At 70.2% G+C, this 57,671-nt stretch carries 51 protein-coding genes and 3 tRNA genes; 36 read left to right on the top strand and 18 right to left on the bottom strand.

Annotated elements, in window-relative coordinates:
• Positions 1 to 17: 17 nt before the first annotated feature.
• From ACXVUM_RS00270 to dnaG, 5 genes are all read left to right on the top strand, one after another.
• Positions 18 to 1,406: a glycine--tRNA ligase gene (locus ACXVUM_RS00270; protein WP_458519895.1), complete on the top strand. Its 1,389-nt coding sequence runs from the start codon at positions 18 to 20 to the stop codon at positions 1,404 to 1,406.
• 91 nt (positions 1,407 to 1,497) lie between these two features.
• Complete coding sequence (locus ACXVUM_RS00265; RefSeq protein ID WP_458522734.1) at positions 1,498 to 1,992, top strand: cold-shock protein; 495 nt, start codon at positions 1,498 to 1,500, stop codon at positions 1,990 to 1,992.
• Entirely contained in the window at positions 1,977 to 3,281 is a 1,305-nt protein-coding gene (locus tag ACXVUM_RS00260) for a deoxyguanosinetriphosphate triphosphohydrolase (RefSeq protein ID WP_458519894.1), read from the top strand. The genes ACXVUM_RS00265 and ACXVUM_RS00260 overlap by 16 nt, the downstream gene beginning before the upstream one ends.
• Before the next feature lie 96 nt (positions 3,282 to 3,377).
• Entirely contained in the window at positions 3,378 to 4,118 is a 741-nt protein-coding gene (locus tag ACXVUM_RS00255; protein ID WP_458519893.1) for an alpha/beta fold hydrolase, read from the top strand.
• Between the two features lie 58 nt (positions 4,119 to 4,176).
• Positions 4,177 to 6,141, top strand: a complete 1,965-nt coding sequence (dnaG, locus tag ACXVUM_RS00250; RefSeq protein ID WP_458519892.1) for a DNA primase — start codon at positions 4,177 to 4,179, stop codon at positions 6,139 to 6,141.
• 8 nt (positions 6,142 to 6,149) lie between these two features.
• On the opposite strand, the gene ACXVUM_RS00245 is transcribed toward dnaG, so the two are convergent.
• The gene (locus ACXVUM_RS00245) at positions 6,150 to 6,392 is read right to left on the bottom strand and encodes a hypothetical protein (protein ID WP_458519891.1); all 243 of its coding nucleotides are present in this window, start codon (positions 6,390 to 6,392) and stop codon (positions 6,150 to 6,152) included.
• 95 nt (positions 6,393 to 6,487) lie between these two features.
• Positions 6,488 to 7,210 carry an SAM-dependent methyltransferase gene (locus ACXVUM_RS00240; protein ID WP_458519890.1) on the bottom strand — a complete coding sequence of 241 codons (723 nt, stop codon included), beginning with the start codon at positions 7,208 to 7,210 and terminating at the stop codon, positions 6,488 to 6,490.
• A gap of 27 nt (positions 7,211 to 7,237) precedes the next feature.
• Between ACXVUM_RS00240 and ACXVUM_RS00235 the strand changes: the two genes are divergently transcribed.
• Complete coding sequence (locus tag ACXVUM_RS00235) at positions 7,238 to 7,369, top strand: hypothetical protein (protein WP_458519889.1); 132 nt, start codon at positions 7,238 to 7,240, stop codon at positions 7,367 to 7,369.
• A gap of 55 nt (positions 7,370 to 7,424) precedes the next feature.
• Here the strand turns inward: ACXVUM_RS00235 and ACXVUM_RS00230 are convergent.
• Both ACXVUM_RS00230 and ACXVUM_RS00225 read right to left on the bottom strand, forming a co-directional pair.
• Positions 7,425 to 7,498 (bottom strand) — tRNA-Ile (locus tag ACXVUM_RS00230).
• Positions 7,499 to 7,505: 7 nt separating this feature from the next.
• Positions 7,506 to 7,581 (bottom strand) — tRNA-Asn (locus ACXVUM_RS00225).
• A 320-nt stretch (positions 7,582 to 7,901) separates the two neighbouring features.
• Between ACXVUM_RS00225 and ACXVUM_RS00220 the strand changes: the two genes are divergently transcribed.
• The 5 genes from ACXVUM_RS00220 to ACXVUM_RS00200 all read left to right on the top strand — a co-directional run bounded on the left by ACXVUM_RS00220 (position 7,902) and on the right by ACXVUM_RS00200 (position 13,303).
• Positions 7,902 to 9,080: a glycosyltransferase gene (locus ACXVUM_RS00220; protein ID WP_458519888.1), complete on the top strand. Its 1,179-nt coding sequence runs from the start codon at positions 7,902 to 7,904 to the stop codon at positions 9,078 to 9,080.
• Positions 9,081 to 9,190: 110 nt separating this feature from the next.
• Complete coding sequence (locus ACXVUM_RS00215; protein ID WP_458519887.1) at positions 9,191 to 9,844, top strand: acyltransferase; 654 nt, start codon at positions 9,191 to 9,193, stop codon at positions 9,842 to 9,844.
• Entirely contained in the window at positions 9,844 to 10,962 is a 1,119-nt protein-coding gene (locus ACXVUM_RS00210; RefSeq protein WP_458519886.1) for a glycosyltransferase, read from the top strand. Before ACXVUM_RS00215 ends, ACXVUM_RS00210 begins: the two co-directional genes overlap by 1 nt.
• Complete coding sequence (locus tag ACXVUM_RS00205; protein WP_458519885.1) at positions 10,959 to 12,155, top strand: lipopolysaccharide biosynthesis protein; 1,197 nt, start codon at positions 10,959 to 10,961, stop codon at positions 12,153 to 12,155. The genes ACXVUM_RS00210 and ACXVUM_RS00205 overlap by 4 nt, the downstream gene beginning before the upstream one ends.
• A complete protein-coding gene (locus tag ACXVUM_RS00200; protein WP_458519884.1) occupies positions 12,152 to 13,303 on the top strand; it encodes a glycosyltransferase in 1,152 nt (383 codons plus the stop codon). Before ACXVUM_RS00205 ends, ACXVUM_RS00200 begins: the two co-directional genes overlap by 4 nt.
• On the opposite strand, the gene ACXVUM_RS00195 is transcribed toward ACXVUM_RS00200, so the two are convergent.
• Complete coding sequence (locus ACXVUM_RS00195; RefSeq protein WP_458519883.1) at positions 13,221 to 14,687, bottom strand: O-antigen ligase family protein; 1,467 nt, start codon at positions 14,685 to 14,687, stop codon at positions 13,221 to 13,223. The genes ACXVUM_RS00200 and ACXVUM_RS00195 overlap by 83 nt on opposite strands.
• 213 nt (positions 14,688 to 14,900) lie before the next feature.
• Between ACXVUM_RS00195 and ACXVUM_RS00190 the strand changes: the two genes are divergently transcribed.
• From ACXVUM_RS00190 to ACXVUM_RS00165, 6 genes are all read left to right on the top strand, one after another.
• Positions 14,901 to 16,373, top strand: coding sequence for a Wzz/FepE/Etk N-terminal domain-containing protein (locus tag ACXVUM_RS00190; RefSeq protein ID WP_458519882.1), 1,473 nt, complete (start codon positions 14,901 to 14,903; stop codon positions 16,371 to 16,373).
• Positions 16,374 to 16,500: 127 nt separating this feature from the next.
• Positions 16,501 to 17,637 carry an alpha/beta fold hydrolase gene (locus ACXVUM_RS00185; protein ID WP_458519881.1) on the top strand — a complete coding sequence of 379 codons (1,137 nt, stop codon included), beginning with the start codon at positions 16,501 to 16,503 and terminating at the stop codon, positions 17,635 to 17,637.
• Positions 17,634 to 18,317: a YveK family protein gene (locus ACXVUM_RS00180; protein ID WP_458519880.1), complete on the top strand. Its 684-nt coding sequence runs from the start codon at positions 17,634 to 17,636 to the stop codon at positions 18,315 to 18,317. The genes ACXVUM_RS00185 and ACXVUM_RS00180 overlap by 4 nt, the downstream gene beginning before the upstream one ends.
• The gene (locus ACXVUM_RS00175) at positions 18,314 to 19,603 is read left to right on the top strand and encodes a lipase family protein (protein ID WP_458519879.1); all 1,290 of its coding nucleotides are present in this window, start codon (positions 18,314 to 18,316) and stop codon (positions 19,601 to 19,603) included. The genes ACXVUM_RS00180 and ACXVUM_RS00175 overlap by 4 nt, the downstream gene beginning before the upstream one ends.
• On the top strand, positions 19,600 to 20,835 hold the full coding sequence (locus tag ACXVUM_RS00170; protein ID WP_458519878.1) for a lipase family protein: 1,236 nt from the start codon (positions 19,600 to 19,602) through the stop codon (positions 20,833 to 20,835). Before ACXVUM_RS00175 ends, ACXVUM_RS00170 begins: the two co-directional genes overlap by 4 nt.
• A gap of 63 nt (positions 20,836 to 20,898) precedes the next feature.
• The gene (locus ACXVUM_RS00165; protein WP_458519877.1) at positions 20,899 to 21,687 is read left to right on the top strand and encodes a class I SAM-dependent methyltransferase; all 789 of its coding nucleotides are present in this window, start codon (positions 20,899 to 20,901) and stop codon (positions 21,685 to 21,687) included.
• A 26-nt stretch (positions 21,688 to 21,713) separates the two neighbouring features.
• Here ACXVUM_RS00165 and ACXVUM_RS00160 read toward each other — a convergent pair whose 3' ends face one another.
• Positions 21,714 to 23,252: a cellulase family glycosylhydrolase gene (locus tag ACXVUM_RS00160; protein WP_458519876.1), complete on the bottom strand. Its 1,539-nt coding sequence runs from the start codon at positions 23,250 to 23,252 to the stop codon at positions 21,714 to 21,716.
• A 211-nt stretch (positions 23,253 to 23,463) separates the two neighbouring features.
• Between ACXVUM_RS00160 and ACXVUM_RS00155 the strand changes: the two genes are divergently transcribed.
• From ACXVUM_RS00155 to ACXVUM_RS00135, 5 genes are all read left to right on the top strand, one after another.
• Positions 23,464 to 24,750 (top strand): acyltransferase family protein, encoded by a 1,287-nt coding sequence (locus ACXVUM_RS00155; RefSeq protein WP_458519875.1) that lies wholly within the window; start codon positions 23,464 to 23,466, stop codon positions 24,748 to 24,750.
• Between the two features lie 161 nt (positions 24,751 to 24,911).
• The gene (locus ACXVUM_RS00150) at positions 24,912 to 26,426 is read left to right on the top strand and encodes a cellulase family glycosylhydrolase (RefSeq protein ID WP_458519874.1); all 1,515 of its coding nucleotides are present in this window, start codon (positions 24,912 to 24,914) and stop codon (positions 26,424 to 26,426) included.
• Complete coding sequence (locus ACXVUM_RS00145; RefSeq protein ID WP_458519873.1) at positions 26,423 to 27,616, top strand: lipase family protein; 1,194 nt, start codon at positions 26,423 to 26,425, stop codon at positions 27,614 to 27,616. The genes ACXVUM_RS00150 and ACXVUM_RS00145 overlap by 4 nt, the downstream gene beginning before the upstream one ends.
• Positions 27,613 to 28,245, top strand: a complete 633-nt coding sequence (locus tag ACXVUM_RS00140; protein WP_458519872.1) for a TetR/AcrR family transcriptional regulator — start codon at positions 27,613 to 27,615, stop codon at positions 28,243 to 28,245. The genes ACXVUM_RS00145 and ACXVUM_RS00140 overlap by 4 nt, the downstream gene beginning before the upstream one ends.
• 117 nt (positions 28,246 to 28,362) lie before the next feature.
• Positions 28,363 to 29,844: a sugar transferase gene (locus ACXVUM_RS00135; RefSeq protein ID WP_458519871.1), complete on the top strand. Its 1,482-nt coding sequence runs from the start codon at positions 28,363 to 28,365 to the stop codon at positions 29,842 to 29,844.
• Here the strand turns inward: ACXVUM_RS00135 and ACXVUM_RS00130 are convergent.
• Complete coding sequence (locus ACXVUM_RS00130) at positions 29,838 to 31,931, bottom strand: Rv1355c family protein (protein WP_458519870.1); 2,094 nt, start codon at positions 31,929 to 31,931, stop codon at positions 29,838 to 29,840. The genes ACXVUM_RS00135 and ACXVUM_RS00130 overlap by 7 nt on opposite strands.
• A gap of 181 nt (positions 31,932 to 32,112) precedes the next feature.
• Here ACXVUM_RS00130 and ACXVUM_RS00125 point away from each other — a divergent pair, with 181 nt between their 5' ends.
• Complete coding sequence (locus ACXVUM_RS00125) at positions 32,113 to 32,853, top strand: hypothetical protein (protein ID WP_458519869.1); 741 nt, start codon at positions 32,113 to 32,115, stop codon at positions 32,851 to 32,853.
• 7 nt (positions 32,854 to 32,860) lie between these two features.
• On the opposite strand, the gene ACXVUM_RS00120 is transcribed toward ACXVUM_RS00125, so the two are convergent.
• Positions 32,861 to 34,084: a diguanylate cyclase gene (locus ACXVUM_RS00120; protein ID WP_458519868.1), complete on the bottom strand. Its 1,224-nt coding sequence runs from the start codon at positions 34,082 to 34,084 to the stop codon at positions 32,861 to 32,863.
• Positions 34,085 to 34,464: 380 nt separating this feature from the next.
• Between ACXVUM_RS00120 and ACXVUM_RS00115 the strand changes: the two genes are divergently transcribed.
• The 4 genes from ACXVUM_RS00115 (at position 34,465) to ACXVUM_RS00100 (ending at position 38,553) form a co-directional block, all read left to right on the top strand.
• Entirely contained in the window at positions 34,465 to 35,595 is a 1,131-nt protein-coding gene (locus ACXVUM_RS00115) for an NDMA-dependent alcohol dehydrogenase (RefSeq protein ID WP_458519867.1), read from the top strand.
• A gap of 121 nt (positions 35,596 to 35,716) precedes the next feature.
• Positions 35,717 to 36,532, top strand: coding sequence for a serine hydrolase domain-containing protein (locus ACXVUM_RS00110; RefSeq protein WP_458519866.1), 816 nt, complete (start codon positions 35,717 to 35,719; stop codon positions 36,530 to 36,532).
• A gap of 130 nt (positions 36,533 to 36,662) precedes the next feature.
• The gene (locus tag ACXVUM_RS00105) at positions 36,663 to 37,181 is read left to right on the top strand and encodes a DUF3145 domain-containing protein (RefSeq protein ID WP_458519865.1); all 519 of its coding nucleotides are present in this window, start codon (positions 36,663 to 36,665) and stop codon (positions 37,179 to 37,181) included.
• A 163-nt stretch (positions 37,182 to 37,344) separates the two neighbouring features.
• Entirely contained in the window at positions 37,345 to 38,553 is a 1,209-nt protein-coding gene (locus ACXVUM_RS00100) for a hypothetical protein (protein ID WP_458519864.1), read from the top strand.
• A gap of 77 nt (positions 38,554 to 38,630) precedes the next feature.
• On the opposite strand, the gene ACXVUM_RS00095 is transcribed toward ACXVUM_RS00100, so the two are convergent.
• The 6 genes from ACXVUM_RS00095 to aceE all read right to left on the bottom strand — a co-directional run bounded on the left by ACXVUM_RS00095 (position 38,631) and on the right by aceE (position 47,031).
• Positions 38,631 to 40,082, bottom strand: coding sequence for an acyl-CoA carboxylase subunit beta (locus tag ACXVUM_RS00095; protein ID WP_458519863.1), 1,452 nt, complete (start codon positions 40,080 to 40,082; stop codon positions 38,631 to 38,633).
• A gap of 49 nt (positions 40,083 to 40,131) precedes the next feature.
• Positions 40,132 to 41,397, bottom strand: coding sequence for a KasA/KasB family beta-ketoacyl-ACP synthase (locus ACXVUM_RS00090; RefSeq protein ID WP_458519862.1), 1,266 nt, complete (start codon positions 41,395 to 41,397; stop codon positions 40,132 to 40,134).
• A 5-nt stretch (positions 41,398 to 41,402) separates the two neighbouring features.
• Complete coding sequence (gene acpM, locus ACXVUM_RS00085; RefSeq protein ID WP_458519861.1) at positions 41,403 to 41,708, bottom strand: meromycolate extension acyl carrier protein AcpM; 306 nt, start codon at positions 41,706 to 41,708, stop codon at positions 41,403 to 41,405.
• 117 nt (positions 41,709 to 41,825) lie between these two features.
• A complete protein-coding gene (locus ACXVUM_RS00080) occupies positions 41,826 to 42,734 on the bottom strand; it encodes an ACP S-malonyltransferase (protein ID WP_458519860.1) in 909 nt (302 codons plus the stop codon).
• Positions 42,735 to 42,936: 202 nt separating this feature from the next.
• Positions 42,937 to 44,202, bottom strand: a complete 1,266-nt coding sequence (locus ACXVUM_RS00075) for a PucR family transcriptional regulator (RefSeq protein WP_458519859.1) — start codon at positions 44,200 to 44,202, stop codon at positions 42,937 to 42,939.
• A gap of 51 nt (positions 44,203 to 44,253) precedes the next feature.
• Positions 44,254 to 47,031, bottom strand: a complete 2,778-nt coding sequence (gene aceE, locus ACXVUM_RS00070; protein ID WP_458519858.1) for a pyruvate dehydrogenase (acetyl-transferring), homodimeric type — start codon at positions 47,029 to 47,031, stop codon at positions 44,254 to 44,256.
• A 252-nt stretch (positions 47,032 to 47,283) separates the two neighbouring features.
• On the opposite strand from aceE, the gene ACXVUM_RS00065 reads away from it, so the two are divergent.
• The 5 genes from ACXVUM_RS00065 to ACXVUM_RS00045 all read left to right on the top strand — a co-directional run bounded on the left by ACXVUM_RS00065 (position 47,284) and on the right by ACXVUM_RS00045 (position 50,015).
• On the top strand, positions 47,284 to 47,895 hold the full coding sequence (locus tag ACXVUM_RS00065; RefSeq protein WP_458519857.1) for a hypothetical protein: 612 nt from the start codon (positions 47,284 to 47,286) through the stop codon (positions 47,893 to 47,895).
• A 154-nt stretch (positions 47,896 to 48,049) separates the two neighbouring features.
• On the top strand, positions 48,050 to 48,466 hold the full coding sequence (locus ACXVUM_RS00060) for a DUF3052 domain-containing protein (RefSeq protein WP_458519856.1): 417 nt from the start codon (positions 48,050 to 48,052) through the stop codon (positions 48,464 to 48,466).
• Positions 48,463 to 48,963, top strand: a complete 501-nt coding sequence (locus tag ACXVUM_RS00055; RefSeq protein ID WP_458519855.1) for a peroxiredoxin — start codon at positions 48,463 to 48,465, stop codon at positions 48,961 to 48,963. The genes ACXVUM_RS00060 and ACXVUM_RS00055 overlap by 4 nt, the downstream gene beginning before the upstream one ends.
• Before the next feature lie 97 nt (positions 48,964 to 49,060).
• Positions 49,061 to 49,133, top strand: a tRNA-Val gene (locus tag ACXVUM_RS00050).
• A gap of 27 nt (positions 49,134 to 49,160) precedes the next feature.
• Entirely contained in the window at positions 49,161 to 50,015 is an 855-nt protein-coding gene (locus ACXVUM_RS00045) for an SMP-30/gluconolactonase/LRE family protein (protein WP_458519854.1), read from the top strand.
• Positions 50,016 to 50,064: 49 nt separating this feature from the next.
• Here ACXVUM_RS00045 and ACXVUM_RS00040 read toward each other — a convergent pair whose 3' ends face one another.
• Complete coding sequence (locus tag ACXVUM_RS00040; RefSeq protein ID WP_458519853.1) at positions 50,065 to 51,063, bottom strand: helix-turn-helix transcriptional regulator; 999 nt, start codon at positions 51,061 to 51,063, stop codon at positions 50,065 to 50,067.
• 216 nt (positions 51,064 to 51,279) lie between these two features.
• On the opposite strand from ACXVUM_RS00040, the gene ACXVUM_RS00035 reads away from it, so the two are divergent.
• Positions 51,280 to 52,167: a YdcF family protein gene (locus ACXVUM_RS00035; RefSeq protein WP_458519852.1), complete on the top strand. Its 888-nt coding sequence runs from the start codon at positions 51,280 to 51,282 to the stop codon at positions 52,165 to 52,167.
• 13 nt (positions 52,168 to 52,180) lie between these two features.
• Here the strand turns inward: ACXVUM_RS00035 and ACXVUM_RS00030 are convergent, their stop codons facing one another.
• On the bottom strand, positions 52,181 to 52,939 hold the full coding sequence (locus ACXVUM_RS00030) for a DUF429 domain-containing protein (protein WP_458519851.1): 759 nt from the start codon (positions 52,937 to 52,939) through the stop codon (positions 52,181 to 52,183).
• Between the two features lie 57 nt (positions 52,940 to 52,996).
• Between ACXVUM_RS00030 and ACXVUM_RS00025 the strand changes: the two genes are divergently transcribed.
• A complete protein-coding gene (locus ACXVUM_RS00025) occupies positions 52,997 to 54,442 on the top strand; it encodes an acyl-CoA synthetase (protein ID WP_458519850.1) in 1,446 nt (481 codons plus the stop codon).
• A 10-nt stretch (positions 54,443 to 54,452) separates the two neighbouring features.
• Here ACXVUM_RS00025 and ACXVUM_RS00020 read toward each other — a convergent pair whose 3' ends face one another.
• Positions 54,453 to 55,331 (bottom strand): spermidine synthase, encoded by an 879-nt coding sequence (locus tag ACXVUM_RS00020; protein WP_458519849.1) that lies wholly within the window; start codon positions 55,329 to 55,331, stop codon positions 54,453 to 54,455.
• 68 nt (positions 55,332 to 55,399) lie between these two features.
• Between ACXVUM_RS00020 and ACXVUM_RS00015 the strand changes: the two genes are divergently transcribed.
• Positions 55,400 to 56,350: a cobalamin biosynthesis protein gene (locus ACXVUM_RS00015; RefSeq protein ID WP_458522733.1), complete on the top strand. Its 951-nt coding sequence runs from the start codon at positions 55,400 to 55,402 to the stop codon at positions 56,348 to 56,350.
• On the opposite strand, the gene ACXVUM_RS00010 is transcribed toward ACXVUM_RS00015, so the two are convergent.
• A complete protein-coding gene (locus ACXVUM_RS00010; protein WP_458519848.1) occupies positions 56,328 to 57,296 on the bottom strand; it encodes an SURF1 family cytochrome oxidase biogenesis protein in 969 nt (322 codons plus the stop codon). The genes ACXVUM_RS00015 and ACXVUM_RS00010 overlap by 23 nt on opposite strands.
• Between ACXVUM_RS00010 and ACXVUM_RS00005 the strand changes: the two genes are divergently transcribed.
• Positions 57,203 to 57,671: zinc-ribbon domain-containing protein (locus ACXVUM_RS00005; protein ID WP_458519847.1), on the top strand; the 469-nt coding region annotated here is incomplete at its 3' end. The genes ACXVUM_RS00010 and ACXVUM_RS00005 overlap by 94 nt on opposite strands.

Below are 57,671 nucleotides of genomic sequence, written 5' to 3'. Positions count from 1 at the left end.
ATGGAGTGCTGTCCACCGTGGCCGGACCAAGCAATCGCGTCGACGCCGTCGTCAATCTCTGCAAGCGCAGGGGTCTGGTGTACCCCTGCGGAGAGATCTACGGCGGTACCAAGTCGGCGTGGGACTACGGCCCACTCGGTGTGGAGCTGAAGGACAACATCAAGCGGCAGTGGTGGCGCAGCATGGTCACCGGCCGCGACGACGTCGTCGGCCTGGACTCGTCGGTGATCCTGCCGCGGCAGGTGTGGGAGGCGTCGGGTCACGTCGAGGTCTTCTCCGACCCGCTGGTGGAGTCGCTGCACACCCACAAGCGCTACCGCGCCGACCACCTGATCGAGGCGTATGAGGCCAAGCACGGTCACCCGCCGGAGAACGGTCTGGCCGACATCAACGACCCGGAGACCGGGCAGCCCGGCAGCTGGACCGAGCCGCGGGCGTTCAGCGGCCTGATGAAGACCTACCTCGGCCCCGTCGACGACGAGGAGGGGCTGCACTACCTGCGACCGGAGACGGCGCAGGGCATCTTCGTCAACTTCAAGAACGTGATGACCACCGCGCGCAAGAAGCCGCCGTTCGGCATCGCCCAGATCGGCAAGAGCTTCCGCAACGAGATCACGCCGGGCAACTTCATCTTCCGCACCCGCGAGTTCGAGCAGATGGAGATGGAGTTCTTCGTCAAGCCGGGCGAGGACGAGCAGTGGCACCAGTACTGGATCGACCACCGCCTGGCCTGGTACGTCGACCTCGGTGTCGACCCGGACAACCTGCGGCTCTACGAGCACGCGCAGGAGAAGCTGTCGCACTACTCCAAGCGCACCGTCGACGTGGAGTACAAGTTCGGGTTCTCGGGCAACCCGTGGGGTGAGCTCGAGGGCGTCGCCAACCGCACCGATTTCGACCTGTCGACGCACAGCAAGCACTCCGGGGAGGACCTGTCGTTCTTCGACCAGGCCTCGGGTGAGCGGTACACGCCGTTCGTGATCGAGCCGGCGGCCGGCCTGACCCGGTCGCTGATGGCGTTCCTCGTCGACGCGCTCACCGAGGAGGAGGTGCCGAACGCCAAGGGCGGCACCGACACCCGCACGGTGCTGAAGCTCGATCGGCGTCTCGCGCCGGTGAAGATCGCCGTGCTCCCGCTGTCGCGCAACGAGCAGCTCTCGCCGAAGGCGCGAGACCTCGCCGCCGAGCTGCGCACGCACTGGAACGTCGAGTTCGACGACGCTCAGGGCATCGGCAAGCGGTATCGCCGTCAGGACGAGATCGGGACACCGTTCTGCGTCACGGTCGACTTCGACACGCTCGACGACCACGCCGTCACCATCCGCGAGCGGGACACCATGAGCCAGCAGCGCGTCGCGCTCGACCAGGTGGCGGGATACCTCGCCGGCGAACTGCTCGGCGCCTGACCGCGGTCGCGCGGGTTTCCGGGCACCGCTCCCGTCTGGGATAGTCGAGGCCTGCAGATGAGTCGTGTGAGTGTGGAGAGTGGTGAGCGTGGTGAGTGGTGACGGGCCCGTGTCGGGCACGGTGGTGCATTACGACCCGAATCGTGGATTCGGTTTCCTGGCGCCGGAGTCGGGTGGCGCGGATGTGTTCGTGCACATCAACGACCTCGACGTCGACGAGTCGGACCTCAAGCCGGGTGCGCGGGTCGAGTTCGAGGTCGAGGACACCGACCGCGGGTCGAAGGCGGTCAACGTCTCGGTCACCGGTGCCGCTCCGGCGTCGGCGTCGACGGGCGGGCGCGATCGTCGCGACGACCACCGCGAGCGCCCTCAGCGCGACCGGGGCGATCGAGGGGACAACCGGGATCGCGATCGCGGGCGGCGCCCCGCCCGCGGATCCGACGGCCCCACCGACGCGACCGGCCTCAGCGAGGAGCTGACCGAGCTGCTGCTCGACGCGTCGGGCACCCTGACGGCGTCGCAGATCATCGCGATCCGCCGCCGCGTCATCGACTTCGCCGTGGCGCGGGGATGGGTGACCGACTGACCTCCGACACGGGTGCCGCGGCGCCCGTCCTCTACGACGGGCACGCGCGTGCCCGGATGGTCGACGAGGCAGCCAAGTCGTCGATCCTGTCCGGTACCCACAGCGACGATCGCGGCGACTTCTCCCGGGATCGCGCGCGGGTCCTGCACTGCGCCGCGTTGCGACGTCTGGCCGACAAGACGCAGGTCGTCGGCCCGCGTGAGGGGGACACCCCGCGTACGCGCCTGACCCATTCGTTGGAGGTCGGGCAGATCGGGCGCGGCATCGCGTCGGGCCTCGGGTGCGACCCCGATCTCGTCGAGTTGGCCGGGCTGGCCCACGACATCGGGCACCCGCCGTACGGGCACAACGGCGAACGCGCGCTCGACGAGGTCGCGTCGGGGATCGGCGGGTTCGAGGGCAACGCACAGAACCTGCGGATCCTCACCCGCCTGGAGCCCAAGGTGCTGTCGGAGGACGGGCGCAGCGTCGGTCTCAACCTCACGCGGGCGTCGCTGGACGCGACGCTGAAGTACCCGTGGACGCGGCCCGCACAGGGCGGCAAGTTCGGTGCCTACGCCGACGACGCCGATGTGCTCGCCTGGGTGCGCGAGGGTGTCGACGGTCGCGATCGGTGTCTCGAGGCCCAGGTCATGGACTGGTCCGACGACGTCGCGTACTCGGTGCACGACGTCGAGGACGGGGTCATCGGCGGGCGGATCGACCTGCGCGCGCTGGCCGACCCGTCCGATCAGGCTGCGCTCGCCGACATCGGTGTGCGGGAGTTCGTCGGGCTCGACGCCGCGGCGCTCGTCGAGGCGGCCGGACGGTTGGCGGCGCTTCCCGTCGTCGTCGACGCGGTCGACTACGACGGGACCCTGCGGGGATCGGTGGCGTTGAAGCGACTGACCAGTGAGCTGGTGGGCCGGTTCGCGTCGGCCGCGATCGCCGAGACCCGACGGGCGTGGGGTGAGGGTGCCGTGGACCGTCGGCGCGCCGGCCTGTCGGTGCCGCCGCTCGTCGCCGCCGAGGTCGCCGTCCTGAAGACCGTCGCCCTGCAGTTCATCTTCTCCGACGCGCGGCACCGCTCCCACCAGGAACGTCAGCGCGACAGGATCCATCGGGTCGCCGACTGGCTGGTCCACGCGGCACCGGGCGGTCTCGATCCGCTCCTGGTCCCGGCGTGGGAGGAGGCCCCCGACGACGCCGGCCGACTGCGCGTGGTGATCGACCAGATCGCGTCGATGACCGAGGGACGCCTCGAGCGCACCGACCGGCAGAACTCGGGTGCCCAGGCCCACATGGGCTGACCACGTGTCCGGGTGAGCCGGTGGGGCGCGACGTCGGCGTCGGGCGGGCTCGTGGAAGCGCGTCGGATCCGTGCGGGCCGTGCCTACACTCCTGGCGTGTCGGCCGTCCGAGGCGATCCGCGCGCCGCTGCGCGATGGGTCCTGGTGCACGGCACACCGCTGAGTCCGTCCGTGTGGGACGACGTCGCCGCCGACCTCTCCCGCGACGGGACGGTGTGGACGCCGGACGCGACTCCCGCCGTCGGCGATCCGACGCCGCAGCGGTCGCTCGCCGTGGACATCGCCGCCCGGTTGCGGGAACCGGTCCACCTGGTGGGGCACTCGTTCGGTGGCCAGATCGCTCTCGAACTCGCGCTCGCCGCTCCCGAGCTCGTGACCGGCCTGACGGTCATGTGCGCCCGCGCGACACCGTTCCCGTCCTTCGTCGAGCACGCGGCCACCGTGCGTGCGGGCGCCGACGTCACGCGGTCGACCGTCGACCGGTGGTTCCTCGCGGAGGAGGTCACCGACGACGGTCCTGTCGTCCGGGCCGCGCGGGCCGCGGTGACCGCGGCGGATCCCGCCGTCTACGCGACCGCGATCTCCGCGATCGCGCACTTCGACCGCGTCGTCGCGGCCCGAGCTGTGCGGGTGCCGACGACCGTGGTGGCCGCCGAGCAGGACCGCGGCAGTCCTCCGGAGGCCATGGCCGAGCTCGCCGACGCCATCCCCGACGCCGCGCTGGTGGTGCTGGCAGGCGGACACATGTCGCCGTTCCTGCGCCCGGCCGAGCTCGCCGACCTGGTTCGTCGGTCCGCGGCACGGGCCGGTGGGGGCGCCGACCGACCTGTGCGCTGACCGGGTCGGCGTCGCCGCATCGGGGCGGACCGGTTCCCGCACCGAATACACTTCTCGGGTGCCCGGCCGAATCCCTGATCGCGACATCGTGGCGATCCGCGAGCGCACGGCGATCGAGGACATCGTCGGCGATTACGTCGCGCTGCGACGGGCCGGGGCGGACAGCCTGAAGGGGCTGTGTCCCTTCCACGACGAGAAGTCACCGTCGTTCCACGTCCGGCCGAACCACGGCCACTTCCACTGCTTCGGGTGCGGTGAGGGCGGCGACGTCTACACGTTCCTGCAGAAGCAGGAGCACATCTCGTTCGTCGAGGCCGTCGAACAGCTGGCCGATCGCATCGGCTACCGGATCTCCTACGAGGGCGGTGGGACCAGTGTGGCCCGCGACCGCGGAACGCGGGCCCGACTGGTGGCGGCGAACGCGGCGGCGCAGAAGTTCTACGCCGAGCAACTCCTCACCCCCGACGCCAAGCCGGCCCGCGACTACCTCCGGGAACGCGACTTCGACAGCGCCGCCGCGACCATGTTCGGCTGCGGGTTCGCGCCGATGTCGTGGGACTCGATGACGAAGGCACTGCTGTCGCAGGGGTTCGAGTTCTCCGAGCTCGAGGCGGCCGGTCTCTCGGTGCAGGGTCAGCGAGGTCCGCGTGACCGGTTCCGGCGCCGACTGCTCTGGCCCATCCGCAACCTCGGCGGCGACATCATCGGCTTCGGCGCCCGCAAGCTGTTCGACGACGACACCATGGGCAAGTACATGAACACGCCCGAGACGATGCTCTACAAGAAGTCGCAGGTGCTGTTCGGACTCGACCACGCGAAGAAGAACATCGCGAAGGGTCACCAGGTCGTGATCGTCGAGGGCTACACCGACGTCATGGCCATGCACCTCGCCGGCGTCACCACCGCCGTGGCGTCCTGTGGCACGGCTTTCGGCGACGACCACCTCGCGCTGCTGCGGCGGTTGCTGATGGACGACTCGTACTTCCGCGGCGAGGTCATCTACACCTTCGACGGGGACTCGGCCGGGCAGGCCGCCGCGTTGAAGGCGTTCGAGGGTGAGCAGAGCATCGCCGGCCAGACGTTCGTGGCCATCGCGCCGGACGGGATGGATCCGTGCGAGCTGCGGCAGGACCAGGGCGACGCGGCCGTGCGCGACCTGGTGGCACGCCGTGTGCCGATGTTCCAGTTCGCGATCAAGGCCGTGCTGGCCCAGCACGACCTCGAGACCGCCGAGGGTCGCGTCCACGCGCTGAGGGAGACGGTGCCCGTCGTCGCGCGCATCAAGGACGTCGCCCTCCGCGACGAGTACGCGCGCCAGTTGGCCGGCTGGGTCGGGTGGGACGACGAACGTCAGGTCCTGCAGCGCGTGCGCGAGCAGGCCGGATCCCCGTCGAACGGCACGACCGGTGCGCTCGCACGTACCCAGGCCCGCCAGCGCGGTGCCGGCCGTGGGGCGGGTCCGACGGCGGGTGTCGCCGGCGCCGCGCGACCCGCACCGGGCGACCCCCGTCTGTGGCCGCAGCGCGAGGCGTTGAAGGCGGCACTGCAGTACCCGGGTATCGCCGGCACCGTGTTCGACTCGTTGCCGGGTGAGTGTTTCCCGGAACCCGCCTACGCCCTGGTCCGCGCGGCGATCGAGACCGTCGGCGGCACCGGCGTCGGCATGGGCGGTGCCGAATGGGTCGATGCGGTGAGCCGCGCGGTGGAGACGTCGTCGGCGTCGGGCGGTGACGACGCGGCCGCAGCCGGTGAGATGCTCGCGTCGCTCGTGACCGAACTCGCGGTCGAACCGATGCCCGTCGACGACGACGGGGTGCCGCGTTACATCGTGAGCGTGCTCGCCCGACTGCAGGAGATCTGGGTGGGGGAGCAGGTCGCCGACATCAAGTCGCGGCTCAAGCGGATGTCACCCCGCGACGACCCCGACGGCTACAACGCGGTCTTCGGCGACCTCGTCGCACTGGAGGCGTACCGCCGCAGCCTGCAGGAGCAGGCGCTCGACCCGTCTGCACAGAGCGCCTGACCGCGCCGTCAGTCCCGAGGGTCGCGACGGGCGTAGACCGTCGTCGAGTCGTCGATCTGGTGGACCTCGGTCAGTGGCTCCGTCGGGCTGATCGCCTGGGACAGCTTCTGTCGTCCCACGTCGATCGCCTTGCGGGTGGCGGGTGAGCCGGTGACGGCACGGTAGGTGCCGGAGATCTGGTCGTAACGACGCCGACCCGCCTTCGCGCCGAGGACGTAGCCGACCCCGAGGAATGCCAACAGTCGAACCATGTGTGCAGCTCCCAGTCGTCGCGGTGTAGCCACCCATCCTGCCCGACGCCGCGACGATCGTTCTGCGGTGTGGGGGCCTGCGGGCGGGCGCCGGGTCAGACCACGGTCGGATCCGTGTGGGGCTCCGGGTGCTGTCGCCGGTGGTTCTCGCGCTCTGCGCGGGCGGAGAACGGCCGCTCGCGACGCCGGCGGGCGACGACGAGGTTGTCGGTGACCGTCGCGGTCTCGCCGCCGGGGCCGGTCGCGACGCGGTCGCGGGCGGTGAGCAGGAGCGGTTCCCAGTCGTCGCCGAGGCCGATGTCGTCGAACGTCTGCTGTGGGGTCGGGTACCGGGTGTCGGCCTCGGCCCACGACCAGGGTGCGGTCGAGGCGTGATCGACGACGATCATGACCCCTCCGACGCCGAGCAGGTCGGCGGCCCGCCGGAGGATCCCGTCGCGGCCGATGTCGACCGGGGTGTGCAGGTAGCAGGCGTAGACGAGGTCGAACGTCGTCGTCGGCAGACTCCGAGCGAGATCGTGGCGGACCGGGTGGACACGGTCGGCCAGGTCGAGCGCCCCGGCGAGGTCACGCAGGCGAGCGACGGCTGTCGCCGAGACGTCCACGGCCGTGACCCGCCAGCCCTGTGCGGCGAGCCAGATGGCGTCCCCGCCGGGACCGGCGCCGAGATCGAGGGCCCGGACCGGGCGCAGTCCGAGAGTCTCGTGCAGGTGGACCAGTGCCGCGTTGGGTCGGGGCGGAGCGGTCGCCGACGGGAGGGGCCGTCGCGCGTACAGGTCTTCCCAGAACGCCGCGTTCGAGGGTGCCGCGGCGGTCACTGCCCGCTCCCTGCACGGCCTCGGTTGGTGACGACCACATCCCACGTCGGTGAACTCATGCTGCAGATGATGGTGAGGGCCTCGCCGAAATGGCAAGAAGAGTTGCTGGAACTGCACATCTCGACGTACGGGACGTCGATGGGGTACCGGCGGAGGTGACGGTCGGGATCGCGACGCGCAGACCGAGAAGAAGTTCTGACCTGCACGGAGACGGTGGGGCGGGCGGGGCTCGAACCCGCGACCTACGGATTATGAGTCCGCGGCTCTGACCGACTGAGCTACCGCCCCGGGCTTCTGGCTCCCCCAACTGGACTCGAACCAGTAACCGTCCGATTAACAGTCGGATGCTCTGCCAATTGAGCTATGGGGGAAGGTCGTCCGGCGACGGTGGAACCGGCGTCGGCCGAACGCCGACTCTATCGGGTGGTCGGTGCGTCCACCAAACCGCGGCCCCCGGCGGCGACCGGGTGCCGCCGCCACGGCAACGCCCGGGAACACATCGAGTGCCCTGCGGGTTCGCTCGAGGAGACGGGATCGTTAACAAGGGTGATAATGATCACGGAACGGTGTTAGATACACGCATTGTGGTCTGAACACGCGACACTGTTCCGGTACTCGTGGATTCAGCCACAAACGGCGTCGTGGGACCGTCAGTTTGTTCGACCTTGAGGCCACACAGGGGGACAAGGGAATGAGTGTCACCGACTCGTCGGACCAGGCCGGTCGGCTGCGCGGTGTGCGTGCCGCGGCACCCACACGCCCACGCATCGCCATCGCGCACGACTATCTGACGCAGCGTGGTGGCGCGGAGAAGGTCGTGCTGTCGATCGCGCGCGCGTTCCCGGACGCGACGATCTACACCACGTTGTTCGACCCGGAGAACACCTACCCGGAGTTCTCCGACATGGACATCCGCGTCTCGCCCATGAACCGTCTGGGCTTCCTGCGACGCAACCATCGCGCGGCGCTGCCGCTGCTGCCGTTCGCGTCGTCCTTCGTCCGCCCCGACGCCGACATCGTGATCGCCAGCTCGAGTGGGTGGGCGCACGCCTTCCCGACCGCCGGTCGCAAGGTCGTCTACTGCCACTCGCCGGCACGCTGGCTCTACCAGGAGCAGTCGTACCTCGGTGAGTCGGCCAGCTGGATGAAGAAGCTCGCCCTCGTGGTCATGTCGTCGAGCCTGCGACGATGGGACCGTCGCGCCGCACTCGGCTGCGACAGCTACTACGCGAACTCCAACGTCGTGCGCGAACGCATCTCGTCGGCCTACGGCATCAGCGCGCCGATCCTGCCCGCGCCGGTCTCGCTGGAACTGCCGGACGAGTTCGAGGCGGTCCCCGAGGTCCAGGGACTGGTCGACGCCGGCGAGGGCTACTACCTGTGCATCTCGCGTCTGCTCGCCTACAAGAACGTCGACGCCGTCATCGACTCGTTCCGGGGCACCGACCGCAAGCTGGTCGTCGTCGGCCGCGGTCCCGAGCGCGACCGGCTCCTGGCCGGCAAGCCCGACAACGTCACCATGGTGTCCGATCTCAGCGACCGTCAGATCGGGTGGCTGTACCACCACTGCACCGCGGTGATGGCGGCGAGCTACGAGGACTACGGTCTCACCCCGCTCGAGGGTGCGGCGCACGGCAAGCCGTCCATACTGCTGCGCTTCGGCGGCTTCCTGGACACCGCGGTCGAGGACGTGACCGCCGTGTACTTCGACGAGCCCGAGCCGGCCGCGATCCGCGCGGCGACAGCGAAGTTCGAGCGTTCGACGTGGAACGCGCAGAAGATCGTCGACCACGTGTCGCGGTTCAGCGACGAGCACTTCGCCGCACAACTGCACGACATCGTCGAGAACATGGCCCCGTCGGTCGCCTGACGCCGACCCACCCGTCACCCACACCTCGCATCCGGTGCGATCCCGTGGTGTGCTGACCGCGGCCCCCCGCCATCCCCCGGTACCCCGCACGGACAAGGAGCCCCCGAGGCGTGACCACCCCAGCCGACGACAAGTACACCCGTGCCCTGCGCACCCCTCCGCCACCGAAGATGACCGAGACGGTCGTCGACGGCGAGACGGTGAAGAAGTACAAGATGCAGGACATCTCGCTGCTGCAGAAGCTGTACAACCGCATCGGTCTGGTCGGGTACAACCTGCTGATCACCTACGTCCCCAGCCACACCATCCGGTTGGCGTGGCTGCGTCTGTTCGGCGCGAAGATCGGCAAGGGATCGACGATCCTGCGGGGTACGACCGTCTTCGACCTCCCGTACCTCACGATCGGTGAGAACAGCAACGTCAGCTTCCGCTGCGTGCTCGACGCGCGGGCCGGGATCCTCATCGGCGACAACGTGGTGATCGCCAGCGACACCCACCTGCTCGGCGGCGGTCACGACATCAACGACCCCGACTTCCTGCCGCTGCCCAAGCCGATGATCATCGAGGACTACGCCTGGATCGGCACCCGCGCACTGCTGCTGCCGTGCCGGGTCCGCCGTGGCGGCGTCGTCGCGGCGCAGTCCATGGTGAACAAGGACGTCGGGGAGCTCGAGGTGGTCGGGGGCAACCCGGCCAAGCCGTTCACCACGCGCAACCCCGACGCGCTGAAGTACTCGGGTCGGTACCGCCCGCTGTTCTACTGATGGACGGCCCGCTGGCCCGGGCGCGGCTCGTCGTCGTCGCGCCCCGGATGGGCGTGGGCGGTGTGGGTGACTACTCGCAGGACGTCATCGACGCGGTCCGGCCGCACGTCGGCGAACTCGTCGAGCACCGCACCGGCATGCCCGGTGCGGACAGCGTCGCCGACCTGCGCCGGCAGAGCGCTGCGATCGCCGAGACCGTCGCCGACGCACCGGGTCCCGTCCTGGTCCACACCGAGCTGAGCGGGGGATCCGTCGCCGGGTTCTGGGGGACGGCCGGGCTGGCGGCCGAGGTGCCCGTCACCGCGACGATCCACGACCCGCCGCACTCGATCTGGTGGCCGGCCCGCACCCGCTTCCTCGCCGAGCACCGGCTGCTCAACCACGCCGTGCACTTCCCGCTGCGTCCGCTGTCGTACCGCGTGCAGCGACGATGGTTGCGCCCGCGCACGGTGTTCGTCCTCACCCGCAGCGGTGCGCGGTCGATCGCCCCGCTGTACCCGCACCTCGACGTCGTGCAGGTGCCGCACATCGTGGCCCGCCGCCCCGACATCACCGCACCCCAGGACCGTCCGCGTGCCGTCGGCTTCTTCGGACTGGTCTACCGGGGCAAGGGATTCGAACAACTCGAGCATCTGCGGGCACACCTCGACGACGACATCGCCATCCGTGTCGCCGGCCGCGGCACCGAGTCGCTGCCACGGATCGACGGCGTCGAGATCGTCGGTGGGGTCGACGGGGCCGACGAGGACGCGTTCTTCGCCTCCATCCGCGCGCTCGTCATGCCCTACGGCCGACGATCGCCCTACGGGATGGGGTACCCCGCCTCCGGAGTGATGGCGCGGGCGATCGCCTACGGCACACCCGTCGTCTGCACCGACCACGGTGCCCTCGCCGACCACGGCGACGGCGACGGCGTGACCGTCATCCGGAATGCGCCCGAGGAGCCCGAGGAACTGGCGGTCGTGGTCGCGCAGCGCGTGCAGGACCTCGTCGACGACGAGGAGGCGCTCACCGTGGCGGGGGAGCAGGTGCAAGCACAGCGCCGTGCGGGCTCGCACGAGGCGGTCGCCGCGCAGTTCTGTTCGACGTGGGCGCGGCTGCTCGGGGACCCGCGGTGACCATCGGGCCGTCCCCGGAGGACGAGCCCCTCGCCGAGGGCACCCGCGCGGTCGCGACGGCGGCGAAGAGCAACCTGCTCACCACGCTCGTGGCGATGCTGTGGCTGTACGGCGGTCGCGGTGTCGGGATGTTGTGGACCGTCGTGCTGCTGGCGCAGCTCGGTGTGTCCGACTACGGCCTCTACGGCATGGCGTACGCCCTGTCGGCGGTCATCGGTCCGCCGATCGACAACCCGTACGTGGTGCGGTCGATGCGGGAGAGCGAGGAACGGTTCGTCACCGAGCGCGCGAGCCGCTTCCTCATCGGCCTGACACTCGTCGTCGCGGGTACAGCGCTCGTCGGTGTCAGTTACATCGCCTGGTTCGGTCTCACCGTCGCGGGCGGCGAGATCGCCTACAAGTCCTATTCGAGTCGTTTCGCCCGCGACGGCAAGGCCGACCGCGTGTGGCGTCTCGACAGCATCCGGCAGGTCGTCAGTGTGGCGCTCGCCTGCGCCTATCTGTTCTCCGTGCCGCATCCCACCCTGCTGGGTGCCAGCGCGCTCTACGTCGCCCCGTACTACGTGATCCTGGTGCTCGCCGCGTTCGCGGCCCGCGGGCACCGACCGCAGCTGCCGGGGCCGCCGCGCCTGACCGCGGCGCTGATCGGCGAGATGCTCGGTACCGCCCTGTATCTCCAGGGCGACGTGCTCCTGCTCGGCTTCCTGACCGACAGCAAGACGGCCGGGTACTACACGCTCTGTTGGACGGTCGCGGCGGCGCTCGCCGCGGTGGGGCAGTCCTTCGGCATGACCTATCACGAGCCGCTGCGCCTGTCGGGAGGGAAGGTGTCGGCGGGTCCGCCGTTGCGTCTGACGCTCGCGATAGGTGGCGCGTCGGCCGGGGCCGTCGCGATCTTCGGTGTGGCCCTGCTGATCTCGCCCGCCCCGACCGAGCTGGCCGTCGCGATGATCATCATCTCGCTGTTCACCGGCATGCGCACGATGATCTCCATCCTGCAGGTGATCCTCTACGCGCAGCGCCGCGACATCATGCGCCTGGCCGCGAACCTGGGACTGGTGCCGGTGAAGCTGGGTGCGGTCGCGGCGTTGGCCCCGATCGGCGCGATCGGTGCGTCGACCGCCTCGGTCGGTGCCGACGCGATCCTGCTCGCCGTCTACGCGACGGCCATCTATCGGAAGCCCATGAGATGACCACGAGACCGACCGTCGCGCTGTTGCTCTCGAAGGACCCGGTCCTCGAGCGCGGTGGTGACGTCGAGCTCAGTCGGCTGCTGATGACGCTCGCCGCCGACTCGTTCGACGTCACGGCGATCTGCCTGTCGCAGGAGACGGGCACCACCCGGATGGACCTGGCGCCGGGCGGGGTGACCCTGCACCGGGTCCGCAAGCCCGAGATCGCGCCGGCGGGTCTCGCCCGACGAGCGCTGCTGGGCCGACGCAGCCTCGTCCACGTCCGCTTCGACAGCCCCGAGTTGAGAACCGTCATCGAGACGGTCGACGCCGACGTCTACCTCGCCGAGCACAGCTACATGGCCGAGTCGTTCCTGGCGTCGCGCCGCGCGGGCACCGACCGGTTGGCCGTCAACACCCATGTCTCGGAGTCGCTGGTGTGGCGGGCGACGCGGGGTGTGCTGGGCCGGGTGGAGGCGCCGCGCCTCGTCCGCGACGAGCTCCGTGTCGCCCGCGCCGCGGACGCCGTCTCGACGTTCGACGCGCAGGAGGCGGACGAGTACCGGGCGGCCGGCGTGCGTACCGCCCGCTGGCTGGACCTGACGCTCCCGCCCGGCGACCGGGTGGAGGTCGCCGACACCCCGCCGCGTCTGGTGTTCCTGGGCACCCGCGACTGGCCGCCGAACCAGGAGGCGTTCGAGCGCGCCGCCGCGTTGTGGCCGCGGATCGGGGCCGGGATCCCGGGCGCGGAACTGTGTGTCGTCGGGGGACGCAGCGCGTCGGCCGCCCCGGTCGAACTGCCCACGGGTGTCCGCGATCTCGGCTTCGTCGACGACCTGCACGGTTTCCTCGCGACGTGCCGGGGGATGGTCGCCCCGATCAGCACCGGGGGAGGCGTGCGGGTGAAGTTCCTCGACGCCGCGCGGATCGGGCTGCCGGTGGTGGGCACACCCGCGGCGGTCGGGTCCCTGGACGAGGTGTTCGGGTTGGACACCTGCGTCGACGACGACGCGCTCGTCGCCGCCGCCCGCCGACTGCTCACCGACGCCGGCGCCGCCGCCGAGGACGGCCGACGTCTTTATGAGGTCAACGAGCAGCGATGGCGGGACCGGCGTCCGCATGCGGCGGTGCGGTCGCTGCTGTCCGACGCCATGGCCTCGCCTCGCTGAACCGGGCCGTCGGTGGGTCCGCTGCCCGGCGGAGTCGATCGGCGTGCACCAGGAACGCGAGGAGCATCGAGAACGTGGTCGTGACCGGCAGCGTGGCGACCACGGGGTGGTCGAGCTGGAGTCCGACGAAGCAGAACCCGATGAAGATCCCGCCGACGAGTGCCCTCGGCAGGGAGCGTCCCGTGATGAGACGCCACCCGACGACGATCCCTGCGATGAGCACCGCGACGAACGCCAGACCTGCGAACAGGCCACCGCGGTAGACCGTCAGCAGCGGGGCGTTCGCCACGTAGTTGACCTGGAAGGCGAGTGCGCCGTCCTTGAACTCCGGTCTCGCCCACCCCAATCCGAAGAACCAGTGCCCGGCCAGCTGGTGCGGGAAGTTCTTCAACGCGTCCTGTCGGGACGAGGAGCTGACGTCCTGGCCGACGAACGACTGCAGCAGGCGGTTGCGCACCTGCGGGGTCGCCGCCGCGGCCACCAGCGCCAGCGCCCCGATGATCGCGACGATGGCCCGCAGCCGCCGGCCCATGGTGTGGAACACCATCACCAGCAGCGCGCCGAGCACCACGCTGACGATGACGCCGCGGCTCAGGGTGAGCACGAGGGCGAGGAAGAACAGCGCGGCGAGCGTCCAGCGCCGCCACCCGTCGATGACGACGAGGCAGACGCACAGCGCGGTCAGCAGCCCGATCCCCGCCGCGTTGGGCTCCACCCACATGCCGCCCAGGCGCGCGGACTGCTCGACACCCTGCGCGTTGTAGACGTAACGCGTCGTGGCGTCGACGATGCCGTACCCGAAGGGACTGAACACCTTCCGGATGGGCAGGCCGGGTGAGGCGAAGATCGCGATGCCGACCAGCGCGTTGAACGCCGCGGCGACGACGAACACGACGCCGACCCGTCGCATGTTGTCCAGCGACAGACGCAGGAGGCCGATCACGGCCAGCGTCACCAGGGCCCACTTCACGTAGTCGACGTAGTCGGAGATCGACAACGCGGTGAACACCACGGACACCGCGGACACGGCCACCAACACCAGCAGCGTCCGTTCCAGGGGATGCCAGTGCATCCCGGCCGACGGGTGGATCGCCGCCGCGAGCACGACCGACCCGCCGAACACCAGGTACAGGGGGAGCGGCGCGAGCGGTACTACGCCGAACGGCAGGAACCCGACGGTCACCGCGAGGCCGTAGAAGAGCCACATGGGATGACGGAGTCCGATGTAGGCCCCCACCGCCAGGCCCGCCAGACCGACGACGCCGATCAACGCCAGTTTGCCGCCGAGCACCGCCGCCGCGCCCGCCAACGGGCCGACGAGCAGCACCGCCACCACCCCGAGCGTCGCGAGTCGCGTCCGACCACCGTCTGTCACGGGGTACATGGTGACACCCGTGTGCCCGGGACGCACCGGTAGCATCGCCGCAGGCTGTCATCCATGCGGCCGACGCCGGGGGACGCGTCGTGGTCGTCACACCGGGGTTCGTCGGAAGTGTGTCCTGCGCACACCCCCGCTAGGGTGACACCGTCACGACGATCGTTGCCGTCTGCACACAACGATGAAAGATCGGCAACCACAGACGAACGGAGTCGCCCCTTGGCGATCGGGGATTATCTGCGCGCGTTCCGCCGGTTCTGGTGGCTGATCGTCGTGGTCGCCGTCATCGGTGCGGCCGGCGGATACGTGTGGTCGCTCGTCGCCGGGCCCAAGTACGAGTCGACGGCGCAGCTGTTCGTCACGACGCAGAGCGGCACCTCCGTCGGCGACGCCTACCAGAACAATCTGTTCTCCCAGGAACGCGTGAAGTCCTATGCGGGTCTGGCGACCAGTCGCCAGGTGGCCGCCCGCGCCGTGGAGCAGCTGAAGTCGTCGATGTCCGCCGACGACCTGCGGTCGAAGATCTCGGCCGCCCCGGTGCCCAACACGGTGCTGTTGAACGTCACCGCGACCGACTCCGACCCGGTCGCCGCCCAGACCTACGCCAACGCCGTGGCCGACCAGCTCGTGCAGCTCGTCAGCGAACTCGAGACCTCCCGCCGCGGAGGAACACCGGCCGCCGGCGCGATCCTCGTCGACGACGCGGACTACCCGTCCTCGGCATCCGGGCCCTCCCTCGTCACCCGCATCGGTCTCGGTGCCGTCGCCGGGCTGGCGCTCGGCGTCATCGCGGTGATCGTCCTGGCGCTCGTCGACACCCGCGTCCGTCGACGCGAGGGTGTCGAGGACATCGCCGGCTCACTGGTCCTCGGCGAGATCGTGGCGGACCCGAACCGACCCGGGATCGCCGCCGTCGACCCCGCCGCCGGTGGCGAACTCGTCGAACGCACACGTCAGCTCGCGACCAATCTGCGGTTCGCCCGGACCGCCGCCGGCGGACGACCGGTAGTCGTGGCGGTCACCAGCCCGGCGCACGGTGACGGGCGGTCGACGCTCGCCATCGACCTCGCCGCGGTGCTGGCGGAGTCCGGTCGCCGCGTGCTCCTCGTCGACGGTGACCTCCTCGCGCCGACCCTGGCCGACCGTCTGCTCTCCGCCGACCCGGGCGGTCGGCCTCGACCGACCGGTGGTCTGAGCACCGTGCTGCTCGGCGACGACACCCTCGACGACGCGGTGATCACCCGGGTCGGCGGCCGCGGTTTCGCGCTGCTGCCGGCCGGCCCCATCCCGAACTCGCGCGGCCGGCTGTGGGGCGGCGACCGCGCCCAGCAGGTCTTCGCCGACCTCGCCGTGCGCTTCGACCACGTCGTCGTCGACACCCCGCCGTTGGAGACCTGCACCGACGGTGCGGTCGCGGCGGCCCTCGGAGACGGCGCGCTCGTCCTCGCCCGACTCGGACACACCCGCAGCACCGCGTTGCGACGCGGTCTGGAATCCCTGTCCACCGCGCACGCCGAGTTCCTCGGCGCGGTGGTGACCGATGCCGGTCGCGCCCACGACGACACGCCGGGAGCGGGAGACGACCGATCCGACGGGTCCGGCCCGTCGAACACAGACGGGGAGGATCGACGACGCGGGCACCACCACCGCGCGGACGACCCGGACAACGACCCCGGATCCGAAGATCGGTAGGACCATGCACCGCATTCTGCGTTCCCCACGGAGGTCGATCGGAGTCGCGCTCGTCGCGGCGGCAGTGGCTGCGGTGTCCGCGTGTTCGAGCGCGACGCCCCCGCCTCCCCCGGGGGACACGCCTGCGGTGACGAGCTTCGCCCCGCTCTTCGCCGGTTCGCCGAGCGTCCCGCCGCCGGCGTTGGGTGGTTCCGCGCCCGGCTCGTTGGTCTCCGTGCGCCCGCTGGCGGGCAACGAACCCCTCGAGGACGTCGGGGCCCGCGTCGAGCGTGTCGTCTACAAGTCCACGTCCGGTGTCGACGGGTCGCGGACCGACGTGTCCGGCGTCATCGCCATCCCGCCCGGCATCGCGCCGAAGGGCGGGTGGCCGGTCATCGCGTTCGGTCACGGCACCACCGGTGTGCTCGACAAGTGCGCGCCGTCGGACTTCAGCACGCTCGTCGGCAACGGCTCGATGATGGCGAGCATGATCCAGAGCGGTTTCGCGGTGACCCTGCCCGACTTCCAGGGACTCGGGGTCAAGGGCTATCGCAACCCGTTCCTCGACGGCGCGACATACGGCAACAACATGATCGACTCGGTGCGCGCCGCCCACAATCTCGACCCGGCCGCGGTCGGCACCACATGGGTTGCCTTCGGCCACTCGTTGGGCGGACTGGCGGCATGGGGCGCCGCGGACCGTGACGCCTCCTACGGCGGCGGGATGGCCCTCAAGGGCACCCTCGCGATGGCTCCGCCCGCCGACATGTCCGGCCTCGCCGACGCCGCGCAGGCCGGGACGCTGACCGGAGACCAGCGGGTTGCACTGATCTTCGCGTTGCAGTCGCTGTCGTGGACGAACCCCACCCTCGACCTCGACCGCTACCGCACGCCCTCGCTGGCGAAGAAGTGGGATGTGCTCCTCGACTGCACCGCGCCGCTCGACGAGGTGCTCAAGACCCGCGACACGGTCACCAACGCCGACCTGAAGCCGGACACCCCCGCCGACACCGCCCGGCTCCGGACCCTGCTCGAGCAGTGGGCCGTGCCCAAGAACCCGGTCAGCGGGCCGATGCTGGTGATGTTCGGGACCAAGGACGAGCTCGTGAACTGGCAGTGGACCCAGGCCGCACTGGACAAGGCCTGCACGATCGGCGGCACGATCGAGATCGACAAGCGGATGGGCGAGGGCCACGGCGACCTGGAGAGCGACCGGGGTCTGCCGTGGCTGAAGGACCGTCTCGCCGGGCAGGCGGCGAACAACTCCTGTCCGCCCCGGACGTGAGGCCACCGCACCCCGTCCCCACACCGGCCGACTACGTCCGGTTGGTGCTGCGCGGGTGGGTGCTGGTGGTGGCGGTGACCGTCCTGTCCGCCGGCGCCGGGCTCGCCGTGTGGGCGACCGGTGACACGACCTACTCGTCGCGGTTCGACCTCTTCGCGATTGTCGACGGGCCGAGCAACCCCCGGGCCGCCACCCAGAACGACCTCGGTGCCCGGGCGCGCATCCCGACCTACGCCGACCTCGCGACGTCCCCGGAGGTCGCGGCGAAGGCGAACGAACTCCTCGGCGGGTCGGCACCGGATCTGGCCGCCCACGTCACCGCGACCCAACGACTCGACTCCGCGCTGCTCACCATCGACGTGGACGCCGACAACCCCGCCGACGCGGAGCGCCGCGCGACCGCGGTCGCCGGTGCGCTCGTGGCGGTGACGCGGCAGCTGGAGAACAACGACGAACTCGGCCCGCAGGCACAGGTCACACCTGTCGGCTCCGCATATCCCGCCGTCGAGGTGCACACGTCCCTCGTCCGGGACGTGGGCCTGGCCGCCGCGGTCGGCTTCATCTGGGCCGTGATCGGCGTGATCGCGCTGGGTCTGCTCTCCGATCGCGTCCTGCTCCGGCGCCATGTCGACGAGGTGGTCGCGCAGGTGCGTGCCGGCGTGCCGGGGCGTACCTCGTGACCCGGACGTCGCCCGGTGTCGCAGCGCGGGGTCGACGCGCGCTCGGCGTGGTCCTCGTCGCGATCGCGGCGCTCTCTACCCTCGTCGCGTGCGGTGGTGACTCCCCGCGGGCGGAATCGTCCGACATGACGGGGGTCCCGATCGCGGGCGACTTCTCCGGGAGCGGCCCCGGCACGCTGCGGTCGGCCGAGAGCCTGCCGACCGTCGACCGCCGGGTGACCCGTCTGACGTCGATCGCCGCGCGGGTCACCTACGAGTCGACCTCCGGGGTGGACGGGTCGACGCAGCTGGTCTCGGGGACGGTCTTCTCGCCCGTGGGACCCGCCCCGGCCGGCGGCTGGCCGATCGTGGCCTACGGACACGGGACGACCGGCGTGCAGCACGAGTGCGCGCCGTCGTTGTCGCCGTCGCTGCTGGGCTCGGCCGACGCCGTCGGCATCCTCGTCAAGGACGGTTACGTGGTGGTCATGCCGGACTACCAGGGTCTCGGACTGGACGGGACCTACCACCCGTACCTGGACGCGGCGACCGTGGGGCACAACATGATCGACGGCGTCAAGGCTGCTCGGAAGCTCATCCCGGACACGTCGAACCGCTGGGTGGCGATCGGTTCGTCGCAGGGTGGTCAGGCCGCGTGGGCCGCCAACGAACTCGCGGCCTCGGACGACGGCGGACTCGACCTGCTCGGCTCGGCCAGTCTCGCGCCCGTCGCCGACATCAGTCGCATGGCCGACAAGGCCGCCGCGGGCACACTCACCCAGCAGCAACAGGGCATCTACCCGTGGATCCTGTGGGCGCAGAAGAAGATGCACCCCGAGATCGATCTCGACGACTACCGGCGGGGCATCGCCGCGCGACGGTGGGATGTGCTGACCGCGTGCCAGGGAGCCCTCGCCGAACAGCGGACCGCCGTGGTGCGGCAACTGACACCCGACGACCTGCGTCCGTCGAGCCCGGCCGCGACCGACGCCCTGCGGGCCGACCTCGAGCGGATGGCCCTGCCGAAGGTGAAGGCCGACGCGCCGATGCTGGTGATCCGCGGCGCCAAGGACCAACTCGTCGACACCGACTGGACCGGGGACGCGGTCGACGCCGCCTGTCGCCGTGGCGATGTCGTCGAGAACTACGTGCTCCCCGACGCCGGACACGACGACATCGACGGCACCGTCGCCGTCGCGTGGACGCAGGCCCGCTTCCGCGGGTCACCCCCGCTGAACACCTGCGGTCGCACCGTGCCGCCGCCGACCGCGCAGATCCCCGGGGCCTCGGCGCCGGACCAACAGTGAGCGGTGTCCGCGTCCGTCGCCGCGTGATCCTGCTCGTCGCGACGTCCGTGGTGGCGGTCGTGGCGATCGTGGCCGCAGTCGCCGTCGTCATCGGTCGGCACCACTCGGTGTCCGAGCCCTCGCCCTTCCCCTTCGCGCGCATCGGTGGCACCGCGCCGGGGTCGTTGGTGTCGGTGGAGGCGATGCCCGACTTCACACGGTCGCTGGTCGGGTCCTCCATGCGGTCGGCGCGGGTCACCTATCGCTCGACGTCCGGCGACACCGGCGCCGGGACAGTGGTGTCCGGCTCGGTGTTCACGCCGCGGACGACCGCACCGGTCGGGGGATGGCCGGTCATCGCGTTCGCGCACGGCACCACCGGTGTCGACACGCCGTGCGCACCGTCGTTGTCGGACACGCTCTCCGAACAGGTCGATGCGGTCGACGCGTTCATCCGTCTCGGATTCGCCGTGGCGATGCCGGACTATCAGGGGCTGGGCGCACCCGGGGTCCACCCGTACCTCGACGCGCGGACCGCCGGCCTCAACACCATCGACGCGGTGCGGGCCCTGCGGTCGACGTTCCCGGACGTGTCCGCCCGGTGGGGCGCCTACGGCGGTTCGCAGGGCGGGGGAGCGACGTGGTCGGCCGCCACGTCCGCGGCCGGGCGGGCTCCCGATCTCTCGCTGGTCGGTGCCGTCGCCCTCGCGCCCGCCGCCGACGTGTCCGGTCTCGTGGACAAGGCGACCGCCCGCACCCTGACCCGCGAGCAGCGGCCGGCGTTCCAGGCCGTCGTCGAGTCCCTCGCACGCCTGCACCCCGACATCGACCGCGACGACTTCCGGCGGGGCGCCGCCGCGACGGGGTGGGCGTCGTTGACCGCGTGTTCGGGTCCGCTGCTCGACGGTCGCGAGGCAGTGGTGGATGCGCTGCGGCCGGGTGACCTGGCCCCGCGGACACCTGCGGCCGCCGCACGTGTCCGCGGACTGCTCCGGGACTGGGCGCTCCCGCAGGGCCCGCTCGTCGCACCGCTCTACGTCGAACACGGTGCTCGTGACGAGTACATCGACGCGGACTGGACGTCGGAGGCGGTGGCCCGTCAATGCCGCGACGGCGGCAGTGTGACGTATCGCATCGATCCCGATCGCGGGCACGGCGACGTGCCCACCGACGACGCTTTGCGCTGGTTGGGGGAACGTTTCGCCGGAATGCCGGTCACGAATTCGTGTTCCACACTGGTGAATTCGCGATGATTCGACCCCTGTGACCTGTGCTTCGCGGTGCGAAGGGTCACAGCCGCTGTTATCGTCGCGCCCATGCGCACCGAGTTCGACACCTACGCCCGTCTGGGCCGCCGCCGGGTTCGCGGTTGGGTCCAGCCCGAGGTGTTCGCGCTGGTGAAACTGCTCGACGAGCGCCAGCGGGCGCTCGGCGTGCGCGGTGGCGCGGCCGAGATCGGCGTGCATCACGGACAGTTGCTCATCGGCCTCGACCTGCTGCTGCGCGAGGACGAGAAGTCCGTCGCCATCGACATCTTCGAGGACCAGGACCTCAACGTCGACAAATCCGGTCGCGGTGACCGCGCCCGATTCGAGGCGAACGTCGCGCGATTCGGCGATCCCGCACGCGTCGCCGTGCACTCGGGCGACTCGACACTCGTGAGCCCCGACGAGTTGCGACGCATGGTGGACGGCGATGTGCGGCTGTTCAGCGTGGACGGCGGCCACACGGAGAACGTCGTGTACTCCGACATGCTGCTCGCGGAGGAGACCCTCGCCAAGGGTGGCGTGGTGATCGCCGACGACGTCTTCAACTTCGCCTGGCCGGAGGTCGTGACCGGCACCCTTCGCTACCTCGAACGGCCGGATGCGCTGCGGCCCTTCGCGATCGGCTACAACAAGGTCTTCTTCGCCGACGCCGAGTTCGCGGACCGCTACGGTGCGGCGATCGCCGAACGCTACGACGGTCGGACGATGTACCACTGCCGCCGGTCGACCTTCGGCGGCTCACCCGTGGTGCTCGTCGCCGACGTCGCCCGCACCCCGCGCGAGATCCTCGCGCGCAGTCCGCTCGCCACCGCGGTGTACCGCCGGCTGCGCGGCTGACGCCGGCTTCCTGTCGCGCCGGTCGGTCAGGACATCGACCGGACCGCGCCGCGATCCGGTGACCACGTGATCGACCCGCGCTGGAAGTCGACCCTCACCGCGCCGCCGCCGACCGGGATCTCGTCGGTCAGGGCGGCACCCAACGACCGTGACCACCCGTCCATCACGCCGCCGCCGATGACGTGCACGCCCCCGAGGTCCGTGGCGAAGACGCTGGTGCCGTCGGCCAGATCCTGGTGATCGTCGGCGTAGAGACCGGTCGGGTAGGAGTCGGCGCCGATGGCCGCCAGCGCGATCCGCGGTGTGGTGGTGACGAATCCGCTCGGGGTCAGGTAGACGACGGCGTCCCGCTGGAACCGTGCCAGCACGCCCGACCGGGTCGCACGGAAGACCGGACTGACGATCTCGCCGCCGCTCGGGTCGAGGGGCGCGCCGGCGAACCGCTCGGCGTCCGGCCCGGGCGTGACCCCCGCGCGGGCGTAGTCGACGACGACCTGCGCCGCGGGCTTCGGCGTGCGATCGGTACGGATGACCCCGAAGTTGTCCTCGTCGTCGGGGACGCCGGTCGCCCTGTCCCGCAACGTGTACCAGAAGACCGGACCGGCGAACGGCAGCTGTCTCCAGTCACGGCCGAAGCCAGAGATCATCTGCGCCTGCCGGTCGAGACCGACTCTGCTGCTGGGGAGTCCGTACTCGGTCGCCCACAACTGCTTCCCGCCGTCGCCGTGATCGCCCATGATGCGGCGCATCTCGGCGATCTGACGACCCGGTGACTCCGGGACGGTCCACGCCTCGGCGAGTCCCAGATCGTACTTGTACGGGTGTACCGACACCGCGTCGAAGGATCCCGCGGCCCCGTCGTCGTACATCGTCCTGAGGAAGTCGACGGGATCGGTGGTGGTCGCGGTGTCGATGACGGTCCCCAACGCGCCCGCCAGCACGGTCACCCGCGGGTCGACCGCGGCGATGGATGCGTGCGCCGCGCGCAACAGCCGGGTGTAGCGCCCGGCGTCGACCTTCGGGGCGAAGAACATCGAGCTGTTCGGCTCGTTCCAGATCTCGTACGCCGAGACGCGACCGCGGAGGTGTTCGGCGGTCGCGCGCACGAACGTCGCCCACTCGGACACGTCGCGGGGGGCGGCGTAGGGCCCGCCCCCGGCGGCCGGGTCGCCCGCCCACGCGGGACTGCCGCCGACGGTGGCCAGCACGCGCAGACCCCGGGCGCGGGCCCCGTCCACCAGATGGTCGACGACCGACCAGGTGTACGCGGCGGGGCCCGTCGGCTGGATCGCGGCCCAGAACACCGGCACCCGGATGGAACCGAGGCCGGCGGCGGCGATCGCGTCGAGATCGGCGTCGGTCGCCGCCGTGCCCTGCCAGTACACCTCGGCACCGAGCGCGATCCCGAAACCGTGTCCCTGTGCGGCGATCCCGTCCGACGTCGACGGCGACGGCGACGGTGCCGGCGCGCGTCCGGGATCCGACGATCCGCACGCGACCACCCCGACGCCCACCAGGGCCACCATGACCGCCGCGAGGACGCGACCACGGAGCAGGCGACGCATGGGGCCGATACCTTTCGCGAGACGGGGTGAGCGCTGAAACCTCCCCCGAGACGCCAGTGAATCACAGCGCGCGGGCCTCCCGAGGATCCGTCGGCGCGTCGGTCGTGGTGCCGACCGGTCGTCGGCACCTTATGCTCCGGGTGAACACATCACGGGACAGATGCATCGGGGGCGTCGGATCCTGCCGACGTCGATCAGGGGAGCGGTGGCGATGACCGAGCAACGGGTCGGGGGCGTCGCCCCCGGCGTACCCGTCGGGAGTCCGACGTCGACGGTGGCACCGACGCCGGGTGCTCGACGTCATCGCCGCATCCGCGGCCTCGACGGCCCCCGCGGCATCGCGTGCGTCTGCATCCTCGTGGTCCACGTCGCCGGCCACTACTCCCAGCACACCGCGGAGTCCGGGAAGCTGCAGATCCTCGGTCAGGCGCTGATCTTCTTCTTCGCACTGTCGGGCTTCCTGCTGTACCTGCCGATCGTGCGGGGGCTCTTCGCCGGTCGTGACCACCAACCGGACGTCCGCAGCTTCGTCGTGCACCGCGTGCTGCGGATCATGCCGTGCTATCTGGTCGTGTTCCTCATCGCGAACTTCGTCCTGCAGGCGGTGTTCGTCCGCAACGCCCAGCAGGCGCTGGTCGTCGGCAGCGAGGCCGGGACCGGGATGATCACCGACCCGATCACGTTCCTGGCGAACATCTTCCTGGTGCAGACCTACGTCCCGGGTCTCATCCAGACCGGTATCAACCCGTCGTGGTCGCTCACCCTGGAATACGCCTTCTACATCAGCCTGCCGCTGGTCGGCTGGGGTGTCTTCGCCCTCCGTCGCCGTCGAGGCACCTCGCCGATGCTGTTGGCCATGCTCGCGCCGGTCGCCTTCTGCGTGCTGGGTGTCGTCGGCACCGCCGTCGCCGACGCGATCGCGCGGGCGCAGGGCATCGACGACGTCGTCGCCGCGAACTTCGGACCCAACTGGTCGGCGGTCATCCTGCGCAGCTTCCTCGGCGGGGCGCAGACCTTCACCTTCGGCATGATCGCGGCGGTGCTGTTCGTCGCCGTCGAGTCGGGGGTGCTGTCGGCGCGCTTCGCGGTCTGGGCGCGGCGGATCAGTGCCGTCCTGCTGCTGCCCGCGCTGCTGGTGATGCTCGTACTGCTGGTGGCGGGCAGCAACCAGCAGGTCGTCGCCACGTCGTTCGCCAGCGGACTGATCATCGCCATCATCGTGTTGCCGCTCGCGCACGACGCCCGCTCACGGATCGCCGAGGTGGTCGACTGGCGGCCGTTCGAGTACCTGGGGCGGATCTCGCTCAGCATGTATCTCTGGCATTTCCCGCTGCTCATGGCCCTCGGCCGGTGGGGTGCGCTCGGCGGGGACACGTGGGCCGGGCTGGGCCGCAACCTGGTGATCGTCTTCGCGGTGACCTTCGTCTGCGCCTCGCTGACCTACCGCTTCGTGGAGAAGCCGGCCATCGACCTGGCCAGGCGGGTGCGCACGCGCTGACGCGCGACGCGACTTCACGGAACCGGAAGAGTCATTCGCCAGGGTAAATCCTGCACTAATGTCACCTCATCGACGGATGGCGATCTGCAGCGGGGGGTGACCGATGGTCGCCACGGTCGCTGCTGTCGTTGTCCGGGCGGCACCGACCGATCGCGATCGCGGTGGCCGCCCTCGTGCTCCTGACGGTGCTGTCGGCCTGCACCCCGTCGCCCCGGTCCGATCCCGGTGTGCCGACGACCCCGACGCCCCTGGCTGCCCCGACACCGTTGGCACGGGTCGGCGTCAGCGGCGGCACCAACCTCATCGGATCCGACGCGGTGACGATCGAGAAGTCGATGCGGGCCATGAACGACCTCGGGGTGTCGCTGCTGCGGATGGACATCGCGTGGCCCGCCGTCGAGCCCGCGGACGGCGTGTGGAACTGGGGGCCCACCGACTCGGTGGTGAACGCGGCGCGACGCCACGGGATCGAGATCCTCGGCATCCTGGACTACACCCCGGCGTGGGCGGCGGGCAGGCCGGGCCCCATCGCCGAGCGGCCCGCGTCGGCGGCCCGGTTCGGTGAATTCGCCGCAAACGCGGCACGGCATCTCGCCGGACGCGTCGACACCTTCGAGATCTGGAACGAGCCGAACGGCGGCTACTACTTCCAGCCCGGACCCGACCCCGTCGCGTACACCCGGCTCCTCCGTGCGGCCTACCGTGCGCTGAAATCGGTCGACCGCGACATCACCGTCGTCGGCGGGGCGATCGCCACGGCGGTCGACAGCGACACCACGATGAACGGTCTGCGCTTCCTGAAGGGTGTCTACGCCGCCGGGGGCGCAGGGTATTTCGACGCGCTGTCGGTGCACCCGTACTCGTATCCGGCGTCGTTCAACTCCGAACCCCACGATCCCGACTCGGCGATGCGCATGGTCGCGGACATGTACGCGACCATGCGGGCGCACGGTGACGGTGGGAAGAAGGTGTGGGCCAGTGAGATCGGGTACCCCACCACCGGTGACCTGCCCACCGATCCGCAGACCCAGGCCGACGTCGTCGCCCGGTCGGTCGCGCAGTGGTCGCAGCTGTCCTACGCCGGGCCGGTGATCGTCCACGAACTCCGGGACCGTCGGACCGGGAGTTCGGACAAAGAGGACTCGTTCGGCATCCTGCACACCGACTTCTCGCCCAAACCGGCCTATCAGCGTCTGCGGGAGTTGGTCCGTCGCGGCGTCGTCGACGACGAGGTGTACCAGCGGGTCGTCGCCGCAGCGGCGACCGGCGACGCAGGAGTCGGCGGCGCGGTCACCCCCTGGTACCGGGAGATGTCGCCGCGGGGGATCCCCGTCGTGCGACAGGAGTTCACCGGTGGCGAGGTCATCTGCGCCCGCGACGACTGCTACGCCACCCCCGGGCCGGTCGTGGCCTACCTGGCGTCGCAGCGCGCCGTGCCCGACGGGCCGTTCGTACGGGGCCGACAACCCGCACGCGGCATCCGTCCGATGACGGTGTTCTGGACGTCGTCGACGGGCGTGCACGGGTTGTCCGGTGACATGCTGGATGCATGGCGACCCGAGTACGGCTTCCCGACGACCGACGAGTACGTGGACGGCGACACACGTGTGGTCCGGTGCACGAACGCCGTCATGCGTAAACCGTTCGGGGAGTCGGTGCGGGTGCAGGTCTCGTGACCCGCACGCTCCGATGGGCGTTGGTGGCGGTCGCGGTGCTCGTCGTCGCCGTCGTCGCGGTGGGTTCGGTCGTGCTGTATCCGGTCGTGTTCCCGGCCGAACCCGATCTGCGCGTCCCGGGCGGCCAGACGCCCGGATCGGTCGTGGCGGCGAAGGACTACGGCGACCTCACCCTCCCGATGAAGATCGTGCGCGCCAAAGGCGCCGCCATCACCTACATCTCGACCGCTCCGGACGGGCAGCCGATCCGCGTCACCGGGACCTCGTTCATCCCCGGGGGGACTCCGCCCGAGGGCGGGTGGCCCGTGGTCGCCCTCGACCACGGCACCACCGGCATCGACCAGGCGTGCGCACCGTCGCTCGCGCCGGAGCTGGGTGGGTTGCTGACGATCGCGCAGTCGCTCGTCGGTGCCGGTTACGCCGTCGCCATCCCCGACTACCAGGGTCTCGGTGCACCGGGCGTGCACCCCTACCTCGACTCCGACACCGCGGGCCGGGACACCCTCGACGCGATCCGTGCGACCCGCACCGTGTTCGGGTCGGTGTCGCCGCGGTGGGCCGGTTTCGGCTCCTCCCAGGGCGGCGGCGCGATCTGGGCCGCCAACGAGTTGAGCGCGTCGTACGCGCCCGACCTGCGCCCGCTCGGCGTGGTGGCGGCCGCGCCCGCCGCCGATGTGGTGGGACTCGTCGACAAGTCGCTGGCCGGGACACTCACCTCCGACCAGATGCCGTCGCTGCAGTTGTTCATCGAGGCGGCCGCTCGCTCGCACCCGGACATCGTCCGCGACGACTACCGCTCGGCGCGCGGCGCGCGTCTGTGGGCCACGCTGTCCTCGTGTCAGGGTGCCGCGGCCGCGCAGCGGGGCGCCGTGATCGCGGAGTTGCGACCGGGCGACATCATGCCGCGCTCACCGGAGGCGGCGACGCGACTGAGGGACCTCCTCCAGTCCTACGCCCTGCCGCAACGCCGTGCGTCGGCACCGATGCTGGTCCTCTTCGGCGACGCCGACACCTTCATCGACCCCGCGTGGACACGTGCCGCCGTCCGACGCGCCTGCGCGCTGGGCGACACCATCGAGTCGTCGGAACAACCCGGACGCGGACACGGCGACGTCGACATCTCCGCCGCCCTGCCCTGGCTGCGCGACCGGTTCGCCGGTGCCCCGGCCCCGGACAACTGCCCGCGATGACGACCGCAGCCGACGACGGCCCGACGGCGGTGACGGCGCGCAGCGCGGCGAAGGCCGAGCGGCGCCGCGATCTGCTGGGCGCGGCGGCGGCGCTCATGGCGCGACGGGGCTACGCCTCGGTGCGGCTCGAGGACATCGGTGCCGCGGTCGGTGTGAGCGGGCCGGCGATGTACCGCCACTTCGCGAACAAGCAGGACCTCCTCGCGCAGATGCTGACCGAGATCTCCGAACGCCTGCTCGCCGGGGGGACCGCGGTGGTGACGCGGACGCAGGACCCGATGCACCGGTTGCGGGAGCTCGTCGACGTGCACGTCCGGTTCGCGCTCACCGAGCCGGATCTCATCACGGTGCAGTCGCGTGACCTCGCGTCCCTCGACGAGGGACCACGCGACACGGTCCGCCGGCTGCAGCGGCGCTACGTCGACCTGTGGGCCGACGCGGTCGCCGACGTCACCGGCGTCGACCACCGTGTGGGGTCGGCGCGCGCCCACGCGGTCTTCGGGCTCATCAACGCGGCGCCGCGGATGCCCGACCTCGGCCCGGACGCGGCCGCCGATCTGCTCGGTGCGATGGCACGTGCCGCGCTCACCGTCCCACCCGACGACCCCGACCTGACGGCCCAGGCGTAACGACCGGCGCGCCGACGACGATCACATCTCCAGAGCCGCGCGCCGCGGCCGCGCCGGGGGAAGGATGCTCTTGTGTCACGGCCCACCCGCGCGACCTCCGCCCGTCGGCTCCGAGGTGTGAGCCGACGCGACATCCCCGTGCCCGCCCGTGCCGAGTTCGTGCAGCCACGGTCGCAGAACTGGCTGTACAAGTACGCCGCGCGGGCCCGGGTGCTCGACTTCCTCGTCGTGGTGACCGCCGTGATGGTCGCACTCATCGTGCGGTTCGGCTACGACCTCGTCCACACCCTCGGCCGCTATCGGTGGCCCGCGGTCGCCATCGCACTGCTCATCGCTCTCGGGTGGTTCGTGATGCTGCGCGTGACGCAGAGTTCGGATCGTCGTGTCCTGGGCAGCGGACCGGCGGAGTACAGCCGGGTGCTCACCGCCACCCTCACGACGTTCGGTGTCCTCGCCATCGTCGACCAGCTGCTGGTGCTCAGCGTCGCCCGTGGGTTCCTCGCGGTCGCGTTCCCGCTCGGCGCGGTGCTGCTCCTGCTGACCCGATGGCTGCTGCGCCGCCACGTCGCGCGGATGCGGCGGGCCGGCCGGTATCTGGAGCGCGTGCTGGTGATGGGTGGGATGCGCTCGGCGGAGCTGCTCATCCAACGCCTCGACGCCAACCCCGAGCTCGGCTACGAGGTCGTCGGGATGTGCCTGCCGGTGGAACGCCCGGACGACCCCGAGATCGTGCAGACCGGCGGCCGCGTGATCCCCGTGTTCGGCGACTTCTCCGACGCCCGCACCGCGGTGGCGCTCTCCGGCGCGACGACGGTCGCCGTCACGTCCGCCGAGGTACTCGGCCACTCCGCCATGCGTGAGCTGTCGTGGGATCTCGAGGGCATGGACGTGGACATGCTGGTCTCGCCCGGGGTCACCGACGTCGCGGGTCCGCGCATGATGGTGCGGCCCGTCGCGGGTCTGCCGCTGCTGCACATCGACAAGCCCGCCTACGAGGGGGCCAACCGCTTCCTCAAGTCCGCGTTCGACCGTTCGGTCACCGCGATCCTCTTGGTGCTGCTGTCCCCGGTGATGGCCGCCTGCGCCGTCGCGGTGAAGGTGTCCTCGCCGGGCCCGGTGTTCTACCGCGGTGAACGCATCGGGCTGGGCAACGAGCCGTTCCCGATGTGGAAGTTCCGATCGATGGTGGTCGGCGCCGATCTGCAGCGCGCCGCACTGACCGATCGCGACAAGGGCAACGACGTGCTGTTCAAGATGGCCGACGACCCGCGCGTCACGCGCGTCGGGAAGATCCTGCGCCGGTTCAGCCTCGACGAGTTGCCCCAGCTGTTCAACGTCATGGGCGGGTCGATGAGCCTCGTCGGTCCGCGTCCGCCGCTGCGGGAGGAGGTCGAGACCTACGACCACATCGTGACCCGGCGCATGCTCGTCAAGCCGGGGATCACCGGACTGTGGCAGGTCTCCGGCCGCTCCGACCTGTCGTGGGAGGAGTCGGTCCGTCTCGACCTCACCTACGTGGAGAACTGGTCGATCATGCAGGACATCATCATCCTCTGGCGTACCGCGAAGGCCGTGATCGGCCGCGACGGGGCCTACTGAGCGGCGCCCACCGCAGCGGGGTGCACGACGCTGAACACCCGGGCGACCGGCTCGTCGGGGCCCACGTCGAGCGCTTCGCGGAACCCCCGGTCGAGCGCGACCAGCTCGTCACCGCGGTCGGGGGCGATCGACCTGCGTTCGGCGTCGTCGCGGGCGCATCCGGTGACCGGATCCGTCGGGTGGACGGCGAGGCCCACGCCGGTCAAGGCGATCCACACGGCGCGGGCGACGTCGCCCGCCCTGATGAAGTCGACGACGGACCAGCCGGCGGCCGTCACGACGACGAGCGCCGATGAGGACGCGACGGCGTGCGCGGTCGCCGCGCCGAGATCCCGCCCGCCCTCCCATGCCCCCAGGTGCCCCATCACGTCGGGACGAGCGAACAGGGGCAGCAGCGCCTGCGCGGACGGGGGCAGACCGAGCGCCTCGGCCGTGAGCTCGCCGGTGTCGGCGACTGCCGCCGCGAGCATCTCGGCGTGCAACCTCGGTGTGAGATAGCGCACACGTGCGTCGGCTCCCGCGGCCACGGCCAGCCGGTCGATCCGGTCGCGATCGGTGACCACCCGGATGCGCGCCGCCGCCGACGACAGCGACTGCGCCAGGGCGATCTGCTCCTCCGACAACGCGGCCCGATCACCCGGGAGTCGGCCGGCCGGGCGGGCCAGGATCGACGTCGGCAGAGCGGTGCGATCACCAGGGGAGAGCGTGCGCGACGCCCCCACCGTCAGCCGGACGGTCGGTGCGTCCTCCGGCCCGCCGATCTCGGCGATCTGCGGGATCCCCCGCGCGGCCGCCGCGGCCGTCATGTTCCGCGCGACCGCGCCGAGGGCGAGCGCCGCTCGTCGTCGGGTGACCTCGTCGCCGTCGCCCCCCGCCCCGGGGTCGACGGCCGCGACGACCGTGCTGTCGACGGTGGCGATCCTCCACGGGTGCAGCGAGACCGCCGACGCCGCGTGCGCGCCCGCGTAGACGATCGCGTCGAGATCGGAGAGGCTCGCGAACTCCGTCACCGGATCCGGCGGTGGCGACACCGGAGCGGTGTGCGTCGGCGCATCGGCGAGGGGGTCGGCGATGTCGTCGAGTCGACCGTCGAGATCGATGCGAACACGCCCCGACGGCAACGGTTCTCCGCACAGCAGTCGTCGGAGCGCGGCGGCGCACGTCGCGCCGCCGAGTGCCACGTCACCGCCGAGCTGCGGCCACGTCGACAGGGTCCGGCCGATCTCCAGGACCGAGGCCCCCATCCGTGATGTCACCGATCGGGCGTCGAGAAACGTTGCGGCGGCGGCGATCAGAGACGCCGGGTCGAGCGTCTGTTCTGTGTCGAGGCCGTCGAGCAACCCGTGGAACAGCGGCCGATCCGGTGTGAGATCGAAGCGCTCGACGTCGAGGACGCCGCCGTCGCTCGTCTCGCAGAGGACCGGGATGCCGTGTGCACGAGCATGTCTGCGGATCAGGACCTTGGCCGCGAACGAGTCGCACTCCTCCATGACCACGTCGAGCCCGTCCAGGAAATCCGTGATCGTGGCGGAGTCGATGGCGGCGGGGAGCACCTCGACGCGCAGATAGGGGTCGATCTCCGCGATCCGTCGGGCCACCACGAGCGCCTTGTTGACGCCGATCTCGAGCACTGTCGCGGGAACGCGGTTGAGGTTGCCCAGGTCGAGTTCGTCGTGGTCGGCGAGACGCAGGGTGCCGGCCAGGCCCTCCATCGCGACGGTGTGGGCTATCGCGTGGCCGACGCTGAGACCGACCACACCGACGACCCGGGTCAGTGCTTGTTCCTGTTCGGCGAGGGTGATCTTGTTCCGGTTGCGATCCAGGCGAACCCGGCGAAATGACGTGGGCCCCAAGAGATGTACGACCGTACGGCGCCACGGTAGATGGACCCACCGAGACGGCTCCTCCAGCAGTGGGTCGTCGGGCCTCGGCAGGCACGCGTGAAGCGCCTCCTGTTGGCGTGTGAGGGTGTCGACGATCGCGGTCGTCGGGTCCGCGCGGAGCTCGTTCAGGCGCCGGGCGTCGTCGGGATCCGCGGGGTCGAGGATCTCGGCGGAGCCGTCTCCGGGGTGGGTGATCGCGCGCATCGGATTGCCTCTTCCGTCCAGTGTTCGTTAGATGGGGTTGGGGGGACTTCGGGAGGGCATTCACTGCGTCGAACTTCGATATTGATCGTGAATATCATTCGCGATCAACGACTTTGAATGATCTATTGCTGATCCCGTCCATCTGATCGATTTTGTGACGATAGACGAAGAGAGGTGTGCCATGACGGCCACGACGATGCACTCCGCGGCATCTCACATGGGTACCCGACTGGCGGCGATGGGCCGCGGGAGCATCCGCGACCCGCTGACCGGCGCGCGGCTCGTGGTCGCCACGCCCGCGGGTGACGTGTCGCTGTGGCGTCGCTTCCTGGCCGGCGCGCGGACGGTGTACGAGGCCCACGGTGTGGGTACCGCACTCGATCACGACGCCGTCGTCGACGGACGCGACACGACGGTCTTCTTCGCGGTCGTCGACGATCGCGGGACGTGCCGCGGAGGTCTGCGCGTGCAGGGCCCGTACCGCCGCGCCGACGAATCGCACGCGCTCCGGGAGTGGTCGGGGTCACCTGGTCGTGTAGACCTCGAACATGCCATCGGTCAACGGATCCCGGACGGGGTCGTCGAGGTGAAGACCGCGTGGGTCGACCCCGGTGCCGACGACCCGGCCGCCGCGGCCGACCTGCTCGCCCGACTCGCGCTGCCGATCCTGCGCGTCACCGGGGCCCGTCACCTGATGGCCACCTCCGCCGACCACTCGTTGCGGCGGTGGGGGTCGAGCGGAGGGCGGATCGACGAGTCGGTCTGCGCGGCGCCGTATCCCGACGACCGCTACCGGACCCGGCTGATGTGGTGGGATCTCGAGACCCTGGACAGCGACGCGAGCCCCGCGATCCTCGCCGCGATGCGCGACGAGGTGGACCTGTTGGCGGATGCCGTCGGGACCGCGTCGATGGCCGCCTGAGCGCCCGTCAGGGCCGGGCGGGGTCGAACATCCGGGTGGGGTCGCCGTCGCCGTCGACGTAGTGGATGGCCGACGTGGACAGGCAGACGACGCGATCACGCCCGGCGCTCTTGGCCACGTAGACCCAGCGATCGGCGAGGTGCGTCAGATGGTCGACGACCTCGGAGATGTTGGACGTCCCGGTGCGCGAGACCGACAGCGGTGCCGCCACCCCGCCGAGGCTCACCGTGACCGCCGTCGTGGCCGACACGGTCGTACGGATGGTCTCCGCGGCGTCGCTGAGCGTCACCTGACCCTGCGTCGCGCACAGCACGACGAACTCCTCGCCGCCGAAGCGGCCGATCAGACTGCCCCGGGGCGCCGACCGCAGGATCGCACGCACCGTGTCGACGAGGACGGCGTCACCGGCCGCGTGGCCCAGACGATCGTTGATGTCCTTGAAGTGGTCGACGTCGATGAGCAGGAACCCGATCTGGTGGCCGGCGTCGGCGACGGCACCGAGGAACTGTCCGCTGCGGGCGAGGAAGCCGCGACGGTTGAGCAGGCCGGTGAGCGGGTCGGTGTCGCCGAGGACCGCGTAGCGCTGCATCGACACCTCCAGCGAACTACGCAGCGCGGACACGATGAACACCGGGATGACGACGTTGGCCACACCGGACCCGCATTTCACCAGGAAGCCCACCGCCGAGGCGGGTGTCAGCACCGCGACGACGACCGCGAGCCCGATCGCCACCACCGCGAAGGTCACCACCACCCGTCGCGACGACGACATGGCAGCGATCGCCGGGATCGCCCCGAGCAGGGTCATCACCACACCGGACGTCGCCGGATCGACCACGGCCCAGCCGGCCACCGCGATACCGACCATCCCGATCAGGCCGAACACCGTGAACAGGCGGTCCGACAGTCGCCCCACCACCGCGGTGGTCGTGAACACGATCACGGTGAACACCCACACGCCGATCAGCGCGGCGAGACCGCCCTCGCGGGTCAGGCGCTCGTCGAGGAGTGCGAGCAGGGGGAGTGGGAGCGATCCGGCGGTGGACAGCAACACCGCGGCCGACCGGGCGTCGAGGCGACGCCACAGGCGGTACGTCACCCCCGGACGGGACGGTCGGGACGGACCGTTGCGCTGGGGCAGCAGGCGGTTGCGTGTGGGGATCAGCACCGGGGGCACGACGTCGGACGACGCGCGCGACTCGCGCGTCGACTCCGTTCCGGCGGGGTGCACCTCGCCATCATGCCCGGTCGGGAGGGTGGTCGGTGAGTGGCCATGTGTAGTCGTGGTGATGCATCACAGTGCTGCACCGAACACATATCCAGATGCGCTGTGGCGGATCGCAGCGGTTGTCCCACCCGACGAGCATCCGGCGCGCCCCCAGGCGGTGGCCGCGCGGGCAATGGGAGGGGAATCGTTCGACCAGCGGACCCATGACACACCTCGCGACTCGGCCCGCGACGAGTGTCCTCGATCCTACGGTCGCGGTCGGACGCGGTCGGAACGCCCGCGACGCACAAATAGAACACGTTTCATTTTTGGCGTCGCGTGACTACTGTCACTGTCAGTCGGCGCTGTGAGGGCAGACGCGCGCGAGAGTGATGGAGGTAGCGATGAGGACCAAGGCTGCGCTGTTGCGGGAGTCGAACACCCCGTGGCAGATCGAGGAGGTCGAGCTCGGCGACCCGAAGGCGCACGAGATCAAGATCCGGATGGAGGCGGCGGGCATGTGCCACTCCGACCACCATCTCGTCACCGGCGGCATCCCGATGGCAGGGTTCCCGATCCTCGGTGGCCACGAGGGCGCCGGCGTGGTGGAGGAGCTCGGCGAGGGCGTCACCGACTTCGAGGTCGGCGACCACGTCGTCCTGTCGTTCATCCCGTCATGCGGGAAGTGCCCGTCGTGCAAGGCGGGTCTGGCCAACCTGTGCGACTTCGGCGCGATGCTGCTGCAGGGTGAGGCCGTCTCGGACAACACGTTCCGCATCCAGACCCCCGCCGGGGAGAACGTGTACCCGATGACGCTGCTCGGCACCTTCTCGCCGTACATGGTCGTGCACGAGGCGTCGGCGGTGAAGATCGACAAGGACATCCCCTTCGAGGTCGCCGCCCTCGTCGGGTGCGGCATCCCCACCGGGTACGGCTCGTCGACCCGGAGCGGAGACGTTCGACCGGGTGAGGACGTGGCCATCGTCGGCGTCGGCGGTGTCGGCACCGCGGCCTTGCAGGGCGCGGTGATCGCCGGTGCCCGCAACGTCTTCGCCATCGATCCGGTGGAGTGGAAGCGCGAGCAGGCAATGAAGTTCGGCGCCACCCACACCTTCGCCTCCGTGGAGGAGGCGGCGATGACCATCGCCGAGGTGACCCAGGGGCACATGGCGCACAAGGTGATCGTCACCGTCGGCGAGGTGCACGGCAAAGACGTCGACACCTGGATGGGCATCACCGCGAAGGCCGGGACCTGCGTCCTGACCGGCATGGGAAACATGATGGAGACCGACGTCACCCTCAACCTCGCGATGCTCACGCTGCTGCAGAAGAACCTGCAGGGCACCATCTTCGGCGGAGCGAACCCGAAGCTCGACATCCCGCAGCTGCTGTCGATGTACAAGATGGGCAAGCTCAACATCGACGACATGATCACCCGGCAGTACCGCCTCGACCAGATCAACGACGGCTACCAGGACATGCTCGAGGGCCGCAACATCCGCGGCGTCATCCGGTACACGGACGAGGACCACTGATCCGCCTCCGGCGGAGGATCACTGATCCGCCTCCGGCGGGGGACCACTGATCCGCCTCCGGCGGGGGACCACTGATCCGCCTCCGGCGGGGGACCACTGATCCGCGTGATCTGATGGGGGTGTGAGCGCCCTCGACTCCCTCGACGACTGGCCCGTCGACACCGTCGCCGCAGCGGTGGTGACGGCCGACGGGTCGGTCGTCGACACCCACGGTGATCTCGACCATCGGTTCGCACTGGCCTCGGTGACGAAGCTCCTCAGTGCGCTGGCCGTCGCCGTGGCGCTCGAGGAGGAGGCCGTCGCACTCGGCGACGCGGCCGGACCGCCCGGCGCGACGGTGGAGCACCTCCTCGCGCACGCGTCGGGTCTGGCGCTCGACGACGAGACCGTCGAGGCGGGTGTGGGGGAGAAGCGGATCTACTCCAACGCCGGCTACGCGGTGCTCGCGCGGCATCTCACCGACGCGACCGGCATCGACTTCGCCGACTATCTCCGCGACGCGATCTGTCGTCCGCTCGGGATGGGGTCGACAGCCCTCGAGGGGCCCGCAGGCCACGGGGCCGTGTCGACCGTGGCCGACCTGACCGCGCTCGCCTCGGAACTCCTCACGCCGCGCCTGCTCGCGGGCGAGACCCACGCGGCGACGACGTCGGTGCACTTCCCCGGTCTGGAGGGGTTCGTGCCCGGATACGGCCGGCATCGCCCGAACGACTGGGGCCTCGGACCGGAGATCCGCGGTGAGAAGTCACCGCACTGGACCGGGTCGCGCAACTCGTCGCGCACCGTGGGTCACTTCGGGCAGTCCGGCACCTTCCTGTGGGTGGACCCCGACCTGGGGGCCGCCTGCATCGTGCTCACCGACCGGGCGTTCGGCGCCTGGGCCAAGCCGCTGTGGTCGGACTTCGCCGACGCCGTGGTCGACCAGCTGACCGACTGAGCACATCGAACACACGTACCACTGGCGTATCACGGGCACCGTGAGGCACAATGGTCACGCATCCTCCTCCGGTGGGATCCGCCAGGTCGTTGGGGAAGACGATCCTCGTCGAATCCACGGAGGTGCAGTGGTGCGCAGACTCGAACAGTTCGCGGACGTGACGACGGGTGTGGTCTACATCCACTCGTCGCCCACCGCACTCTGCCCGCATGTCGAGTGGGCCCTGTCGTCGACCCTGGACGCCCGGGCCAATCTCAAGTGGTCGGCCCAGGAGGCCGGTCGCGGGTTGCAACGCGCCACCGTCGACTGGACCGGTCCCGTGGGGACCGGCGCCCGTCTCGCCGCCGCCCTGCGTGAATGGCCGGTGCTGCGCTTCGAGGTGACCGAGAACCCCAGCGACGGCGTCGACGGCGAACGCTTCTGCCACGTCCCCGGCCTCGGCCTGTGGCGCGGGTCGATGAGCGCCAACGGCGACGTGATGGTCGGCGAGATGCAGCTGCGCGCCATGATCGACTCCGCTCCCGACGCCGTCGGCCTCGCCGGTCGGCTCGACGCCGCACTGGGCACCGCCTGGGACGAGGCTCTCGAGGCCTTCCGACTCGGTGGCGCGGGCGCCGAGGTCACATGGCTCCATCAGCGCGTGGGCTAACGTTACGCGACGGGCGCCGAATCAGCAGCCTCCTCGGGCGCGGTTATCGAGTCTTCGAGTGGTCAAGTCGGGGCTTAAGTTCACTGCTTTGGTTGATGGCTAATCGGGTAGACCCGAACAACTGCCCGCTGAAATTTTCCGCCGCGCAACTTACACTGTTTAAGTGCAGATTCTTGACGCATTCTTGCGGGCGCTTCTCGCAATTGTCGCTGTAAATGCTTTTTACTCGGCGGTGAAAACTCGGTGGCCAGAAAACTATTACCTCCTCGATGACGCGGTCAGCTCCAAGATCGCGCGGACGTGGTGGTCTTACGGGCTCTTCAGATTCATGCCGTTGTTCTTGGCGTCGGTGTGTGCGATGGCGCACGTTCGTGGCGGTTGGGGCGACCGAGCGCTTGTCGCGACGCTAATTGCGGCGGGCCACGGTCTGTCCGCATTGATTCGAATTAATCCCTTTGGGGAGGCTACTGTCCCGCGCACTCGGTCCTGGTGCTTACTTCAAACCGCCGTTATATGTGTCGCTGTCTCCTCATGCTTCGCAGCCACGTGGGTGGTCGCCTGGATCGATCCCGTTCTTCCCCGATGGAGTGACTACGTATCAGCGGTCGTCACCGCAGCGTTAGTTGTCTGCTTCGGCACGCTTGTGATTGGTGCCACCGGCAACAATGCGCTAAGTGACGACCGGCTGCAGTCCCTCATCGAGAAGTACTGGGAACTTGTGAGCGAGATCGCTGTCCGGCAGTGCGTGAGCAGAGAGTTCGCGCTCTCAGTCGTGATTGTCGAAGATGTTCAACGTCCGGGGTGGTTTCGCTCTATCGAGAGGAGGCTTGCTTGGACAGGACTCGCGAGGACTTTCGGCGTCGGCCAGCAACTGGAGGCGCCCGGGAGTGTTCGAGAGGCGATAGAAGGACTCGTTGATCGGATTGGCGATACCACGAACGAACGAGACCAAACTTTGTCCCGCCCCAAGATGATCGTTGCCGCTGAACGCTTGAATGACGGCGACGGCTATGTTGAATTTGTTATGCGAACGTTTGATAGGATCCGCCAGAAGTACAAGTTCGCAACCAAAGTGGGAGACGACGGTAGTCAGATACTGTTCGGGATGAGCGCAAAGTTGGAACATGGTTCATGGCGTATAAAAGGTGACGCAGATGGTTCTGTCGAAGCGCTCGCATTAGTGAACGAACGCACGGCAGAACGGTTGATGATCGAACTTGCGGTGCGCGGTCGCGGTAGGAAAAATTGGTCGACGCTCGTCCCCGTCGAATGGGAATCGTTCTCGGTGTGGCCGCTGCCCCAGGCGATGACCGAAATGACACAGGAGGAGGGCTACAACTGGCGATTGTCTTACTACCCGCACGTGGGTTGACCTGGTTCCCTCAGGCCTGCCCACGAAGAAGGGCCCCGGACCGAATGGTCCGGGGCCCTTCTCGTCGGATCAACCGATCACAGCGGGATGTTCTTGTGCCGTCCACGCCGTGCCGGTGCCGAGGCGAGTGCCTCGGCGATGATGCTGCGGGTCTTCGCCGGATCGATGATCTCGTCGACCACACCGATCGACTGCGCACGACCCACACCACCGGCGATCGCCTCGTGCTCGACGGCGAGACGCTCGTGCAGAGCCTCGCGCTCGTCGTCGGCCGCGGCGGCCAGCGCCTTCTTGTGCAGGATGCCGACGGCCGCCTTGGCACCCATCACGGCGACCTCGGACCCCGGCCATGCGAACACGGCCGTGGCACCCAGCGCCCGCGAGTTCATCGCGATGTAGGCACCGCCGTAGATCTTGCGGGTGACCAGCGTGACGCGGGGGACGCTGCACTCGGCGAACGCGTGCAGCAGCTTTGCGCCACGGCGCACGACACCGTCCCACTCCTGACCGACACCGGGCAGGTACCCGGGGACATCGGTCATGACGATCAGCGGGATGCCGAACGCGTCGCACAGGCGCACGAAGCGCGCGGCCTTCTCGGCGCTGAGCGAGTTGAGGCAGCCACCCATGCGGAGCGGGTTGTTGGCGACGACGCCGACGCTGCGGCCCGACAGTCGACCGAAACCGACCACGATGTTCGGGGCGAACTTGGCCTGGATCTCCTCGAAGCTCGAGATCTCCGTCTCGCCGTCGGCGGCCAGTTCGGTGTCGAGCAGACCGGCGACGACCGGGTGGACGTCGTAGGCCCGTCGGTTCGACTCGGGCAGCAGCGCCTTGAGGTCGGTGTCGCCGGCCTCGGCACGCTGCCGACTGAAGTGACCCTGCTGGCTGAACGTCGCGACGAGGCGACGAGCGCGCCACAGCGCGTCCGGTTCGGAGTCGGCGGTGATGTGGCTGACGCCCGACTTCTTGCCGTGCGTGAGCGGACCACCGAGCGACTCCATGTCGACCTGCTCACCGGTGACGCTCTTGACCACGTCCGGACCCGTCACGAACACGCGACCGGCCGGGGCCATGATCACGATGTCGGTGAGGGCCGGGCCGTAGGCGGCACCGCCGGCGGCGAAACCGACGACGACCGAGATCTGCGGGATGTAGCCCGACGCGCGGACCATCGCCTCGAAGACCTGGCCGACGGCGTGGAGTGCCTCCACGCCCTCGGCGAGACGGGCGCCGCCGGAATGCCAGATGCCGACGATCGGCGCCTGCTCGGCGATGGCGGTGTCGATCGCGTTCACCATGTGCGCGCACCCCACCACACCCATGGCACCGCCCATGACGGTGCCATCGGTGCAGTAGGAGATGGTGCGCACGCCGTTGACCCGACCGACGGCCGCCTGCACACCCGACTTGTCGCGGGGGTGCAGCAACGACATCGAGCCCTCGTCGAAGAAGTTGGTCAGGCGCAGGATGGGGTCCCGCGGGTCCACGGTCTCCTCCGTCGAGGTGATCGGTGCCATTGTGGTCATCAGTTCTCCTAGCAGTTCCGGCGGAGTTCCCCCCGCACCCAGGTCGTGGTCAGTACCGACCGAAGGCGAGCGCGACGTTGTGCCCACCGAATCCGAACGAGTTGTTGATGGCGTGCTCGATGTGCCCGTACCGCGGCTCACCGGCGACGATGTCGATGTTGCACTCGGGGTCCTGGTTGTCGAGGTTGAGCGTGGGCGGGATGACGCCCTCCTCGACGGACTTGACGGTCAGGACCGATTCCAATGCGCCCACGGCACCGATGGAGTGCCCGAGCGCCGACTTCGGCGCGTACACGGCGACACCGTCGCCGAGCGCCGAGTTGATGGCCAACGCCTCTGCGGTGTCACCGATGGACGTCGACGTCGCGTGGGCGTTGACGTGGGTGACGTCCGACTTCGAGATGCCGGCCGTCTCCATCGCGCGCACCATCGCCCGCGCCGCACCTGTCCCTTCGGGATGCGGTGCGACCAGGTGATACCCGTCGGAGGTGATGCCCGCGCCGAGCAGACGCGCATGGATGTGCGCCCCGCGGGCACGAGCGTGGTCCTCCCGCTCGATGACGAGAAGGGCCGCGGCCTCGCCGAACACGAAGCCGTCGCGGTCCTTGTCGAACGGACGTGAGGCGGCACCCGGGTCGTCGTTGCGTGTGCTCATCGCCCGCATCATCGCGAAGCTGGCGATCGGCACCGCGTCGATGAATCCCTCGACGCCGCCGGTCACGACCATGTCCGCGTCGCCGAGGACGATGTGCCGCCACGCGTGCGCGATGGCCTCCGACCCCGACGAACACGCCGAGACCGGGGTCATGACACCCGCCTGAGCACCCACGTTCAGGCCGATGACCGCAGCGGGTCCGTTCGGCATGGTCATGGGCACGGCGAGCGGCGACACCTTGCGGTAGTTCTTCGTGCCGGTCATCGCGTCATGTGCCGCGATGAGGGCGTCGCCACCGCCGAGACCGGTGCCGAGGACGACCGCGAGGCGGTCCTTCTCGACATCGGGCTCGCCGGCCTGTTCCCACAGACGCTTGCTCATGACGTGGGCCATGCGCTCGACGTAGCTCATGCGTCGGGCTTCGACGCGCGACACCTCTTCGGTCGGGTCCTTCACCAGCTTCCCGCCGATACGAACCGGGAGGTCGTACTCGTCGACGAAGTCGTCGGTCAGGGCCTTGATGCCGGTCTCACCGGCGAGCAGGCCCTTCCAGGTGGAGTCGAGGTCCTCGCCGACGGACGTCGTGGCGACCATCGAGGTCACCACGACGCTGGGAAAGTTCCCCGCCGCGGTCGAGTATTCGCGAAGAGAGGTGGTCAATTACGTCACTCAGCCTTCTTGCTTGCTTCCACCTGTGCCTGGATGGCCGCCGCGGCCTCGGGGTTCTCGGCCTCCAGCTTCTGGATGTAGGCCACCGCGTCACCGACGGTGCGGAGTCCGGCCAGGTCTTCGTCGGGGATCTTCACGCCGTACTTGTCCTCGGTCTGGACCGCGATCTCGACCATCGACAGCGAGTCGATGTCGAGGTCGTCCACGAAGGACTTGTCGATCGTGACCTCAGAGGGCTCAATACCGGTGACCTCTTCGATGATCTCCGCGATCCCGGCGATGAGTTCTTCCTGAGTCGCCACTGCGTGGCTCCCTTCTTCGTGTCGTCATGTGGTGCTCGTGTTCCGGAGCGATGCACGCTCGCATCGTTTGGACTGGCGTGTCACGCCTTCCGGGGGTCCTCGCAGGCGCGAGGACCGCTATCCAAGTTCTGTGGCCCCGTCCAGATCGTCCGGGGTCTTGCAGGCCCGCGTCGGCACACCCTTGAGCTCACGTTTGGCGATCCCGGTCAACGTGCCGGCCGGCGGGAGCTCGACGAGCGCGGTGGCGCCCATCTCGCGCATGGTGGCCGAGCACAGATCCCAGCGAACCGGGTTGGTGACCTGCGCGACGATGCGCTGGAGGGCTTCGCGGCCGGACGACACCGGCCGACCGTCGAAGTTCGAGAGGAGCACTGCGGTGGGCTCTTGCGGAGTGATCGACGCGGCGGCGGCCGCGACGGCTTCCTGCGCCGGCGCCATGAAGTGCGTGTGGAAGGCCCCCGCCACGGACAGCTTACGGGTCCGCGCCTTCTCCGGCGGGTCGGACAGCAGTGCGTCGATGGCCTCGACGCGACCGGCGGCGACGATCTGTCCGGCCGCGTTGCGGTTGGCCGGCACCAGGTCGAGTTCGGCCAGACGTGCGAGGACCTGCTCCTCGTCGCCACCGAGCACGGCGGCCATCGTGGTGGGCTCCAGAGCGCAGGCCTTCGCCATCTCGCGTCCACGGATCGCGGCGAGCGAGACGGCCTCGTCGCGGGTGATGACACCGGCGATGGCAGCGGCCGCGAGCTCACCGACCGAGTGACCGGCGACGACCATGTCCGGGGGCAGCGTGCTCCGCTGGGCCAGCTCGTCGTGGGCGAGCAGTGCCGCGACGACGACGAGCGGTTGGGTCACGGCGGTGTCGGTGATCTCCTCGGCGGTCGCCGTCGTCCCGAGGCGGGTGAGATCGAGGCCGGTCGACTTGGACCACGTGGCGACCTGGTCGGCCGCACCGGCCAGTTCGAGCCAGGACTCGAGCATTCCCGGGGTCTGCGAGCCCTGTCCGGGCGCGAGCAACGTGAGCACGTGACAACAGAACACCCTGAACCCGTTCCGTGTGGGTGTCGGAGTGGATGAACCTTCGCGCCCCTATTTGTAGGGATCTGACAAAGGACTGTCGGCGCGTGTCCGGTTCGTCACCGCATCGCAACTCGTGATATAGAACAGCGCTGATCGCGCATCGATAGGAAAAGCTCCACCGATCTGTGACTCGTGTGAACAGTGGTGCTCAAGTCAATGTTCTGTGTCGGTCCCGTGCTAGCCGACCGACCGTTGCGGCCACTCGGAGGACGTACCCGTCGCGGGGGTTGGTGGGGTCCCGCCCGGTCACCTCGGCGATCCGTTTTAGTCGATATCTGACAGTATTCGGGTGAACGAACAGTTCACGAGCGCACGACTCGACCGACCCCCCGGAGTCCAGGTACGCATCCAGGGTGCTGGTGAGTGTGTCGCCTCCTTTGGCCAGTGGCGTTACCAGGAAATCGTTCAGTGTCCGCACCGCGGCGGCGTCACCGAGCAACGCACGCTCGGGCAGCAGTTCCCAGCTGTGCACGGGACGCGGTGCGCCGGGCCACCCCGCGACCGCCTCCATCCCCGCGAGCGCCTCGGCCGCCGACCCGTGCGCCGCCCCCAGGTTGGGCGTCGTGTGGCCGATCACCACCGGCCCCTCCGCGAAATGTGTCAGCAGTTCCTGCACGAAGTCCTGGCCCGACGCCATGTCGCCGCTGACGATCGCGACGAGGAGGGTGCCCTGCACCACCGAGAGCGCGGCCCTGTCGTGTTTGCGGGCGGTCGTGTGGATCGCGAGGGGCACGGACACGTTCTGTTCCGGCGGCGGATATCCGACGACCACGGTCGCGGTCGCATCGGCGTCCCAGTTGAGGGCCGCCGCCCGAGACAGGAGCGTGGGTCCGGTGTCGCCGCGGACCACCGCGTCCACGACGAGCGCCTCGAGCCGGGAGTCCCAGGCGCCCCGGGACTCCGCCGCCGAGGCATAGATCGCTGCCGCGGCGAACCCGATCTCGCGCCCGTAGCGCAGGACCGCCTCGGTCAGCGCGCGCAGCTGCGCGTCGTTGCGTGCGAGCAGCGGCAGCCACTTCTCGAAGAACTCCATGGCCACCCGGACCATCTCGACCGACTGCAGCAGCGTGATGCGTCGGGCCAGATCCTGGGGCACCGCCTGGAAGGCCTGCACCGTGAACTTCAGGTTCCCCTCGGGGTCCTGCAGCCACTCGACGAAGTTCACGACCGCGGTCTGCACCACGAGCTGCACCGACGCGCGCTGCTGCGCCTCGAGGTCCTGGAAGTACGGCAGCTGGTCGGTCATCGAGTGCACCGCCTCGGTGGCCAACCGGCCGCTGTACTGCTTGACCCGCCGCAACAGGGTGTCCGGCAACGCGGCGTGCACGTCGGCCGGTGCGGGTACGCGGGCACCCTGTGCGCTGAGCGGGTCGCCGGGGGGATGGTCTGTCGACGTCGCCGAGGTCTCGCTCACCAGCACACCCTAGATCGTCGTGCCGGTGGCGAGCCCCCGATCACCCGAGGGTCATGCGACCCCGGGATCGCTCGTCTGCTCCGGCGCCGCGAGCACGTCGGTGATCGCGTACTTCTCGGCCGCCTTCGCCGCCACCGAGTGCTCGATGTGACCCTCCCGGGCCAACGCCAGCAGTGTGGCCACGACGATCGACTCACCGTCGACGTTGAAGAACCGTCGCGCCGCGGGCCGGGTGTCGGAGAACCCGAAGCCGTCGGTCCCGAGCGTGAGGTAGGTGCCGGGCACCCAGGCGCGGATCTGCTCGGGCACCGCGCGCATGAAGTCGCTGACGGCGACGAACGGCCCCTGCGACGACGCGAGAGCCTCGGTCAGATACGGCTGGCCGTGTTCGCCCGACGGGTCGCGCAGGGCGGCACGCTCGTGGTCGACACCGTCGCGCGCGAGTTCGTTCCACGACGTCACCGACCACACGTCGGCCGCGACATCCCACTCCTCGGCCAGCATCTCCTGCGCACGGACCGCGTCGGACATGGTGACGCCCGAGACGAGGATGTTGGCCGGGTACTGCTTCTCCGACGCCGCCGGGTGGCAGCGGTAGATGCCCTTCAGCACACCGGTCACGTCGAGGTCGTCGGGCTGCGCCGGCTGCACGATCGGCTCGTTGTAGACGGTGATGTAGTAGTAGATGTTCTCCGGGTCCTCGCCGTACATCCGACGGAGCCCGTCGACCACGATGTGCGCGATCTCGTAGGCGTAGGCCGGGTCGTACGCGGCGACGGCCGGGTTGGACGCCGCCAACAACAGCGAGTGCCCGTCGGCGTGCTGGAGACCCTCACCCGTCAGCGTCGTCCGTCCGGCGGTGGCCCCCAACACGAATCCGCGCGCCATCTGGTCGGCCGCGGCCCACAGCCCGTCGCCGGTCCGCTGGAACCCGAACATCGAGTAGAAGATGTAGAGCGGGATCATCGGCTCGTCGTGGGTGGCGTAGGACGTGCCGACCGCGGTGAACGACGCCGTGGAACCCGCCTCGTTGATCCCCTCGTGCAGGATCTGGCCGACCTCGCTCTCCTTGTAGGCGAGCATCAGGTCGGCGTCGACCGAGGTGTAGAGCTGGCCGTTGCGGTTGTAGATCTTCAGCGACGGGAACCACGAGTCCATGCCGAAGGTGCGCGCCTCGTCGGGGATGATCGGCACCACACGCTTGCCGACCTCCTTGTCCCGCATCAGCTCCTTGAAGATGCGGACCAACGCCATGGTGGTGGCGACCTGCTGCTTGCCCGAGCCCTTGGCCGCGGTCTTCACGATCGGCTTCGGGTCGACGGTCAGCGTCTTGCTCGTGGTGCGACGGCGGGGCAGGAAGCCACCGAGCGTCTTGCGCCGGTCGAGCATGTACTGGATCTCCGGCGAGTCCATCCCCGGGTGGTAGTACGGCGGCAGGTACGGGTCCTTCTCCAGCTCGGCGTCGCTGATCGGGATCCGCGTCGAGTCGCGGAAGTCCTTGAGGTCCTCCAGCGTCAGCTTCTTCATCTGGTGGGTCGCGTTGCGTCCCTCGAAGTGCTTGCCGAGGGTGTAGCCCTTGATCGTGTGGGCCAGGATCACGGTCGGCTGGCCCTTGTGCGACATCGCCGAGGCGTAGGCGGCGTGCACCTTGCGGTAGTCGTGTCCGCCGCGCTTGAGGTTCCAGATCTGCTCGTCGGAGAGGTTCTTGACCAGTTCCTTGGTGCGCGGGTCGCGTCCGAAGAAGTGCTCACGGACGAACGCGCCGTCGTTGGCCTTGTAGGTCTGGAAGTCACCGTCGGGCGTGCTGTTCATGAGGTTGACCAGTGCGCCGTCGCGGTCGCCGTGCAGCAGCGCGTCCCACTCGCGACCCCACACCACCTTGATGACGTTCCAGCCGGCGCCGCGGAAGAACGACTCGAGCTCCTGGATGATCTTGCCGTTGCCGCGCACCGGTCCGTCGAGGCGCTGCAGGTTGCAGTTGACGACGAAGGTCAGGTTGTCCAGCCCCTCCGTCGCCGCCACGTGGGCCAGGCCACGTGATTCCGGCTCGTCCATCTCGCCGTCGCCCAGGAACGCCCACACGTGCTGGTCGGAGGTGTCGGTGATGCCGCGGTCGTGCAGGTAGTGGTTGAACCGGGCCTGGTAGATCGCGTTCATCGGGCCCAGGCCCATCGAGACCGTGGGGAACTGCCAGAAGTCCGGCATCAACCGCGGGTGCGGGTACGACGGGAGGCCGCCGCCCTCACCGGCGTGGCTGTACTCCTGACGGAACCCGTCCATCCGGGCCTCGTCGATACGTCCCTCGAGGAACGCCCGCGCGTAGATGCCGGGGGAGGCGTGCCCCTGGATGAAGATCTGGTCGCCGCCGCCGGAGTGGTCCTGGCCGCGGAAGAAGTGGTTGAAACCGACCTCGTAGAGCGCCGCGGACGACGCGTAGGTCGAGATGTGGCCGCCGACACCGACACCCGGGCGCTGTGCCCGGTGGACCATGATCGCCGCGTTCCACCGGATGAACGCGCGGAACCGGCGCTCGACCTCCTCGTCACCGGGGAACCACGGCTCGCTCTCGGTGGGGATGGTGTTGACGTAGTCGGTGGAGGTGAGGGCGGGGAGCGAGACACGGCGCTCGCCCGCGCGCTCCAGCATCCGCAGCAGCAGGTAGCGCGCCCGGGCCGGGCCGGCGTTCTCGAGCAGGCCGTCGAAGGACGCCAGCCACTCGTCGGTCTCCTGCGGGTCGATGTCCGGGAGATAGGAGGCGACCCCCTCCCGGATGACCCGGACCCGGTCGGTGCCGGAGGTCGACGACGCCGGGCTGATCTGCTGTGTCACTGGTGGTGGGCTCCTCGTGTCCTCACGGCGGTGTTGTGCCGGTCGTGGTGCGTACGGCCGGCAGGGTGCGCCGACCTCGTTCGACCCCGCGGACGGACCGGTGGGCCCGAGCGAGGTGCGTCACCAATCGTGCCGTATGTGACGCGGCCCGGCACACGTTCCCCCGTGTCGGGCGGCGTGGTATTCGTCATGGTCGTCCGATGGGATGGTTCGTCTTGTCGCCGTGGCGGGCGCTGGGGCAGGATGCGCACCGTGTCGACCGCCGTCCGCCTGCGCCCGTCCACGCGTCTCGTCGTCGCGGCCGTCCTCGCGGCGCTGGCGTTCGGCGCCGTCGGATGCGCCGACGACGTCAGCGGGACCGCTCGGGTCGACGCAGCCGATCTCGGCGCGTACCGGGCCGAGATGTCGGCCTCGGCGTCGGCGTCAGCCCGCGACGATCGCACCGCGGCCGACTATGCGGCGTGCTCGACCGCGACCTCGGCCTCGGCCGCGATGCTCGCCGCCTACAACCCGTTCGTGACCTCACTCAACGCGACCCAGGCCTACGGGGCTCTCAAAGGTGCGGATCTGGCGGCGATCGCGGCCCTGGATCGCGGCGCCGCGTCCGTACGTGCCGCCCTGGCCCCGGCGACCGGCGACGCGATCCGGGGTGCCGCGACCCGCCTCGCCGATCGGGCCGGTGCCCTGGCCGCGGTGATCCGCGCGAAGGGTCGTGACGACCTGAACGGGGCGTCGAGTGCGTTCCGGGGCGCCCGCGACGACGTCCTCGCGGCGTGCCGCGCGTTCGACTCGCCGGCGCCGAGCGCCGCGGGTGCCCCGTCGAGCGGCGCGCCGTCGTCGGCCCCGCCGACCAGCCCGCGCTGAGGCCCCCGACCCCGCCGGTCCGCCTCGGATCTCGGCCGTCCGGCATCGTGTCCCGGCTTGCAACTTGGCCGGACACACTGTTGTCTGGTCACACCCCCTGGACCGCGCGTCCGGCGGGCGTTCGAACAGTCGCAGACATAGGAGGTCCCCCGCGGTGGTTGCCGCGCACGGTAATCGCGCCGAAGCGCTCGGGTTCAGCTCGGGCATGGTGGTCCAGGAACTCGGTTGGGACGACGACACCGACGACGAGCTGCGCGTCGACATCGAGGAGACCATCGGCGGGGAGTTGCTCGACGAGGACTCCGACGAGGTCATGGACGTCGTCATCCTCTGGTGGCGTGAGTCCGACGGAGATCTGGTCGACGCCCTGATGGACGCGATCGGCCCCCTCGCAGACGACGGTTATGTCTGGGTGTTCTCCCCGAAGACGGGCAACGACGGCTACGTCGACCCGGCGGAGATCTCGGAGGCCGCGCCGACGGCGGGCCTGACGCAGACCTCGGCGATGAACCTCGGCGAGTGGTCGGGGTCGCGCCTGGTGCAGCCGAAGGCTCGTGCCCCCCGCCGATGACCGTGTCGAGCGATCAGAGCACGCTCCCGTCGGGTCCGATCGAGCCCGGCACCCGCGCCCCGGATTTCAGCCTGCGCGACCAGAACAACCAGTGTGTGTCGCTGTCGTCGTTCCGCGACAGCAAGCGTGTGGTCGTCGTCTTCTTCCCGCTCGCCTTCACCGGGACCTGCGAGGGCGAACTCGGCTACCTGCGTGATCACCTGCCCGAGTTCGAGTCCGACCACTCGGCGCTGCTGGCGGTCTCGGTGGGTCCGCCGCCGACCCACAAGGTGTGGTCGTCACTGCAGGGATTCCTGTTCCCGATCCTCTCCGACTTCTGGCCGCACGGCGCCACGGCGATGGAGTACGGGGTGTTCAACCCCCGCAGCGGCTACGCCAACCGGGGGACCTTCGTCATCGGGCTCGACGGTGTCGTCACGTACTCGCAGATGGTGGGACCGGGCGAGATGCGCGACGACTCGGTGTGGACCGCGGTGCACGAACACCTCGACAACTGAGCACGGTCGCCGCAGGGATCTCGCGACGACGATTTCCCGCGACCGCGCTCCGACCACTACATTCGTTCCTCGGCGCGGGACACTCCTCCCGCGTGACGCGCGTATAGCTCAGCGGTCAGAGCTCTGGTCTTACACACCAGCGGTCGGGGGTTCAAATCCCTCTGCGCGCACCTCGTTCGTCTGACATGGTCTGCGATGTGAAACGTCTGCCTGTCCGAGTTCTGCTGACGTCGGCGATGGTGTCGCTCGTCCTGACATCCGGTGTGGCCACCGCGGTCGCGGCCCCGTCGGTTCCCCGGACCACGACCATCGGTGGGTGGGCCGAGAACTCGGCCACCGGACCCGACGGAAGCGTCTACGTCTCGGACCTGACCGGGAGCGCGGTCCTGCGACGCCCGCCGGGTGGCGGGGCGTTCACGACGCTGCGCCGTCTGCCGAACCCCGGTGGGTTGGTGGTCGACGGCACGACGCTGTACGCGGTCGTGGGGGACACCCCGGTGTCTGTGTTCACCGACGCCGGCGGCGTCGTGGCGGTCGATCTCCGCACCGGTGCGCAACGGACGGTCGCCTCGGGGCTCGGCGAGACGAACGGACTGGCGCGACTCCCGGACGGTCGACTCGTCGTGACCGTGACCGCCGGTCGCGGCGCCGGGCTCCAGCTGATCGACCCCGGAACCGGGGCTCGTCGGCTGCTGACCGACGCGATCACCACACCCAACGGGCTCGCGGTCGGCCCGGACGGGATGGCCTACGTCGGTTCGAGCGTCACCGGTGAGATCACCCGGGTCGACCCGGGCGACGGCGCGACCAGTCCTGCGGCGCGGACGATCCCGAGCCTCGACGACTTCGACTTCCTGCCCGACGGACGGATCGTCGCCGCGACGAACGTGGGGCAGATCAGCGTCGTCGATCTCTCCGATCGGTCCGTCGTGCCGTTCGGTGGTCCGATGCTCGGTGCGACGAGTGCGAAGCGTTCGGGCGGGCAGGTCGTCGTCACCACCGCTCTCGGATCGGTGACGACCGTCGCCGTACCTGCTCCGGCAGTGCGCTGAGCGCGGCGTACACCGCCGGTGTGCGACCTGCTCGCCGGCGCCGAGGGTGTCATGTACCGGAGCTCGCACCGTCGGTTGCGGCCGTCCGGTAGCGGTCGGCGATGTGGTCGTGGTCGCGCGCCTGATCGAGGCACAGCTCGCGCAGCGACGACGGCTCGATGATCGTGAAATCTGCGTCGAACCGGTGCAGCCACCATGCGATCGACTCCAGCGAGGACCCGAACAACGCGATCTCGCAACTGGTCTCGTCGCCGGCCTCGACGATGCCCCAGTCGGGGTGAACCATGGCCGCCACCGTCTGCACCGGTGCGTGGATCCGCACCCGGGCGTTCACCGATCGCATCGCCGCGCCGATGCTGGCGGCGACGAACGCCGCCGCGCCGCCCTCGGGGAGTTCACGCGGCGGGAAGCGCGGCCCCGTCGGGGTCTTCGGCGTCATCCGGTCGACGCGGAAGGTCCGCCAGTCGTCGCGGCCGATGTCCCAGGCCAGCAGATACCAGCGTGCCCCGTTGCGCACGAGACGGTAGGGCTCGCACTCGCGTCGCGTCTCGTCGCCCGATCGGGCGCTGTAGTCGAAACGCAGTCGCTCGCGGCGATGGCAGGCCAGCGCGACGTCCGACAGCGTCGCCGCGTCGACCGACGACCGCGGTGCGGGCCTGTCGACGGTCTCCACCGTCAGCGCGTCGAGCCGGTGCCGCAGTCGGGACGGCATCACCTGACGCAACTTGGAGAGTGCGCCGGCGGTCGCGTCGTCGAGGCCCGTCACCGATCCTGTCGCGCCCGACTGCAGTGCGACGGCGACGGCGAGGACCTCGGCGTCGTCGAGGAGCAGCGGGGGCATCTCGGCCCCGGCGCCGAGCCGGTACCCGCCGCCGACGCCGACGGTCGCGTCGACCGGGTATCCCAGCGTGCGCAATCGGTCGACGTCGCGACGCACCGTGCGGGTGGTGACGGCGAGCCGCTCGGCGAGGTCGGTTCCGGACCACTCCTGGCGCATCTGCAGCAGCGACAGCAGGGACAGCAGTCGTGCGGAGGACTCGATGGGCATGGCAGTCATCCTGGTACCGAACACGGTCAGGAACAGTCCGCGTTGACCGGCGCATCGGTGGGCCGTCGCCCGCGCTCTCGGACGGACACGCGACGCCGTCGGTGCGACACGCCGATCGGTGACCGTCTCGAGATCGTTCCGTGCCCCATCTGTGCTCACCGGCCGCAGTCGCCTCGTTAACGTCGTCCTGTCTCAGACGTAACAGGGAGGGCCCTCATGTCGGTGCTGCGTGTCCGGCGGTTCGTCGCCGCTTTGAGCGCTGTGCTCGCGATCAGCGGGGTGGGTGCCCTGCAGGCCGGTCTCGCCGCACCGGCGACCGCGGCACCCGCGACCACGACCCTCTTCAACTCCGCCCAGGCCAAGTTCACCAACGGTGACGTCCCGGGCGGGCTCGGGGACCTCGGTGCGCTGTTGCGGGTCGCGCCGAACGACGCGCAGGCGCTCGCTCTGCAGGCCGTCTGGTCCGACTACACCCTCGACCTCATCACCCGCCAGAACGCGCTCAACCGGCTCGGGGCGGTGTCCCCGGCGATGGCGGGCACGGTCGGCCGGATGTTCGGCGCGATCGGCGCCGGCGTCGGCACCATCCCCAACCCGCTGCCCGGGATCATCGGACCGCAGACCGCGATCGTCGTGCTCGGGTACGGATTGCTGCCCGACGGCTCGATGCGCGACGAGTTGAACGCTCGTATGCAGGCGGCGTGGCTGCAGGCGGTCGCCGCCCCGTCGTCGACGATCATCGTCAGCGGCGGAGCGCCGCACGCCGGGGTCACCGAGGCCGCCGCGATGCGGAACTGGTTGATCAGCCGCGGGATCCCCGCCTCCCGCATCGTCGCCGAGGACAGGTCCGGGTCGACGGTGCAGAACGCCATCAACTCCGCCTCGGTCGCCCGGTCGCGCGGGTTGGGCAACGCGATCCTCGTCTCCAGTGCCAACCATCTCCGGAGGGCGGTCGCCGACTTCACCATGGCGGGGCTGCCCGTCGTCGGTGCGACGACCCAGTTCCAGGGCTGGCTGCCGGAGTTGATCCCGCCGCTGCGGCCTGCGCAGCGCGGTATCTACCTCGACGTGACACGGACCGCCGGGATCCCCGCGCGACGGTGATCGGCCGTCGCCGTCACCCGGCGACGAGTCCGACGAGGTCCGTCGACGGCAGGTGGATCCAGCCCTCGCGGCGGGCGAGGTCGGCGACATCGGGGTCGGGCAGGTGCGTGCGGCCCACCGCGGCGGCACGCGCGATGCAGGCGGCGATGACGGCGTCGAAGACGTCGTCGCTGCCCCGCACGGCCGCCTCGGAGCCTCCGAGCTGCAACCACGGGGCGGTCGCCTGCACCTGATCGACGAGGCGATCGAGGATCTCGGACTTCGCGGGTCCCTTGTAGCCACGGTGACCCAGGTCCCAGACGCGCAGGGCCGCAGCCGGATAGGCCTCGACCACGGGGCCGTTGACGCGGTCGGTGACCTTAAGGGCGCGCAGCAGTCCGACGCAGCGCATCGCCACGTGGGCGATCAGGTCGGCCGACACGCTCAGCGGGATGAGGCCCGTCCTGTCGCGGACCGCTTCGTCGGTGGCCCGACGAACCAGTCCTGCACGAGCGCTTCTGGTGTCGGACGCCGCGGGCAGGTCGCGGTCGTCGGTGAGGTCGGCGGGGTCGCCCAGGGCATGGTGGGCGACGACGAATCGGACGAACTGTTCCGGCCAGCCGAACGGGGCGTCGATCCCGACCCGGTCGCATCCGACGGCGGCGGCGACGATGTCGGCGTCCGTCGCCCCGAGGGTGATGCGCTCGACCTCGGCGTGTCCGGACCGCCACCGCAGCACGGCCAGAGCGGTCTTCGCCGGTTCGGCCGCGAGGTCGACTCCCAGGGTGCGCACGGTCACGACGGTAGTCGCGACCGCTGGGCCCCTCGACGTCTGTGCGAGAGTGGGGCGGTGCTGCTCCCGCTGCTCACCCCGACCGCGATCGCCGCGTCACCCGACGTCCCCGACACCGTCGTGGTCGACGGCATCCACTTCTCCCGCGCAGACGTCGCCGGTGCGGCGGTCGCCGCGTCCGAGCGACTCGGCGGCGTCCGCGTCGTCGCGGTCGAGGCGACTCCGTCGATGGCGACTGTCGTCGCCGTGGTCGCCTCGCTGCTCGCAGGGGTCGTGGTGGTTCCCGTGCCGCCGGACTCGGGCGCCGCCGAACGCCGACACATCCTCTCCGACTCGGGTGCGCAGGCATGGTTCGGTCCGCCGCCCGCCGACGACGGCGGCCTGCCGCACCTCCCGGTCCGTCTGTACGCACGGTCGTGGCATGCGCATCCGGTCCCGCCGGCCGGCCATCCGGCGATGATCCTCTACACCTCCGGCACCACCGGCGCGCCGAAAGGCGTTGTCTCCACCCACGGGTCGATCGCAGCAGGGCTCGACGCCCTCGCCGCGGCATGGCAGTGGACCGGCGCGGACGTCCTCGTCCACGGACTTCCGCTGTTCCACGTCCACGGGCTGATCCTCGGTGTCCTCGGACCACTGCGGGTCGGCGGACGTCTCGTCCACACCGGCAGGCCGACGCCTGAGGCCTACGCCGCGACGCAGGGATCGATGTACTTCGGGGTCCCGACCGTCTGGTCGCGGGTCGCCGCCGACGAGCAGAGCGCCCGGCAGTTGTCCGCGGCGCGGCTGCTCGTGTCGGGCAGTGCACCGTTGCCCGAGAGCGTCTTCACCCGGATCGCGGCCCTCACGGGGCACGAGATCGTCGAGCGTTACGGCAGCACCGAGACCCTCATCACCCTGAGTTCGCGGGTCGACGGCGAGCGGCGCGCCGGGTGGGTCGGACTCCCGCTCGACGGTGTCGAGACGCGTCTGCGCCCGGCCGACGACGACGGCAGCGGCGGCGAGGACGAACTGCCCCACGACGGGGAGGCGGTCGGCGAACTGCTCGTCCGCGGCCCGATGCTGTCGTCGGGGTACCACGACCGTCCCGAGGCGACAGCCGAGTCGTGGTCGGACGACGGGTGGTTCGCCACCGGCGACGCGGCGGTCATCGGACCCGACGGCATGCACCGCATCGTCGGCCGCATGTCGACCGACCTCATCAAGTCCGGCGGGTTCCGGGTCGGTGCGGGTGAGATCGAGAGCTCTCTGCTCGACCACCCCGCGGTCGCGGAGGTTGCGGTGGTCGGTGCCCCGGACGAGGATCTCGGCCAACGGATCGTCGCCGTCGTCGTCCCGGCCTCCGGACACGACGCCGGGGATGATCTCGCCGAAACGCTGATCGCCCATGTCGCCGAACAGCTCTCGTCGCACAAGCGTCCGCGGGAGGTTCGTTTCGTCGCCGAGCTGCCCCGCAACGCCATGGGCAAGGTGCGCAAGAAGGCGTTGCTCGACGCGCCCTGACCGGCCGGGATCAGATGCCGATGAGCGGAGTCGCGCGATCACCGGGCGGATCGTCGTCGGTGAAGGGCTTCGCGCCGCCGAGGAACGTCCGCACGGCGTCGTCGTCGCGGACCGAGGCGGGCACCGCATCGACGAGGAGGGCACGGACGAGGGCAGGGGAGGCCTCGATCGGCTCGTCGGACGCGGCCACGACGATGTTGCCGTAGCGGCGGCCCTTGAGCATCGCGGGATCCGCTACCACCAGCAGATGGGCGAAACGGTCGGCGACGGTGGCGATCTGACGTCGGGCGTAGGACAGGTCCCGGGTGTCGGCGACGTTCATCACGACGGTGCCGCCGGGGCGCAGGACCGCGTGCACCGCGTCGAAGAACTCGGTGGTCGTGAGATGTGCGGGTGTCCGCGCACCGGCGAACACGTCGACGACGACGAGATCACGACTGTCGGCGGTGAGCGACTCGGTCACGGCGCGGGCGTCGCCCACACGCAGCCGGACGACGGGGGCGCGGGGGATCGGGAAGCGGGTTCGCACGAGATCGGCCAGTGCGCCGTCGATCTCGACCGCGACGTGCCGCGACTGCGGTGCGACCGCCGCGAGGTACCGCGGGAGCGCGCATCCGGCGGCGCCGAGATGCAGAGAGCGCAGCGGGCCGGTGGGGTCGAACCGATCGGAGACGATCGCGGCGATCCAGCGCATGTACTCGAAGTCCAAGCGGGTGGGATCCACGGCGAGGTGGGAACTCTGGACACCGTTGACCTCGAGCAGCCACCCCTGCCCGTCGGCGTCGGTGGTGATGACCGCGGTCCCGGTGTCGATGGTGAACGTCCCCGCCACGTCGTCGGACGGCGCGGCACCCGCGGCGGGACGCCGCCCGGATCGGTGACGGGCCATGCGGTGACCCTGCCACGAGACACACGATGCCGGGTGGTGCGGTCCCGCCTGGCAGGCTGGTCGCCGTGATCCGAGGACGACGCGGTACCGCCCGGGCGGTCGGCATCGCGCTCGGCGTGGCCGCCGATCGCGCGTTCGGCGACCCGGCCCGGTGGCACCCTGTCGCCGGGATGGGCACCGTCGCGGCGGCCGTCGAGCGGCGCATCTACGCCGATCGTCGTGCCGCGGGTGTGGCCTACACCGGGATCTGTGTCGGTGGCGTGGTCGCGGTCGCCGCGGCGGTCGACCGCGCGGGGCCCGTCACCACAGCGGTGACCACCGCCGCCGCGACCTGGGCGGCGCTGGGAGGTACCACGCTGACCGGTGTCGTCGCGGAACTGGGCGACCGGGTGGATCGCGACGACCTCGACGGCGCCCGGGACCTGGTGCCGAGTCTGTGTGGTCGCGACCCGCGCTCGCTGGACGGCCCCGGCATGATCCGCGCGGCCGTGGAATCGCTGGCCGAGAACACCTCCGACGCGACCGTCGGGCCGCTGGTGTGGGCGGCGGTCGCCGGGGCACCCGGTGCCCTGGGTTACCGGATGGTCAACACCCTCGACGCGATGGTGGGGTATCGGTCGCCGCGGCACCGTCGGTTCGGGTGGGCGTCGGCCCGTCTCGACGACGTGGCCAATCTCGTCCCCGCGCGGGTCACCGGGCTCGTGGTGATCGCCCTCGGGCCGGACCGCCGCGGCGCGGTCGCCGCCTGGCGACGCGACGCCTCCGGCCACCCCAGTCCGAACGCCGGCGTCGTCGAGGCGACGTTCGCCGGTGCGCTCGGTACGGGGTTGGGCGGGATCACCGTCTATCCGCACGGGGTCGAGGACCGGCCGCGGCTGGGTGACGGTCCGCCGCCGACGATCACCGATCTGCGGCGTGCGGTGGTGTTGTCCCGCCGGGTGCAGGCGGTGGTGGCGGTGCTCGCGTGCGGCGCGGCGGTGGTGCTCGGTGAGGGGATCAGTCGCCGTAGCGGTCGGTGAGTTTCTGACGGGCAGACCCCGCCGTCTCCTCACGGCGCGGCCCGAAGCCGATCCCACCCCGGACCCGGGTGCTGCCGAGTCCTGACGACGACGCCGAGACGAGGTCCTCGCGACGGCGCCGCGCGCGGGCAGCGATGCCGTCGGGGTGGGCAGGCGGCGGCGGACCCGCCGCCGCGCCATCGGCCGCAGCGGCCGCCGCGGCCGCATTCGCGGCGCGACGGTGACGGACCTCCGCCACGATGAAGTAGCCGAGGCCGAGCGGTGCCATCACGCCGAAGGCGATCCACTGCAGTCCGTAGGACAGATACGGCCCGGAGTCGAGCTGGGGGATGGGCAGTTCGCCGAGACTGCCCGGTTGGTCCGGTGACAGCTGCAGATAGGCCGACATGGTGTCGAGTCCGACCGCGCGGCCCAGCGTCGCCGGGTCGATCGTGTAGACCTGCAGCGCGCCGTCCTCGACACGGGGTCCGCGCCCGGGCGACGTGCCCTCACCGACCCGCAGGCGGGCCGAGAGGGTGGTGGGGCCGTCCGGTGCGGACGGCACCGAGGGCAGGGCGGTGCCCTGGACCGGACGGACGTAACCGCGGTTGACGACGAAGACGCGGCCGTCGTCGAGTCGGAACGGGGTGAGCACCTCGTAGGCGGGTGCGTCCGACACCGACCGCAGTCGGACGACGGCCTGGTCGGCGGGCAGATAGCGGCCGGTGACGGTCACCTCGCGCCACTCGGAGTCCCGCGGGAACGGCCCGCGCCCGGGCCACACGCTGTCGATCGGGGCCGCGTCGCGCGCCACTGCACTCTTGATCAGCGAGTTCTGGTGTTCGGTCCGCGAGTTCTTGCCGAGCTGCCACGGTGCCAGCACCCAGAAGCACGCCCCCGCGAACGCCACCACGACAAGGGCGAGCGCCACCCACCCGGGGCGTGCGAAGGTGCGCAGGATCCGCATGTCACAAAGGTACTAGGGCGTGCATCGTGCCTGCTGCAGCCTGGTACGCAGGCGACCCATCGGTGACCACGCATGTGTCCGATACGCTCGACGCGACACCCGTCGCACGTCGACGGCGGACACCCGCTGGAGCCGACGGCGAGGTCCCCGTGTCGACCACCGGCTCCGTGCGCGCGTCCTCCCGGGCGGTTCGCGCCGACCGGCCTCGCGACCACCCGGAAACGGAGCGCCCCGTGCGTGACTTCAACTGCCGCAACTGCGGACAGCAATTGTCCTTCGAGAACACCCTGTGCCTGCACTGCCATCGGGCACTCGGGTTCCACCTGCCCACCCGGGTCATCCACGTCGTCGACGAGGACGGGACCGGCGAGGTCG

Source organism: Williamsia sp. SKLECPSW1, assembly GCF_054332755.1.
Note: the sequence above shows the minus strand (reverse complement) of the source record. Positions and strands in the feature narration are given on the sequence as shown.

Coding starts and splice junctions, on each gene's coding strand:
- ACXVUM_RS00260 (WP_458519894.1), top strand. CDS start 1,977: ATGGGTGACCGACTGACCTCCGACACGGGTGCCGCGGCGCCCGTCCTC.
- ACXVUM_RS00245 (WP_458519891.1), bottom strand. CDS start 6,392: ATGGTTCGACTGTTGGCATTCCTCGGGGTCGGCTACGTCCTCGGCGCG.
- ACXVUM_RS00220 (WP_458519888.1), top strand. CDS start 7,902: ATGAGTGTCACCGACTCGTCGGACCAGGCCGGTCGGCTGCGCGGTGTG.
- ACXVUM_RS00210 (WP_458519886.1), top strand. CDS start 9,844: ATGGACGGCCCGCTGGCCCGGGCGCGGCTCGTCGTCGTCGCGCCCCGG.
- ACXVUM_RS00200 (WP_458519884.1), top strand. CDS start 12,152: ATGACCACGAGACCGACCGTCGCGCTGTTGCTCTCGAAGGACCCGGTC.
- ACXVUM_RS00195 (WP_458519883.1), bottom strand. CDS start 14,687: ATGTACCCCGTGACAGACGGTGGTCGGACGCGACTCGCGACGCTCGGG.
- ACXVUM_RS00165 (WP_458519877.1), top strand. CDS start 20,899: ATGCGCACCGAGTTCGACACCTACGCCCGTCTGGGCCGCCGCCGGGTT.
- ACXVUM_RS00160 (WP_458519876.1), bottom strand. CDS start 23,252: ATGCGTCGCCTGCTCCGTGGTCGCGTCCTCGCGGCGGTCATGGTGGCC.
- ACXVUM_RS00155 (WP_458519875.1), top strand. CDS start 23,464: ATGACCGAGCAACGGGTCGGGGGCGTCGCCCCCGGCGTACCCGTCGGG.
- ACXVUM_RS00140 (WP_458519872.1), top strand. CDS start 27,613: ATGACGACCGCAGCCGACGACGGCCCGACGGCGGTGACGGCGCGCAGC.
- ACXVUM_RS00130 (WP_458519870.1), bottom strand. CDS start 31,931: ATGCGCGCGATCACCCACCCCGGAGACGGCTCCGCCGAGATCCTCGAC.
- ACXVUM_RS00125 (WP_458519869.1), top strand. CDS start 32,113: ATGACGGCCACGACGATGCACTCCGCGGCATCTCACATGGGTACCCGA.
- ACXVUM_RS00115 (WP_458519867.1), top strand. CDS start 34,465: ATGAGGACCAAGGCTGCGCTGTTGCGGGAGTCGAACACCCCGTGGCAG.
- ACXVUM_RS00095 (WP_458519863.1), bottom strand. CDS start 40,082: ATGACCACAATGGCACCGATCACCTCGACGGAGGAGACCGTGGACCCG.
- ACXVUM_RS00055 (WP_458519855.1), top strand. CDS start 48,463: ATGACCGTGTCGAGCGATCAGAGCACGCTCCCGTCGGGTCCGATCGAG.
- ACXVUM_RS00040 (WP_458519853.1), bottom strand. CDS start 51,063: ATGCCCATCGAGTCCTCCGCACGACTGCTGTCCCTGCTGTCGCTGCTG.
- ACXVUM_RS00035 (WP_458519852.1), top strand. CDS start 51,280: ATGTCGGTGCTGCGTGTCCGGCGGTTCGTCGCCGCTTTGAGCGCTGTG.
- ACXVUM_RS00020 (WP_458519849.1), bottom strand. CDS start 55,331: ATGGCCCGTCACCGATCCGGGCGGCGTCCCGCCGCGGGTGCCGCGCCG.
- ACXVUM_RS00010 (WP_458519848.1), bottom strand. CDS start 57,296: ATGCGGATCCTGCGCACCTTCGCACGCCCCGGGTGGGTGGCGCTCGCC.